This is a genomic window from Azoarcus indigens (assembly GCF_004361735.1).
Taxonomy (GTDB): Bacteria; Pseudomonadota; Gammaproteobacteria; order Burkholderiales; family Rhodocyclaceae; genus Azoarcus; species Azoarcus indigens.
The window spans coordinates 1-46,850 of sequence record NZ_SNVV01000032.1; the positions used below are offsets into that span (position 1 = coordinate 1).

Here is a 46,850-nt window from a genome sequence, read left to right on the forward strand (position 1 = left end):
CCGCGGCCCCCACCCCGATCACCGCGGAGAGTTGATTAACCCAGGGGGTCAATTCCAGATGTCGTCAGGGGGTTAAATCCTCGTGTCGCTTGACAGCCTGCGCCAGAATGTGCCTGAACTTATCGGCAAGCCCCCGAGCTACGATTATTGCCTGCGCTACATCTATGAAAGTACTTGGGAAGGCTCGGGTATCCCCTTGACCGAGATCCTGGCCTCCAAAGAAAATTTCGAACCAGGACAAAAGGTCCGTATCAACGCACCGGCTTTACCCCTACCCTTCCGGGCGGACTTCACCGGCACTGGCGTACGTGATGCAAAGGCCGCCTCTTCCGGCATTGCGCCCGTCTATTCACCAGCCGACCCGATCGACGCCGCGATTGCCATCACCAATGGCGGCATCGAGACGGCTGGGCAACGTCTGGTCACCCTGCCCGAAAGTGAAGGCCGCTTCTCTGGTGCCTACTACAACAATCCCGCTCGGGCGATGTCGCTGGCGCCGAAGCTGGAGGCACATTTAACTGGTCTGAACGACCCCACGCGCAACCCCTATACCGCCCCCACCAACAGCGCCTGGGCTGCAGACTGGCATCGCATCAGCTCAGTACTCCACAAGGGTGGGCGCAACTTCCTCGTAACCTATCAAGAAACGCCTAACCAAGCTCGTCAGCGCCTCATGGCGGCCAAGCCCGGGGAACTGAAGCCTATCTCCTTTCACTCCGCCATTCCGGCCAGCGCCATACACAGCCGTAGAGCGCTGGCCTACGACCTGGCCATCGGGCAGGCATGCAGCATCGATGATGAGACCTTCTATGCCTATCTGTGCCGCGTCGCCGATTGGCGTTTGGATTGGGAGACCACTAAGGACGAAGACTGGAGTGGTTCTCAAACCACTCCGACCGATGTCCCGGACGATGCCGTACTGGAACGCTATCAAGCTGAGTCGGCTGAAAACCGGAAGTTGATCGATGCCACCAGCCTCTATCGCAGCAACACCGTGCCCCCTGCCAGCCAGCCCACCCAGGGCGGGGGCTTCCTGCCCCGGATGACCCTAGAGGCCGACTATCCCAGCCTGGTCGTCTGGCAGACCCTGGACGACCGAGAAAACGGCCGACCGCCCCAGGCCGGCCCGCGGAGGCGCAAGTGAAGCGGCTCTCTTGCCTTATCGCGGTGCTCCTGTGCGGGCCGGCAACGGCCACCGCCCAAGCCCCTGCACCCCTATCCTCGACACCGCTGGCGGCAGTGGCATGCTCTTTGCCCTCAGCCCCCTCCCAAGGAGCCACCATGACGCAGCCCCCACCTTCCTCCCCACGCCTGCAAACCCTGGACATCGTCGGGCTCGGGCTGAGTCTGGATGTTTACCGGCAAGGGCAGGCCTGGGCACGGTTGCGCAAACAGGACACCGATCAACCCGATGCTTTGCGGCTAGGCACCGCTCTCCCCCTGGACCCGCGTGATTACCCCACCGATGGGACGCGGATGGACATGGCCTGGCGACAGCGAAAATTTAATGCTCTAGAGTTGGCCCTGCAGGGCTTTCCAGAGCGCTGGCCCCTGCCGACCGTAACCGTGGTCCGGGATTACGACCCGCGGATGGACCGTCCCCGGGTGCCACCGGAGGATATGGAAAAGTCCTTGGTCAAGATGGTCAGTCGAGGTCTCGGAGAAGCGGGCTTGCACTGGCATCGAATTCGCCAACTGGAACACGGCGTCATCTGCAAGACCGACCCGGAGGCACTGGTAGAAACCCTCTTCCAGTTGTTCGAGCAGCATCCGGATCTACCCGCCTTGATGGTCTACGCTCTCGACAGTTTCAATATGCGTGCAGCGCTGTCCAGCAAAAATGTCAGCCTCGACTCCATCAGCCCCCCTGGAGCACGTCTGCCCGATACGCCTACCGACGCAGTCGTGGCCCTTGTCGTGGCCCGCCCCGAGCGTCTGTCCTGGCTGCGTGAATTCGCCCGCTACACAAAAGCCGAGCCAGGCTCCATCGACCCCGCCTTCAAAGGCTGGGCACGTACTCCACCCCGCCGCTTCCAGCCCACCCCTTTCTTCCCGGAACCCGTCACTCAGCGTGGCCTTGCCCAATGGGACAGGCTCAAGGTGCTCGCCCGGCTGCACCGGCCCGTGACTGTATCGCTTGCGCAGGGCAAGGCAGCACTGAAGGGCAGCACCCGCGACAAAGCGCTTGCCATGGGCTGGGACCAGGCAGCAGCTGGGCTGCCTTCTGCGCCAGCGCGGGTATTTTTCGACACCGGCAGACTCTCCGGCGGCACAGCCCAGCTGGCCCCTGCCCTACATCTCGCGCAACAGCCCATCGACATCCTTGATGCCCAGCAAAGCTACGACCTCAGCCTGCGAGTCGGCGATATCGGCGCGGCCTCTCCCTTCGTCGGCATCGCCTTGGCCACCATGGCCAGTTACCTGAACGCGGACAGCAGCCTGGTGGTGCCGCTACGCCAGGCCAACAACGCAAGCTTCATCGGCGTTAGCTCACCAAACCCCGGCAAAACACCAGCCGATGACCCCTTTGGCGTTTCCCTGCGGCCACAACACTCCACGGTAAGCGATGAGCCTTCGCCGGAACTCCAATCCCGACTGGCGAGATTGGAAAAGGAGTACCAGACTCTGGGCAAGCCCGATTCACCGTTTCATCGTGCCCCAGACCTCATCGCCGCGGAACGGCACATCCTGGATAGCTTCATTTCCAGTGCGCCAGGCATCGCCTCGGATGAAGATAATTTCAAGTAAGTGAGACGCCCGCCACGGAAGCAGGGCGCTTAGCCGGCAGCGGCGAGCCTGCACCGCGTGCGGGCCTCTGGCTGCAGGCAGGCCACCCGGAAATCCGCTGCCGGATGGTGGAAGGGCAGCCTTTGCCTGCATTGGATGGGCAAACCATCACCTGGACGTGGTCCGAACAGCCTCCGCCAGGCATGCGGGCCGTCACCGGACAGCCCTGCCCCTATCCAGGCCTCTGGCACTGCGAGGACACCCCGGCAGGCCCTCACACTTTCCAGCACGGCATGCCTCTGCCGCCCGTGCAGGGACGAGAGGTCACCTGGTTCCTGGTGAAAGCGCCGTGATGTTCCCCCCAGGGGGCTCACGGAGATGGAAACACCCATGCGCATCAAGCGTTCTGACGCTCCTGAAGCAATACCTTGCAGCCTGCGGACTGACCCTCCAGTTGTGGAAGACCCTCCCGCCCGCCGCCAGCTACCGGGCGGGAGCGGCCTCGGCTTGCTGCGGGCTTGCGTGCCGCTTGGGGTTGGGAAAAAAGCAGGCTCAGCGGATCAGCCCGGGAGTGGCGTGTGGGAGGAAGGCATTCCGCCAGCGAGGCCAGCGGCCTGGAGCAGCGGGGCACGGTTTCAGGCCGCTGGCTGCGCCCTTGCCTGACCTGGCTTCAGCCGCCTGCCGCCGGCAGCGCCTCCACGCTGACCCAGTAGCGGCTGCGGTAGCGCAGCGCCACCGGCAGGCTGTCCGCCAGGGTGGCGAGGGCGCGGTCGGTATCGGTGGTCTGGAACACGCCGGAGACGCGCAGGCCGGCGACTTCCGGGTCGCAGCGCAGGAGGCCGGGGCGGAAGCGGGCGAGTTCGGCGATGAAGTCGCCCAACGGCTGGCCGTCGGCGACCAGGTGGCCGCGCACCCAGGCGTCGGCGCCGGCGGGGGCGGGCGTGGGCGGGGAGACGGCGCTGGCGCTGAAGCGGGCCTGCTGGCCGGCTTCCAGCCGCAGCGGCGTGCCACCGTCGGCGGGCTGTATCTCAACCGCATGCTCCAGCACGGTGACGCGGCTGTGGCCGGCGCCGTCGTGGCGCACGCTGAAGCGGGTGCCGAGCGCGCGGATGCGGCCTTCGGCGGTGTGGACGAAGAAGGGGCGCGGCGGCCGGGCGCTGTCCGGCGCGGTCTGCACCAGCAGTTCGCCGGCATGCAGCACGATCCGCCGCTGGGCGGCATCGAACAGCACGTCGGCCGCGCTGGCGCTGGAGAGGAAGAGCTGACCGCCGTCGGCGAGCGGGATGCTGCGGGTTTCGCCGGTGGCGGTGCGGTAGTCGGCGCTCAGCTCGCCGCCCCAGCGGCGCCAGGCCAGCGCGCCGCTGGCGGGCAGGGTGAGGGCGAGCACGAGGCTCTTGACGAGGGCGCGGCGGCTGCGCTGCCGTGGGCGGCCCAGCGTGGCGTGGCCCAACTCCGCCGGCAGGCTGCCGAAGCGCTGCGCCAGGGATTCCGCCGCCTGCCAGGCGCGCTCATGGCGCGGGTCCTGCTCGCGCCAGCGCTGCAGGGCGCGGCGGCCGGCGTCGTCCAGCTCGCCGGCGTGCAGCTTCACCAGCCAGTGCGCGGCCTGGTTCACCACGCCGGTGTCGGCCGGGCTCAGAGCAGCGCGGCCAGGCATTGGGCGAATCCGGCATGCATGTGGCGCTTCACCGTGCGCAGGGACAGGCTGAGCTGCTCGCCGATGGCGGCGTAGGTCAGGCCGTCGAGCTGGGACAGCAGGAAGACGCGGCGGGTGGTCTCCGGCAGGGCATCCAGCAGGCCGTCGATGTGCAGCAGGGTTTCGAAGATGGCCAGCCGTTCCTCCGGCGAGGGTGCCAGCGGCTCCGGCATGGCGGCCAGCGCGTCCAGGTAGGCCTGTTCCAGCTCGCGGCGGCGGAAGTGGTCCACCATCAGGCCGTGGGCCACGGTGCGCAGGTAGGCGCGCGGGGTGCGGAAGGCTTCCTGGCGGCGGGCGGTGATTAGGCGCAGGAAGGTGTCCTGGGCGAGGTCGGCGGCCTGGTGGGAGCAGCCGAGCTTGCGGCGCAGCCAGCTTTGCAGCCAGCCGTGGTGATCACGGTAGAGGGTGCCGATGGCGTCGGCGGATGCGGCGGAGCTCACGGTAGGCGTTCCTGTGACTGCCAGGGCTGGCTGACCGCGGGGCGGTGTGGCTGGCCGCTAATTGTTAAGAACAATTCTCATTTTCTATCCTGAAATGCGGTGCGTCAATGCGGGGCATGCGGCAGCCCGCGGGCCGCCGCATGCCGGGAAGGGCATCAGAAGGTGTAGCGCGCGGTGAGGCGGACGCGGCGCGGGTCGCCGAAGATGTCGTAAGGGTAGTACGCGCCCACGGCGATGCTGCGGTAGTACTTGCGGTCGAACAGGTTGTCCACATTGAGTTGGAGGTCGAGCTGGCGGCTGGCCTGGTAGCCGGCGATGAGGCCGACGACGGCATAGGCCTTCTGCTCGGAATGCCAGCCGCTGCTGTCGGAGCGGATGCGGCTTTGCTGGTGCAGGTTGCCGCCCACACGCCAGCGCTGCAGTTCGCCCGGCAGGCGGTACAGCGTGGTGAGCTTGAACTGCTGCACCGGTACCTGGGTGTTGAAGGTCCGGCCCTCGTTGCTGGCGTCGGCGTCGCGCAGGTAGCGGGCGCGGGCGTAGCTGTAGCCGGCGCCGATCTGCCAGTTGGGGGTGAGCGCGCCTTGCAGCTCCAGGTCCACGCCTTCGCTGCGCACCAGGCCGGAGGCTTCGGAGCAGGCGGTAGCGGGATAGCTGGGGCAGCTGCTCTGATCGTCCAGCACGCGGGCGCGATTGGTCTGGTTGATCTGGAAAAGGGCGGCGCTGGCGTTGAGCGCGCCGCCGAAGTATTCGCCCTTGATGCCCAGTTCGTAGTTCTCGCCGACGACGGGTTCCAGGACCTTGCCGTCGATGCCGCGCGCGCTTTGCGGCTTGAAGATGTCGGTGTAGCTGACATACACCGAGTGCTGCGCGTCGAGGTCGTAGATCAGGCCGGCGTACTGGGTGAGGTTGCGGGTGATGCGGTAGCCGTCGTCGCCGCGGCGGTTGTCGTAGTCATACCAGTCCTCGCGGGCGCCGACGATGAGCTTGAGCGGATCGGCCAGGCTGAAGCGGGCGCTGAGGTAGACGCTCTTCTGGGTGGTGATGTCGTGGGCGCCTTCGCCGCTGGCGTCATAGGCCGGCTTGGGGAAGCTGCGCGGGTTCCAGGTGTAGGGATCGACGGTGCCGGGCAGGTAAGCGCCGTAGTAGTCGTAGGTGTTGTAGTCCAGCCGGCGGCGGCTTAGGCCGGCGACCAGTTCGTGGCGGCGGCCGAGGAAGTGGAAGGGGCCGCTGGCGTAGAGGTCCAGCGCGCTCTCCTCCTGGTCCATCTTCTGCGCCCACAGGAAGCGCCTGCCGGCCCACACCGAGGTGGCCAGCACGTCGACCTTGGTGAGGGCGTAGCTCGCGCCCAGGCGCAGCACCCATTCATTGTCGAAGTGGTGTTCCAGCGTGGCGAAGGTGCCGTTGCTGCGCGATTTGTTGTATTCCCAGTCGGCGCCGATGAAGGTGGAGCGGGAGACGTCCAGGTGGCTGCCGTCGCTGTTGGCGGGCAGGCCGCCCCACATGAAGTTGGAGTAGTCGTACTGGCTGAAGGCGCCCAGCGTCAGCGTGGTGGCGGCGCCGAGGTCGGCCTCGGCCACCGCGTAGAAGTTGTCGTGGTTTTCCTGCTGGGCGTCGCGGAAGCTGCGGGCGTCCTGCTTGCTGGCGACGAAGCGGCCGCGCAGGGTGCCGCTTTCGTTCAGCGCGCCGCCGACATCGGCGCTGACGCCGTATTCGTCCCAGCTGCCGACGGTGGCGGACACCGAGGCCTGGAAGTCGCGGGTGGGGCGCTTGCGCACCAGGTTGAGCGCGGCGGAGGGGTTGCCGGCGCCCTGCGCCAGGCCGGCGGCGCCGCGCACCACTTCCACCCGGTCGTACATGGAGAGGTTGGCCTGGGCGCTGGGGATGTAGCCCATCACCGCGCTGGGGAAGCCGTCGTGCATCACCGTATCCACCTCGAAGCCGCGGGCGTTGTAGCTGGGGCGGGCGACGCCGCCGGCATTGCTGAGGAAGAGGCCGGGCGTGGCCTGCACCGCGTCGTTGATGCTGGTCATCGCCTGGTCGTCCATGCGCTGGCGGGTGATGACGGTGACCGACTGCGGCGTTTCCCGCAGCGATAGCGGCAGCTTGGTGGCGGTGCGCATGCTGGCGGTGGTGTAGGACTCGCTGTGCTCGGTGGTGCCGTCCGCTTCCGCCTGCGAGGTGACGGTGACCGGCGCCAGCACGCGGGTTTCGCCGCTGGCCGGGGCGGCGCGCAGCAGGTAGGCGCCGCTGTTGCCCGGCACCGCCTCCAGGCCGGTGCCGGCGAGCAGGCGGGCAAGGCCCTCGGCCACGCTGTAGCTGCCTTCCAGCCCGTTGCTGCGGCGGTCGGCTATCAGCGCCGGCGGCATGGCGATGCTGATGCCGGCGCTGCCGGCGAAGCTGGCCAGCGCCTCGTCCACCGGGCCGGCGGCGATGCGGTAGTGGCGCTTGGTGTCCTGGGCCCGGGTGACGTCGATGGACGCGGGCGTGTTCTGGGCGAGCGCCGGGCCGGCGGCCAGGCTCAGGCCGACGAGGGCGAGGCGGAGCTGGCGGGCGAGGCGGGTGGGGCGCAGGCGCAGGGAGGCGGGAAGGCGGGTGCCGGCGGGGCGGGACGACATCGTGGTTTTCCTTCGCATGTAAGGGGTGTGTGAGGAGGTGTCATCGCCTTCACACGCGAAAGCGGAAAAAGGGACAGGGCCGGCGAAAAAACTTTCTGCGGCACGGGCTGTGGCGGGCTGCGCGGTGCCTCTGGCGCAGATCGCCGGGGGCGGGGAGATGGATGGGGAGGGTTCAGGCGGGAGCGGGGAGCGCGGCCCGCACGCAGCGCATGGCGAGGCTGGCGCCCTTATGCCGGCTCGACCGTCACCCAGTAGCGGCTGCGGTAGCGCAGCGTTACCGGCAGGCTCTCGGGCAGGCTGGCCAGCACCTGTTCGATGTCGCCCAGCTGGAAGGCGCCGGAGAGCATCAGCCCGGCCACCGCCGGGTCGCAACGCAGCACGCCGGGGCGGTAGCGGTCCAGTTCGGCGAGGAAGTCGGCCAGCCGCATGTTGCGCACGAAGAGGATGCCGCGCGACCAGTCGTCCGCATGGGCGTCGGCTGCTTCGGTACTGCCGGCGAGGTAGCGGTCGAAGCGGGCCTGCTGGCCGGCCTGCAGCACCAGCGTTTGTTCCGGCGCGCCGGCCGGACGGATTTCCACCGCGCCCTGCAGCACCGCCACCTGGCTGTCTTCCGCCTGGCGGCGGACGAGGAAGCGGGTGCCCAGCGCTCGCGCCGAGCCATCGACGGTGGTGACGAAGAAGGGGCGATGGGTGTTGCCGTCCGGCGCGGTCTCCACCAGCAGCTCGCCGGCATGCAGGCGGATCAGGCGGTGCTGGCCGTCGTACTCCACATCCAGCGCGGTGGCGGTGTTCAGGTGCAGGCGGGTGCCGTCGGCCAGCGTCAGCCGGCGCTGTTCGCCGGTGGCGGTGCGGTGCTCGGCCAGCCATTCCCGCGCCGGCGCGCTGCGCCAGGCCAGCCAGCCGGCGGGGGCGGCGGTGAGCAGCAGCACCAGCGCCTTCACCGCGGCGCGGCGGGCGCTGCGGCGGTCGCGGTTGAGGCTGGGCAGCGCCAGTTCCGGCGGCAGGCTGGCGAAGTGGCGGCCGATTTGCTGGGCGCGCTGCCAGGCCAGTTCATGGCGGGGATCGCTCTCCCGCCAGGTCTGGCAGGCGCGCTGTTCGGCTTCGGAAGCTTCGCCGGAGCCGAGCAGGAAGAACCACTCGGCCGCGGCCAGCGCGGTCTGTTCGTCCAGCAGCGGGGCGGCGGTGCTCATAGCCCGTCCGCCAGCAGGATGCAGCGCGCCATGGCCTGCACCATGTAGCGCTTCACCGTGCGTTCGCAGATGGCGAGGCGGCGGGCGATCTCGGCGTAGCCCAGGCCTTCCAGCTGGGCCATCAGGAAGGCGGCGCGCACCTTGGCGTCCAGCCCGTCCAGCACCGCATCCAGCTGCTGCAGGGTTTCGAGGAGGATGGCCTGGCGCTCGGCCGAGGGCGCCTGCGCTTCCGGCAGCAGCGCCAGCGCTTCCAGGTAGGCGGTCTCCAGCGCGCGGCGGCGGTGCAGGTTCACCATCAGGCGCCTGGCGATCACGGTGAGGTAGGCGCGCGGTTCGCGCAGCTGCCAGCCGCCCTGCCGTTCGGCCAGATGTTCCGGCGCGCACAGCAGGCGGATGAAAGTGTCCTGCGCCAGGTCGGCGGCATCCCCTGGATTGCCCAGCGTGCGCTGCAGCCAGCCACGCAGCCAGCCGTGGTGGTGGAGGTAGAGCTGGGCGAGCGGGTCGGAGGCGGCGGCGTTCACGGACAATCCTGGCGTTTGTGGCGCTGGCTGGCTCCGGAACGGGCTGGCTGGCTACGGGAAGGATGGGTGGTTCTTAGTGAGATTGGTTCTCATTATTGTAATTCCGGCGACTAGCGTCAATCTTGCGCAGGCGGGAACCCTCGGGATGGAGCGCGCCCTTGAGGCTGGCACGCCGCAGAAGGAGGAAACGAGGATCGTCGCCGGGGCGTCGCGGGCCCCGGCTGTGCGGCCCGGCGGGGACGCCGCCCCTTGGGGGCCGCGTCAGGTTCAGAGGTCCAGTAGTCCTTGTCGAAGAGGTTGTCGATGTTCGCCCTGAGGATCAGCGTCTGCCCGCGGACGGTGGTCTTGTAGCGCGCGCCCATGCCGTACAGCGTGTAGGCCGGAATCGTCCGGCTGTTGTCGTTGGCGATGTACTGGCGGCCGGTGGGGTTGGCACGGCCGGTCAGGGTGAGCTTGGCCACGAAGGGCAGGTCCCATTCGAAGCCCTGCACTGCGCTCAGCCGCGGGACGCCGGCGGCGGTCTTGCCGTCGTACTGGCCGTTCTGGGTCTTCAACATCTCGCTGTCGATGTAGGTGAGGCCGCCCGGCAGGCGCAGTTCGGGCTGGGCTTTGCCGAACAGGCTCAGTTCGAGCCCGCGATTACGCTGGCGGCCATCCATGCTGTAGTAGTTGGAGGCGTCGGTGAGGCCACTCGGGTGCTCGATCTCGAAGATCCCGGTGGTCAGCTCGAAACGGCCGAAGTCCAGCTTGGCGCCGAGTTCGACCTGTTTGGTTTTCGACGGCGCAAACACTTCTCCCGCATTGGCCGCGCTGCCGGGTGCGGTGGGGCCGGCCTCGAGCGATTCGATGTAGTTGCCATAGAGCGACAGCGTGGCGATGGCCAGCGACTGGTTGGTCGATTCGGCCGTCTTGGGCGGGTTTTTCGCGATGGGAACGTAGCTCGGGCGGGCGGTGCGCACCGGGGCGTACAGATTGGAGGTGACGGAATAGCCGGCAATGTTGGCGTTGAGCCGGCCGCTCTCGGTGGAACTCGTCGTCGCCTCGACGACCCTGTGCCCTGGTTGGGGTTCATCAGCCGGGTGGAGGCGTTGTTGACGACGACGTCGGCCACGGTGCGGGCCTGCTGGTTCTCGATCAGTTCGGCGGTGTAGCTGGTCATCGCGAACGGAGTGTCGAAGACATCCTGGTTGGCCAGCATGCCCACCCGGCCGCCGCGGGCGATCTGGCCGCCGGCTTCGACCTCGACCGCACCTTCGAACACGGTGATCCGGCTGCTGTCTTCCCCGCTGCCGCGGCGCACCGAGAAGCGGGTGCCGAGGGTGCGGGCGAAGCCGTCGGCGGTGGCGACGATCAGCGGGCGCGCTTGCGGATCCGGCGCGCTCGTGGCGAGGATCTCGCCGGTGAGCAGGCGGATCAGGCGCATTTGCGCGTCGAAGCGTACGACTACCTCGGTCGCGGTGTTGAGTAGCAGGCGGCTGCCATCGGCCAGCGTCAGCGGGCGCTGCTCGCCGGTGGCGCTCTGCCAGCGATTGCCATCCACTGAAACCTGCCGCCAGGCCAGCCAGCCGGCCGGCAGCGCAGGTATCCAGGCCAGCCGCAGCAGTTGCCGGCGGCGGGGGCTGGGTGTTCGAGGGCGCTGCGGGCGGGCCCGGCCAGCAGGTGCCGCAGTTCGCCCAGCAGGGCTTCGGCGCGCTGCCAGGCCAGGCCGTGGGCGGGGCTGCGGGCGCGCCAGGCTTCCGCCGCCTGCCACTCCGCCGGGCCGGCGGTGCCGGCGTGCAGGTGCGTCAACCAGTCGGCCGCCTCCTTGAGGATGGCCGGGTCTATGGTGGCGGAGCGCTTGCGGAACATCATTCCACGCTCAGGCAGGCGAGGAAGGCCTTGCTCATGTGGCGTTTGACGGTGGGCAGCGACACGCCGAGCCCGGTGGCGATGCCGGCGTAGGTGAGGCCGTCCCGCTGGAAGCGCAGGAAGATGCGCCGGGTGAGCGCCGGCAAGCCGTGAAGACAGCGGTCGATGCGCAGCAGGGTGTCGACGATCAGCAACCGGCTTTCCGGCGAGGGGTATTCCGGCTCCGGCAGCAGGGCGAGGGCGTCGAGGTAGGCACGCTCCAGTTCCTGCCGGCGCCAGTGGTCAGCCATCAGGTTGCGGGCAATGCGCGTCAGGTAGGCGCGGGGCTCCTGGAAGGCGGGCATGTCCTCGCGGCTGAGCAGGCGCAGGAAGGTGCCGTGCGCCACGTCGGCGGCGTAGTGGGTGCGGCCCAGCTTGCGGCGCAGCCAGGCGTGCAGCCAGCGGTGGTGATCGGCGTAGAGCTCGGCGACGGGATGGGCTGGAGGGGCGGACACGGGGGGGCTCGGTAAGGTTGAACCCTTGGCTGGCTATCCCGCTGTGCTGGCTTGATATCGAGAATAGTTCTTTTCTGTGATGCAGGCCGTGTCGTCAATTGCGGGAGGGGCGGGTCTGGCTGCTCTTCCCCGCAATCACGCGGCCCATACCTTGCTGGCCGCGGAAATGAAAAGGTCCGGCGGGCTGCGCCGGACCTTCCTGTGTGCCGGGGAGCCGGCGGTTTCAGCGCGACGGCTTCTGCAGCCAGCCGGCCACCCCCAGCGCCAGCCAGCCGAGGATGAGGCAGCTGCCGCCCACCGGCACCACGTACACCAGCGGGCCGCTGTCGATGCCGGTAGCCAGGCGCAGGTAGATGCCGCCGGAGAAGCCGGCGATGCCGGCGACGAAGAGGGCGCCGGCGAGGTGCAGCAGGGCGTTGCCGCCCTGCCGCGCCCACAGCGCGACGCCCAGCAGCGCCAGGGTGTGCAGCATGTGGTGCAGGGTGGCGGCGCGGGCGCGTTCCAGGGCGACGGCGAGCTGGTCGGCGGGAACGAGGTGGGGCAGGCCGTGGGAACTCCAGGCGGCGACGGCGACGCCGATGGCGCCGAGCAGGCCGGCGAGCAGGGACCAGTAGCGGAACATGGTTGAAGGCGCGCGGAAGGAGAAGGCGCGAGTCTGCCATGAAGCGGCGGCCGGGCGCTGCCGCGCTGGCCGCCGGGGCGGCGTGCCGGAAGGGGTGGGGCTCAGGCCGGCATCAGAAGAAGCTGTACCGTGCCGTCAGCATGAAGCTGCGCGGGTCGCCGTAGGTGTCGGTGGAACCCCAGCGGGTGTCGTAGCCCACTGCCTTGTAGTACTTGCGGTCGAACAGGTTGTTCACGTTGAGCTGCAGGTCCAGCTGTTTGTCCACCCGGTAGCCCACCACCAGGTCGGCCAGCGTGTAGCCCTTCTGCTCGACGCGGAAGGCGGTGCCGTCGGGCAGGGTGCCGTCGTTGTAGATGCGGCTCTGCCGGTACAGGCTGCCGCCCACGCGCCAGGCCTGCAGCGCGCCGCCGAGGCGGTAGAGGGTGGAGAGCTTGAACACGCTGTGGGGGCTGTCGGTGGTGAAGTTCTTGCCCTCGTTGCTCTCGTCGGCGTCGCGCACGTATTTGGCGCTGACGTAGGTGTAGCCGGCGGCGATCTGCCAGTTGGGCGAGAGGGCGCCCTGGAGCTCCAGTTCCACGCCCTTGCTGCGTACCAGGCCGGCGGCTTCGTAGCAGGAGGTGCCGGGGTAGGTGGGGCAGGGGCCCTGGTCGGTGAGCAGCTTGGCGCGGTTGGTTTGCTCGATCTGGAACACCGCGGCGCTGGCATTGAGGCTGCCGCCGAAATACTCGCCCTTGATGCCCAGTTCGTAGTTCTCGCCCTGGATGGGTTCGAGGATCTTGCCGTCTATGTCCTTGTTGGTTTGCGGCTGGAAGATGTCGGTGTAGCTGGCGTACAGCGAGTGCTGGTGGTCGAGGTCGTAGACGATGCCGCCGTAGCGGGTGAGGTTGCGGGTGACGCTGTAATCGCCGCTGCCGTTGCGATTGTCGTAGTCGTACCAGTCCAGCCGGGCGCCGAGGATGAGTTTGAGCGGGTCGGCGAGGTTGAGCCGGGTGGTGAGGTAGAGGCCGTCCTGGGTGGTGACGTTGCGCGAGGTGGTGGTGGGCACGAAGTCGGGTTCGGCGACGCTGCCGTTGTCCCAGTTCCACAGGTCGATGCCGGCGCTGATGATGCCGCCGCCGCTGTAGTTCTGGGTGCGCATGTCCACCTGCCGGCGGCTGGTGCCGAAGGCGAGCTCGTGCTCGCGGCCGAAGAGCTGGAAGGGGCCGCTGGCGAATGCGTCGTAGGTGGCCTGGTCCTCGTCGTAGTCGCCGCGCCAGGCGCTGTGGCCGAGCACGTCGGTGGCGGCATTGCGGTAGATGTAGGTGCCGAGGAAGACCGCGTCCTGCCACGACTGGCTGGCCGCCAGGCGCAGCGTCCAGCCATTGTCCAGGCGATGCACCAGGTCGCCGAACAGGGTGCTCAGGTACTGGTTCTTGCGCTCCCAGTCGTTGCTCGGGTTGGTCGAGCGCGGCAGGTTCATGTGGCGGCCGTCGGCCGTCAGCGGCAGGCCGCCCCAGAAGTGGTTGGTGTAGTCGTCCTGGTAGGAGGCGCCGAGGGTGAGGGTGGTGCGTTCACCGAGGTCGGCCTCCAGCACGCCGTAGAACAGGCCGTGGCGGTACTTCTCGTCGTCGCGGAAGGTGCTCGCCTCCTGGAAGCTGCCGACCACCCGGCCGCGCAGGGTGCCGGCGGCGTTGAGCGGGCCGGAGGCGTCCACCTCGCCCTGGTAGTTGTCCCAGCTGCCGGCGCGGGCGGTGAAGCTGAGGCGGGTGTCGGCGGTGGGGCGCTTGCGCACCACGTTGACCGCCGCCGAGGGGTTGCCGCTGCCGGTGATCAGGCCGGTGGCGCCACGCACCACCTCCACCCGGTCGTACATCGCCATGTTGGGCACGGTGCCCACCACCCAGCCCTGGTAGCGCGAGGGCAGGCCGTCGTACATCACGTTGTCGATGTCGAAGCCGCGTGCGCTGAAGGAGGTGCGCCCCGGGCCGTCGGCGTTGCTGACGTTGAGGCCGGGGGTGTTGCGCAGCACGTCGCTGAGGGTGAGCGCGGCGGCGTCGTCCATGCGCTGGCGGGTGACCACGGTGACCGATTGCGGCGTCTCGCGCATGGAGAGCGCCAGCTTGGTGGCGGTGGCCATCTGCGGCGTGGTGTAGGAGGCGCTGTCCTCGGTGACCGCCGGGTTGGTGGCGGTAGCGGCCACGGTGACCGTCGCCAGCGTGGTTTCGCCGGCGGCGCGCGGCGGCAGCTTGCGCAGGGTGTATTCGTTGCCGCCGCGGCGGATGGCCTCCAGCCCGGTGCCCGCGAGGGCGGAGGCGAGCGCGGCATCCACGGTATGGATGCCCTGCACGCCCGGGCTGTGCAGGTTGGCGGTAAGGCCGGCATCCACCGACAGCTGGATGCCGGCCTGGGCGGCCAGGCTCACCAGCGCACCGGCCAGCGGCCCGGCGGGCACGGCATAGCTGCGGCTGGTTTCGACGGCGGCGGATTGCGCCAGGCTGCCGCCGGCGCCGATCAGCAGCGGCAGGCCGAGCAGGGCAGCGCAGACGGCGCGGGCGATGAGCCTGGGCTTCAAGGTGGAGACGCGGTGGTGTCTGGGCGCGGACGGGGCGGTCGCAGCGTGCATGGCGGGCCTTCGGGTCGGTCGATTGGTTGAGGAGGTGGGCGGATGAAGCCGCTTTCATCCGGTAAGCCAATCGAGACCAGGGAAAAGGGAACCTGCGGGGTGGAAAAATCTGGTGGAGGCTGCGGCTTGCTGGCGCTGATCCAGTTCGACAATGGCGGTGGACCGGGCGGCTCCGTCCCGCCCGCCCCGCGGTTTTTCAGCTCGGCACCACCCTGACCCACCACGACAGCGGCGCCTGGATGCGTACCGGCAGCGTGGCGGCCAGGGCGGCGAGGGTGCGGTCGGTGTCGGCGACTTCATAGACGCCCACCAGCCGCAGGTCGGCCACCTCCGGCGCGCAGTCCAGGTAGCCGCGGCGGTAGTTGGCGAGTTCGGCGATGAAGTCGCCCAGCCGCATGTTCTCCGCCAGCAGCAGGCCGTTGGACCAGGCCTGGCGGGCGGTGCTGGCCGGCGTCGCCGGGCCGCTGCCGGCAGCGTGGAGCGTGCGCTGCTCGCCGCTCTGCAGCACGGTGGCGGGGCCGCCGCCGGCGGGGGACATTTCCACCGCGCCCTGGAATACCGAGACCTGCGCAGCCTCGCCCACCATGCGCACGCTGAAGCGGGTGCCCAGCGCACGCAGGCGGCCGGCGGCGGTATCCACGACGAAGGGGCGGTCCACCCGGTCCGGCGGCGTCTTCGCGGTCTGCACCAGGATCTCGCCGCGATGCAGGCGCAGCGCCCGCAGCGTGGGCGTGTAGCGCACGTCCAGCGCGCTGGCGGTGTTGAGCCACACCTGGCCGCCGTCGGCCAGCTCGATCTGGCGGACCTCGCCGGTGGCGGTGCGGTAGTCGGCGTTCCACTCCTGCCACGGCGCGCTGCGGCTGGCGCTCCAGCCGGCGATGCCGGCGCCGCACAGCAAGCCCAGCATCTTCAGGGCGCTGCGGCGGCGCGCCTGGCGTTCGGCGGCGCGGTCCAGCGTGCGGCGGGCGGCCGGCTTGTCGCGGATGGGCAGGCGTTCGAAGGCGCCGCTGATGGCTTCCACCCGCGCCCAGGCGGCCTGGTGGCGGCTGTCGGCATCGCGCCAGTGCTGCCAGTCGCGCCAGTCGGCGTCGGCGACGCCGGGCGAGCGCAGTACCGCGAACCATTCGGCGGCCTGCTGCAGCACCTGCAGCTCGATCTGTTTGTCCGCGCCGCTGGCGGGAGGGCGGGCGGTGGCGCTCATGGCCGGGCGATCTCCGCCTGCAGGCAGTGCAGCATGGCCTGCGCCATGTACTTCTTCACCATGCGTTCGGAGACTTCCAGCTGCGCGGCGATCTCGCGGTAGCCGAGGCCGTCCAGCTGGGCGAGCAGGAAGGCGCGGCGGGCCTTGGGGTTGAGGCGGTGGAGCAGGGCATCCAGTTCGCACAGGGCTTCCAGCAGCAGCGCGCGTTCCTCCTCGGAGGGCGCCAGCGCTTCCGGCTGCAGGGCCAGGGTTTCCAGGTAGGCGCGCTCCACTTCCTGGCGCCGCCAGTGGTTGACGACCAGGCCGTTGGCGATGGTGACCAGGTAGGCGCGCGGCTCGCGCAAGGTCGGCCGTTCCAGCCGGGTGAGCACCTTGAGGAAGGTGTCGTGGGCGAAGTCCGCCGCCTGGTGCTTGCAACCCAGCTTGCGCCGCAGCCAGCCTTGCAGCCAGCCGTGGTGCTCACGGTAGAGATCGGCGACGGCGTTGGCGGGCTGGTCCACGAGCGGCTCCGGGCAGAAGGGAAGCGGGCGACTCTGGCTGGGCCGGAGGGGTGGGCTGGCTGAGTCAAATAGGAATTGTTCTTATTTTCACGGCAGGGGTTTTTCCCGTCAATGGGTAGCTTGGGGGGAAGGCCTGCTTGCAGCAGGCCGGGGGCCGGCGCAGTGTATGCGTCCCACCGGGATACCCCGGTTGTCAGCAGGGAGGCCGCGATGAAATCCACCACCTTTCCGCCGCTCCATGTGGAGCCCTCGCTACGTAGCGCCATGGAAGGCGTGCTGGAGGAAGGAGAGAGCCTCTCCAACTTCGCCGGCAAGGCCTTGCGGGCACAGGTGGAGTTGCGCCGGCGCCTTGCCTTCCCGGTGAGCGCGATGCCGGCCGCGGAACGGGATGCGGTGGTGGCGCTGCGGGAGCCGGCGCAGTCTTGAGCCGCGCCGGCCGCGGTGGAACTCGGAGGGTGTAGCCCGGCCCCGGACTGCCGTTGCGCGGGGCGCCTCAGTCGCCGCTGCAGACGGCGGTGTGCAGCGCGCCCGGGTACTTCTTTTTGCCGAACAGCTTGAGCATGTTCTCCGGCATCACCGTGAGGAATACGCTCGCTGGATGTCGTATCCCGCGGCGCTGGTATTCAGCCGGCCGTGGCGGGCGGCCCGCGCTGGTCTGGCGCGGGCCGCAGTCCGGAGGAATGGCCGCTCAGTGCTGGTAGCGCAGCGTCAGCATGGCGTTGAAGGGAGTGCCGTACCAGTTGCCGTCGGAGACAGTGCCGATGCGTTCGTAATACACCCGGTCGAACAGGTTGTTGAGGTTCAGCGCCAGCGTCCACTTCGGGTCCAGGCGGTACTGGACCATGGCGTTCACCACCGCGTAGCCGCCCTGCTTGAAATCGTAGGGCTGGGTGTTGCCGTTGAGGGTGATGGTGTCGCTGACCGAGGTGTCGCTCTGGATGTGGGCGCTGCCGCCCACCTTCCAGCGCCACAGCTCGCCCGGCAGGGTGTAGGCGGTGGACAGCTTCAGCAGGTGGCGAGGGGTGATGCTGCTGTAGTTGGTGCTGGCTTTCTCGTCGCGCGAGATGTTGTAGGTGTAGCCCACCGCAGCCTGCCAGCCGGGCATCAGTTCGCCGCCGATCTCCACGTCCACGCCGCGGCTGGTGACCTTGCCTTGCGGCAGGTAGCAGCAGTTGCCGGCCCAGGCGTCGTAGTTGGAGGGGTAGCGGCTGTCCTGCAGGGCGGTGCCGCTGCGTTCGACCTTGAACACGCTGAAGGTCGCGTTGAGGCGGCCGCCGTAGAGTTCGCCCTTGACCCCGGCTTCGTAGCTCTTGCCTTCGATCGGGTCCAGTGAGCGGCTGCCGGGCGGAGGGCCGTAGAGCATCAGCGATTGCGGCTTGTAGATGCTGGCGTAGCTCAGGTAGGCGGACCAGTTGTCGGTGAAGTCGTAGATCACGCCACCGTAAGGGGTGATCTTGGTCTTCAGGCTGAAGGGCAGGTCGGAGCTGACGACCCACGGCGCCGCCGCATTGGCCTTGGAGGAGATGCGCTGGTCGAACTCGTAGCGGCTGGCGCGGGCGCCGGCGATCAGGTGCAGGCGGTCGGTGGGATGCAGGCGCAGCACCGCGTAGCCGCCTACCTGCTCCTGGCCCCAGGGGCCAAAGCGGGTGTGGCTGCGCTGGGAGACGTCGCGGTCTGGATTCCATTCGCCGCCGCCGTCCAGCACCTCCGCCGGATCGCTCCAGTGGCCCGGGAAGGTGGCGGACACCCAGCGGCTCTTCACCCGTTGCCAGTCGGCCCCGACCAGCAGTTCGTGGCTGCGGCCGAAGAGGTCGAAGCTGCCGCTGAGGTTGATGTCGGCCAGGTCCTGGCGGTTCTCGTATTCGTAGTGGCCGCCGGCCCAGACGCCCTGGTGGGTGACGGGATCCACCGGGCCGCCGACGAAGGCGGTGTCGGCTTCGGTCTCGGTTTCGCTGTGGGTAAGGTTGAACTTGAGCGCCCAGCCGCTGGAGAAGGTGTGGGCGAGCTGGGCGAAGAGCTCGGTTTCATCGCTGTCCTTGTAGGCCCAGGACTGGGTCAGGCTGTCGCTGCGCTTGTAGCGGGGCGAGCTGCCGTCGGCGTACAGCGGCAGGCCGGAACCGCCGCCGGTTTCGTTGCGGCGCGTGTAGCTGCCGCCCAGGGTGAGCAGGGTGCGTTCGCCGAGGTCGGCCTCGAGAACGCCGTAGAGGGCGGGCTTCTCGGTGTTGCGGTGGTCGAGGTGGTCGTCGCGGTTCTCGTACAGCACCACCGCGCGGCCGCGGAGGCTTGCGGCCTCGTTGAGCGGGCCGCTGAGGTCGGCCATGGCGCGGTAGTTGTCCCAGCTGCCGGCGGAGAGTTCGACGATGGCCTGGCGCTCGGCCAGCGGTTTCTTGCGCGCCAGGTTGATGATGCCGCCGGGGTCGCCCATGCCGCCGAGCAGGCCGGAGGCGCCGCGCATGACTTCCACCCGGTCGTAGAAGGCCATGTCCTGCAGTGGGCCGTAGGTGTAGGCGCCCAGCGCCAGCGGCGCGCCACCGTCCACCTGCATGGAGGTGATCTGGAAGCCGCGGGAATAGAAGTTGTAGGTGTTGTCGTTCACGCGGTTGGCGGTGATGCCGGGCATCAGCTTGAGCGCATCGTTGATGTCCACCAGCTTCTGGTCGTTGATCTGCTCGCGGGTGATGACGGAGACCGATTGCGGAATCTCGCGGAAAGCCATGTCTGTCTTGGACGCGATGCTGGTGACGCGGCTGGTGTAGGAGCCGCTGTCCTCGGTGGTGCCGTCGCCGGCACGGCGGGCTTTCACCCGTACTTCGGCCAGCGTGGTCGCCGGCCTGGCCGCGTTCGCTGCAGCTGGCGCACGGCGCAGGCTGTAGCCGCCGGCTTGGGCGACCGCTTCCAGGCCGGTGCCGGCGAGCAGCGTGGCGAGGCCGTCGGCGACGGTGTAGCCGCCCTGCAGGCCGGGGCTGGAGAGGCCGGCAACCAGCGCAGCGTCATAGGAGAGGTTGATGCCGGCGCTGCGGGCGTAGCGGTCCAGCGCGGCAGCCAGCGGGCCGGCGGCGATGGCGAAGTCCAGCGTGCGGGCGCTGCGTACTTCGACACCTTGCGCCAGGGTGGCGGCCGGCAGGGCGCCCAGGCCCAGGCACAGGGTGGCGCCGGCCAGGGCGCTGGCGAGTGCGCTGCGGCGGGGGAGTTTGCCGCAGTGGCGGGAAGGGCCAGGGCGGCTGGCCGGGCGGGAGATGTGCATGGCGTCCTCGAATCTGGGTCAGGAATGAGGCTCGCGGAGAGCCTTCTCCGGTCAAGCCGGACGAGATGCGGAATCCCCTCATCAGGGCGGCAACTTTTTTGTCGCGGGTGAGGCGGTGGATAGGCGGGCGAGTGCTGGAGGCGGTGCTGGCAGTGGCTTTGGCTGCTGCTGCCGGCCGCCTGCGCCGGCCCGCGGGGCGGGCGCCGTTCAGGGCTGGCCGAGCGGCTCCACCCGGACCCAGAAGCGGCTGCGGTACTTGAGCTGCAGCGGCTGGGTGCGGGTGAGGAAGGCGAGGGTGGCGTCGGTGTCGTTCAGCTGGTAGATGCCGGACAGGCGCAGGTCGGCGACCCGCGGATCGCAGACCAGGAAGCCGGGGCGGTAGCGGCCCAGTTCGGCGAGCAGGTCGGCCAGGCGGATGTCGTGGCCGGCGATCACGCCGTCGGCCCAGGCGCCGGCCTCCATGCCATTCGCCACTGCCGGCAGGCTGGCGCCACGCAGGAACCAGCGGCTCTCGCCCGGCCGCAGCAGCGCGGCGGACGCCGCTTCCGGCTGTACCGATACCGCGCCTTCCTGCACGCTGACCCATCCACGCTCCGCCTCCAGGCGGACGACGAAGCGGGTGCCCAGCGCTTCCAGCGTGCCGTGAGGCGTGCGCACCAGGAAGGGCCGCTTGGCGCCGCGGGGGGTCAGCGCTTGAGTGTCCGCGCCGGTGGCGATACGGATTTCGCCGCGATGCAACTGGATCAGGCGGCTGTCGTCGGTCAGCGCGGTGCTCACCGCGGTGTCGGTGTTGAGGTCCAGCACCGTGCCGTCGGCCAGTTCCAGCCGGCGGCGCTCGCCGAGGCCGGTGCTGGCGTCGGCCACCAGCCGCTGCCAGGGCGTGTGCTGGCGCACCATCCAGGCGGTGAACAGGCCGGCGCCGCCGAGGGAGAGCAGCTTCAGCGAGCTGCGCCGGTGGCTGCGCGTGCGGCTGTCGGCGGCGTTCAGGGTGTCCAGCGCGAGCTGCTGCGGCAGGCCGCTGAAATCCTTGCGCAGGCTGCGCAGCCGTTGCCATGCCAGCGCATGGCGCTGGTCGGCGGCCAGCCAGTGTTCCAGCCCGGCCTGCTGCGCCGGCGTCGGCGTGCCGTAGTCCAGCTTCACCGCCCAGGCGATGGCGGCGTCCACCACCTCGTCCGGCAGCGCTTCGGCGGTGGTGGCCTCCGCCCTTCCGGCCTTGGGCGGATTCACGCCGGGAAATGCAGCGCGTAGCAGTGGCGCAGCGCCTGGGCGACGTAGCGCTCGGCGGTGGCGAGGGAAACGCCCAGGCGCTCGGCGATGCGCGGGCAACTCAGGCCTTCCAGCTGCGCCCACAGGAAAGCTTGCCGCACCGCCGGCTTGAGGCCGTCCAGCATGCGGTCTATGGCGTGCAGGGTTTCCAGCAGGATGGCGCGTTCTTCCAGCGAAGGCAGTTGCGGCTCCGGCAGCGTGGCCAGGGTGTCCAGCCAGGCCTGCTCCAGCTCGCGCCGCCGCCAGTGGTCGATCAGCAGGCCGCGGGCGATGGTGCCGAGGTAGGCGCGCGGCTGTTCCAGCGCGTTCGCCGGCCGCCGTGCCAGTACCCGCAGGAAGGTGTCGTGGGCAAGGTCGGCGGCCTTGTCGGAGCAACCCAGCTTGCGCCTCAGCCAGCCATGCAGCCAGCCGTGATGGCTGCGGTAGAGCTCGGCGACCGGGTCGGGCTGGACGGTAAGGCTCAAGATTTGCTCCGGGGACAGGCTTGAAGGCCGGGCGGCGGAGGGCGCGGCCAACGAGAATATATTGCGAATCGTTCTCATTATTTTATGTGGCGGCGGGGGCGTCAAGGCGCGGCGCGCGCCCGTCACCGCCTCGGGGCGGGACGCGGCCGGCGCCGATTGACGGCGGCACCGGTTGTTTGTTCTGCTAAGCCATCTGCTCGGCGAGGACCTGTCATGAAGCGGCTGACTCAACAGACCCTGGGTGAAGAAGAGGAACTGTCGCGCGAGGAGTGGGCGGAGCGCTACCGCCGGGTGCGCGCGGCCAGCGGGGTGATCTGCGCGCCGCTGGCGGCGGAGGATTACGTGATCCAGGCGGCGGTGGAGGCCAGCCCGGCGAAGTGGCACCTGGCCCACGTCAGCTGGTTCTTCGAGACCTTCATCCTGTGCGAGTACATGCCGGGCTACGCGGTCTTCAACCCGGCCTTCCGCAGCCTGTTCAATTCCTACTACGAGCAGGTGGGCGAGCCTTTCTCCCGCGGTGCCCGCGGCACCCTGTCGCGGCCCACGGTGGAGGAGGTGTACCGCTACCGCGGCCATGTGGATGAATACCTGCTGGCACTGCTGGAGGAGCGCGCCGAGCTGCCGTGGCCGGAGATCCTGCAGCGGCTGGAAATCGGCCTCAACCACGAGCAGCAGCACCAGGAACTGCTGCTCACCGACATCAAGCGCAACTTCTACGCCAACCCGCTGCGGCCGGTGTACCGGGACGATCTGCCGCTGCCGCCGGTGCGCCGCCGGCCGGCCACCCAGTGGCAGGAGTTCGAGGGCGGCGTACGGCGCATCGGCCATGTCGGCGAGGGCTTCGCCTACGACAACGAGAGTCCGCGCCACAACGTCTACCTGCAGCCCTTCCGCCTTGCCTCGCGGCCGGTGACCAATGGTGAATTCCTCGCCTTCATCGAGTCCGGCGGCTACCGCAATCCGGCGCTGTGGCTGTCCGATGGCTGGGCCCACCTCCAGCGCGAGGGCTGGAACGCGCCGCTGTACTGGGAGCGGCAGGACGGCGAGTGGTGGCTCTTCACGCTGGGCGGCATGGCGCCGCTGAATCCGGACGAGCCGGTGTGCCATGTAAGCCACTACGAGGCCGCCGCCTACGCCGCCTGGGCCGGCTGCCGGCTGCCGACCGAGGCGGAATGGGAGGTGGCGGCGGAGGACTGCACCCAGGAGGGCAACCTGCGCGAGACCGGCTACCTGCAGCCCATCGTCGCGCCGGCCGGCGAAGGCCTGCTGCAGCTCTACGGCGACGTCTGGGAGCACACCGGCTCCGCCTACCTGCCTTACCCCGGCTACCGCGCCGCCGAGGGCGCGCTGGGCGAGTACAACGGCAAGTTCATGTGCAACCAGATGGTGCTGCGCGGCGGCTCCTGCGTGACACCGGCGGACCACATCCGCCCCAGCTACCGCAACTTCTTCTACCCGCAGGATCGCTGGCAGTTCCAGGGCTTCCGGCTGGCGGACGATCTCTGAGCGGCCAGCCGCCGCGTGACCTGCCGCGGTGAAAGCCGCATGCTTGCGCCCAGTGCCCCGCCCAGGAGTCCGACCATGCTGTTCCGCCCCCGTCCGTCCCATCTGGTGAGCCTCGCCCTGCAGGGCGGCGGCGCGCACGGCGCCTTCACCTGGGGCGTGCTGGACGCGCTGCTGGAAGACGGCCGGCTGCAGTTCGACGGCATCAGCGGCACCAGCGCCGGCGCCATGAACGCGGTGGTGATGGCCCACGGCCTGCTGCAGGGCGGGCGCGACGGCGCGCGCGAGGCGCTGGCGCGCTTCTGGCGGGCGGTGGGTAGCGCCACCTCCTTCCGCATGCCGGTGGAACTGCCCTTCGAACTCCCTTTCGAGTCCCTCCCCACGCCGCCGGAAAACTCCGCCCTGGGCATGCGCATGATGCTGCAGTGGGCGCGCCACTTCTCGCCGGCGCAGATGAACCCCTTCGACGTCGACCCGCTGCGCGACATCGTCGCCGGGCAGGTGGATTTCGAGCGCCTGCGCGCCGCCAGCCCGGTGAAGCTCTTCATCGCCGCCACCCACGCCAACACCGGCAAGCTGCGGCTGTTCCAGGCGCCGGAGCTGAGCGTGCATGCGCTGCTCGCCTCCGCCTGCCTGCCGATGCTGCACAAGGCGGTGGAGATTGACGGCGAGCCCTACTGGGACGGCGCCTATTCCGCCAATCCGGCGGTGTTCCCGCTGTTCTACGACTGCGAGGCGCGCGACATCCTGCTGGTGCTGTTGAGCCCGCTGGTGCATGGCGAAACGCCGCGCAGTGCCGAGGAAATCCGCGCCCGCTCGCTGGACCTCGCCTTCAATTCCACCTTCCTGCGCGAGATGCGCATGTTCGCCCATGCCACCGAATTCGTCGGCCGCTCGCTGCTGCCCACCGGCCGCTTCGAGCGCCGGCTGCAGCAGACGCGCTTTCACCTCGTCGAAGCGGAGGAATTGCTCAGCAGCCTGAGCGCCGAAAGCCGCCTCACCGCCAAGCTCTCCTTCCTCGAAATGCTGCGCGACCAGGGGCGGGAGCGGGCCAAGGCCTGGCTGGCGGCGCACTTCTCGCTGATCGGCAGGCGCTCCTCGGTGGATCTGGCGCGGATGTTCTACTGAGCTACTGGATGCTGGCGCCTTCGCCCAGCAGCGCCTCGAAGGCCAGCGCCGCGGTGCTCACCGGCCGCTGCGGCAGGCGCAGGCGATAGAGCTGCCGGCGGATGGGCGCCCGCTGCGCGGCCCCGTTCTCCAGCGCCAGCCGCCGCACCCGACCCAGCGCCAGCTGGTCCCGCGCGCAGATGCGCGGCACCAGGCCGACGCCGGCGCCGGCTGCCACCGCCTGCACCACCGCCTCGTTGCTGCCCACCTCCAGCAGCGCCGGCGAATCCAGGCCGATCTCCGCCAGCAGGCGCTCGGTGGCCGCCCGGCTGCCGGAGCCCGGCTCGCGCACGATCCAGCGCCTGGCGGCCAGCGGCGGCGCGGCCTCGCCCGGCGCCTCGCGCGGGCCGACCACGATCATCTCCTCCTGCCGCCACGGCCGGCATTCCACCGGCGCCTCGCCCGGCTCGCCCTCCACCAGCGCCACGTCCACCGCGCAGTCCAGCAGCAGTTCCACCACCTGCTGCGTATTGGCGGCGCGCACCTGCAGCGATACCCCGGGGTGGCGATCGCCGAAGGCGACCAGGTAGGGTGGCAGCCAGTAGCTGGCGATGGTGGTGCTGGCGCCTATCACCAGCCGGCCGCGCGCCAGCCCGGCATAGGCGCGCACCGCCTCGTCCGCCTCCCGCTCCAGCGCGAAGATGCTGCGGCCATAGCCGTACAGCGCCTGGCCGGCCTCGCTGGGGCGGAAGCCGCGGCCCTGGCGGTCCAGCAGCACGTTGTCGAGCTGGGATTCCAACTCCCGCACCGCCTTGGAGGCCGCCGGCTGGCTGATGCCCAAGGCCTCCGCCGCCCGCGAAAAACTGCCGGCCTCGACCACCGCGACGTAGATGCGCAACAGGTGCAGATTCATTCATAACCTCAGGTAATGAAGCTGTAACTTCCATGAACTGTACGAATGATAGGGCGCGCTCTAAGCTTTTTCTCAATTTCGTATATCGATAGAAGAAATGGAGATAAGCGCGCCAGGGCCGGGTGTCGGTCTGCGATTCGGCCTCGCCGGCTGCCTGCTGATCACGCTGGCGGCCGCCGCCCTGGCGGCGGTGCCGGCCTTCGCCCGCCATGGCCTGGGCTGGCTGCCGCTGGCGGTGGCCTTGGGCATGGTCGCCGGCAACCTGTGGCCGCGGCTGCCCGCCGGCGGCGCCGCCGGCATCGCACTGGCGCGCGGCCCGCTGATGCGCGCCGGCATTGCCCTCTACGGCCTGCGCATCGGCGCGGACGATCTGGCGCTGGTGGGCTGGAGCGGGGTGGCGATGGCGGCGCTGATGGTGGCTTCCACGCTGGGGCTGGCCCAGGTGCTGGGCCGCCGCCTCGGCCTGGACCGGGACAGCGCGCTGCTGGTCGGCTGCGGCAGTGCCATCTGCGGCGCCGCGGCGGTGGCCGCGGCCGATGGCGTGCTCGGCGCCCGGGCGCGGGCGGTGTCGGCGGCGGTGGCGGCGGTGGTGGTGTTCGGCACGCTGGGCATGTACCTGCTGCCGCTGCTGCATCCGCTGCTGGCCGGCCTGCTCGGCCTGGGCGATGCCGCCTTCGGCCTGTGGCTGGGGCTGACTGTGCATGAACTGGGCCATGTGGTGGCCGCCGCCGCGGCGGTCGGGCCGGGCGCCGAGGCCAGTGCGCTGATCGAGAAGATGATGCGGGTGATGCTGCTAGCGCCGGCCATGGTGTGGCTGGCGCTGCGCTGCGGCCGGCCGCAGGCGGAGCAGGCCACGGCTGCGGCGAAGGCCGCGCGCCGGCCGGGGTTGCCGCTGTTCCTGTGGGCCTTCATCGCCGCCATCGTGCTGGCGGTGAGCGGCGCACTGCCGCAGGCGGTGATGAACTGGGGCGGTGTGCTCGCCCAGCTGCTGCTGGCGGTGGGGCTGGCTGGCCTGGGTGCGGCGACGCGGCTGGCCGACATCCGCCAGGCCGGCGGCCGGGTATGGCTGCTGGCGGCGCTGCTGTGGGCGTGGTTGCTGGCGGCGGGGCTGTTCATGGTGGTGATCGCCGGGTGGCTGGCATGAGCGCGGACGCTTTCAAGGGATGGGAATCGGGCCGGGACGGACTGGCTGAAGCCGGCCTTGCCCTGGCATTCCAGCGGGGCGCCGAGGTGTGCGGGCTACGGGCTTTTTTCCTCGCTCCAGCCTGTTATAACAGGTTAGGATGTCTATGGCCTCAGCCGCTGTTCGGCGCTGGCCGTCCGGCATGTCGCCGCCCTTCTTCCCCGTTCGACCAGGAGCCCCGCTTGGAGCAGATCAGCACCGTTTTTGCCGCACACGACGCCGCCACCTGGGCGCTGGTCGCCTTCGCCATCGCCGCCGGCGGCGCGCTGCGCGGGCTCACCGGTTTCGGTTCGGCGCTGCTGATGGCGCCGCTGCTGTCCCTGGTGCTGCCGGCGCGGGAAACGCTGTGCCTGGTCACCCTGCTGAACGCGCTGCCCATGGGCCGCGCCGCCACCGCCGCCGCCAGCCGGCTGGTAGACCGGGAGGTGATGCTGCCAATGACGCTGGCCGCCTTCGCCGGCGTGCCCTGCGGCATCGCGCTGGTGCATGTGCTGCCGGCGCGGCTCTTCGGCATGGTGATAGGCGGCGCGGTGATGCTCAGCGCCTGCGCGCTGATGGCTGGCCGCAGCCTGCCCGGCGGGCGTTCGCGGCCGCTGTCGCTGGGCGTGGGGGCGCTGAGCGGCGTGCTCACAGGGCTGGGCGGCGTCGGCGGGCCGCCGGCCATTCTTTATCTGCTGGGCGTGGAGGCGGACAACCACCGCGCCCGCGCCAACTTCATCGTCTTTTTCGCCTGGCTGTATCCGGTGGCGCTGGCGGCCATCCTGGCGCTGGGCATGCTGAGCTGGGCGGAGGCGCTGGCCTGGCTGGCGCTGGCGCCGCTGTTCCTGCTCGGCGGCGTGGCCGGCGGGCGTCTGTACGCGCTGATCGGCCGCGTCCACTTCCGTCCTTTCGTGCTGGCGCTGCTGCTGCTGGCCGGGGCGGTGGCGGCCTGGCCTAAGGCGGCGGAGGCCGCACCGAAGTGGGCGGGTTACGCACTCCTGCAGTGCGGGATTTCATGCGTAGCATTGCATGAAATTTCATGAAAAATCCTTTTAATTCAATGTAATCATGCCGTTGAAGAGAGGTATTGCAATGCGATGGAATTGGCACCGTGTTTGCTTAACAGAACTCGTCATAACAAGTTGTGCCAGGCGCGAGGTTTTCCATGTCCAGCCGTAAGCAGATCGCAGTGGTTTCCAAGACTTCGGGCGACGCGATAGACGCGGTTTCGCCGGTGCCGCTGCACACCCAGATACGCGAGGTGCTGCGCCGCCGCATCCTGGATGGCAGCTATGCGCCGCACTCGCAGATGCCCTCCGAGAGCCAGATGATGGAAGCCTTCGGCGTCAGCCGCATCACCATCCGCCAGGCGCTGGGCGACCTGCAGAAGGAGGGGCTGATCTTCAAGGTGATGGGCAAGGGCAGCTTCGTCGCCAAGCCCAAGGCCTTCCAGAGCCTGTCGCGGCTGCAGGGCTTCGGCGAGGCGATGGCGCCCTCCGGCTACGAAACCTATTCGATGCTGCTGTCCGCCCGCCAGGTGGAGGCCAGCCAGGTGGTGGCGGCGCGCTTCGGTATCCGGCCGGGCGACGCGGTGTTCGAGATCCAGCGCCTGCGCTACCTCAACCGCGAGCCCATCTCGGTGGACGTCAGCTACTTTCCGCCCGCCATCGGCGAACGGCTGGTGCAGGAAGACCTCGCCACCCGCGACATCTTCGTCATCCTCGAGAACGACTTCGGCCACGACCTCACCCATGCCGACCTGCAGATCGAGGCCATTTCCGCCGACGAATCGCTGGCGCGCCACCTCGGCACCGACGAGGGCGCGCCGCTGCTGCGCATGGAGCGCATGACTTACGCCGGCGAGCAGCCGCTGGACTTCGAGTTCCTTTACTACCGAGGCGACGCCTTCCAGTACCGCCTGCGCATAGAGCGCAGCTGAGTACCGGCAGGACCTTGCCCGGGCGCACTGCCCCAACCCCAGGAGAGACCATGAAGCGCATAGACCTGCAGTACGACCTCGTCGTCATCGGCGGGGGTACCGGCGGACCGATGGCCGCGGTGAAAGCGAAGGAAAGGAATCCTCAACTCAAGGTGCTGCTGGTCGACAAGGCCAACGTGAAGCGCAGCGGTGCCATCTCGATGGGCATGGACGGCCTCAACAACGCCGTCATCCCCGGCCATGCCACGCCGGAGCAGTACGTGAAGGAGATCACCGTCGCCAACGACGGCATCGTCGACCAGGAGGCGGTGATGGCCTACGCCGCCGGCAGCTTCGACATGATCCAGGAGCTGGACCGCTGGGGCGTCAAGTTCGAGAAGGACGAAACCGGCGACTACGCGGTGCGCAAGGTGCACCATCTCGGCAGCTACGTGCTGCCGATGCCCGAAGGCCACCACATGAAGAAGATCCTCTACCGCCAGCTGAAGCGCGGCCGGGTGGAGGTGACCAACCGGGTGGTGGTCACCCGCGTGCTCACCGGCGCCGACGGCGCGGTGAACGCGGTGCTGGGCTTCGACTGCCGCACCGCGGACTTCTACGTCATCCGCTGCAAGGCGGCGGTCATCAGCACCGGCGCTGCCGGCCGCATCGGCCTGCCGGCCTCCGGCTACCTGATGGGCACCTACGAGAACCCGACCAACTGCGGCGACGGCCACGCCATGGCCTATCACGCCGGCGCCGACCTGGCCAACCTCGAGTGCTTCCAGATCAACCCGCTGATCAAGGACTACAACGGCCCGGCCTGTGCCTACGTCACCGGCCCCTTCGGCGGCTTCACCGCCAACTCCAAGGGCGAGCGCTTCATCGAGTGCGACTACTGGAGCGGCCAGATGATGCTGGAATTCCACCGCGAGCTGCAGAGCGGCAACGGCCCGGTGTTCCTCAAGCTGGACCACCTGGCGGAGGAAACCATAGGCGAGATCGAGCACATCCTGCACACCAACGAGCGCCCCAGCCGAGGCCGCTTCCACGAGAAGCGCGGCAACGACTACCGCAGCGAGATGGTGGAGATGCACATCTCCGAGATCGGCTTCTGCAGCGGCCACAGCGCCTCCGGCATCCACATCAACGCCCGCGGCGAAACTTCGGTGAAGGGCCTCTACGCCGCTGGCGACTGCGCCAGCGTGCCGCACAACTACATGCTGGGCGCCTTCGTCTATGGCCGCCTGTGCGGCGAGAACGCCGCCGAGTACTGCGACGGCCGCAACCCGCTGGCGGTGGACGAGGACGCGGTGGAAGCCGAGCGCGCCCGCATCGCCGCGCCGCTGGGCCGGGGCGACGGCCTCACCCCCTTCCAGATCGAGTACAAGACGCGCCGGCTGGTGAACGACTACCTGCAGCCGCCCAAGATCACCCGCAAGTACGAGATCGCCCTGCGCCGCTTCGACGAGATCCGCGAGGACGCGCTGCAGATGACCGCCGCCAACCCGCACGAGCTGATGCGGGCGATAGAAGCCCACTCCATCCTCGACTGCGCCGAGATGGCCGCCCGCGCCTCGCTGTTCCGCACCGAGAGCCGCTGGGGCCTGTACCACCACTACGTCGACTTCCCCGAGCGCAATGATGCCGACTGGTTCTGCCACTCGCTGCTGAGTAAGGGCGCCGACGGCGCCATGAGCCTGCGCAAGAAGGCGGTGGAGCCCTACATCGTCGCCATCGACGAACAGGAGCGCACCGCCTACCAGCGCCTGCGCGTCGCCCCCAGCGCCGCTGCCGCCTGAGCCCAGGCACCCCCGAACCCGACGCGAGAGGAAACGACCATGACCATCGCCATCACCCCCACCCAGGCCCCCGTCGCCGTCGACGAGGACAAGTGCATCGCCGAGAAGGGCTGTACCGTCTGCGTGGATGTCTGCCCGCTGGACGTGCTCGCCATTGACCTGGTGAAGAAAAAAGCCTTCATGCAGTTCGACGAGTGCTGGTACTGCCTGCCCTGCGAAACCGACTGCCCCACCGGCGCGGTGCAGGTCAGCATCCCCTACCTGCTGCGCTGAGGAGGGCCGCCATGCAGATGCTCTCCCTTGCCGAACGCCTGGAAAGCGCCGACGCCGAAGTGCGCCGCCTGGCCGTCATCGATCTGCCCTACGGCGACGAGGACGACATCGTGCCGCTGCTGCTGCCGCGCCTGCTCGACAGCGACGCCGCGGTACGGACCGAAGCGGTGCGCGCCCTCGAAGGCTACGAGGACACCCCGGTGGTGGCCGCGCTGGCCACCATGCTGCTGGACGGCGACGCCGGCGTGCGCGAAGCCGCCGGCCAGGTGCTGGCCGAACTCAAGCAGCCCGCCTCCGCCGCGCCGCTGCTGCCGCTGCTGGAAGGGCAGGCCGCCGAAGTGCGCATGCTGGCCTTCCGCGCGGTGCGTGCGCTGCGGGTGGAGGCCGCCTTCGCCCCCGCCATGGCGGCGCTGCGCGACGCCGACCCCGGCGTGCGCCGCGAGGCCGTCGGCGTGCTCGGCTACCTGAAGAAAACCGAGGCCATCGGCGAGCTGGCCGAAGTCGCCGCCCACGACCCGGACGCCGAAGTGCGCCGCATCGCCATCGGCGCGCTGGGCTACGCCAGCGGTGTCAGCGTGCTGCCGGCCCTCACCCGCGCGCTGGGCGATACCGCCTGGATGGTGCGCGAGGAAGCGGCGCAGACGGTGGGCAAGCTGCGCCTGGGCCCGGCCATTCCCGACCTGGTGAAGGCCATGGCCGACGACTACTGGCAGGTGCGGGTGAAGGCGGCGCGCAGCCTCGGCCTGCTCAAGGCCGCCGCCGGCCTGCCGGCACTGGTGGAGGCGCTGTCCCACCCGATGGGCAACCTGCGCAAGGAAGCCGCCATCGCCCTCGGCGAGGTTGGCGACGCCCGCGCCATCCCGGCGCTGGAAAAGGCCCTGCAGGACCCCGACCCGGACGTGCGCAAGCTCGCCCGCCTCGCCCTCACCGCCATCGGCCTCGCCCAGGCCTGAAGGAGCCCGCCATGACCTACGTCGTCACCGAAGCCTGCGTGCGCTGCAAATACACCGACTGCGTCGCCGTCTGCCCGGTGGAGTGCTTCCACGAGGGGCCCAACTTCCTCGTCATCAACCCGGAAGGCTGCATCGACTGCGGCGTCTGCGTGCCGGAATGCCCGGTGGGCGCCATCTACGCCGAAGACGAGCTGCCCGCCGGGCAGGAAGCCTTCATCGCCCTCAACGCCGAGCTGGCCGCGGTCTGGCCGCCCATCGCCGAGGCCCGCGAACCGCTGGCGGACGCCGAGCGGTGGGCGGAGGTGGCGGACAAGCGCGCCTTCCTCGACACCGCCGGCGCCGCACCTCCGGCCTGAGACCCTTCAGAACCCGCCCTTCAACCCGCCGGCCCCCCGCCGGACCAGCCGCCCCGGAGGAACATCCGCCACATCCGCTGCGCCCCGCGAAAGCGGGAAAACAGAGAGAGATACGCAGGAACTCGAACGCACCGCCAACCCCACTGGAAGGACGCCCCAATGAACGCACGTTCCAGAAGCACGCATCGAGATCGGCATCACAACAATCACAACATTGCCCGCCACACCCTGGCCACGCTGGCGCTCGCCGCCTGCTGTGCGCTACCGCTGGGCGCCGCCGCCGAAGTCGTCACCGTCGGCATCGGCACCCAGAACACCACCACCAACACGGTGACCGGCGGCATCGTCATCAAGGAACTGGGCCTGCTCGAAAAGAACTTGCCGAAGACCGGCAAGTACAAGGACATCACCTTCAAGGTCGAGTGGCAGAACTTCACCTCCGGCCCGCCGGTCACCAACGGCATGGTCGCCAACACCCTGCAGATCGGCATGATGGGCGACTACCCGCTGCTGGTGAACGGCGCCACTTTCCAGGCCATGCCGGAAACCAAGAGCCGGCTCATCGCGCTGATCGCCTACAACGCTGAGGGCGCCGGCAACGGCCTGGTGGTGCACAAGGATTCGCCCTACTACGAGCTGGCCGACCTCAAGGGCAAGAAGGTCTCCGTGCCCTTCGGTTCCGCCGCCCACGGCATGCTGCTGAAGGCGATGGAAGACCGCGGCTGGAAGAGCGATTACTTCGAGCTCTCCAGCCAGAGCCCGGAGGTGGGCACCTCCAGCCTGCAGGAGATGCGCATAGACGGCCATGCCGACTTCGTGCCCTTCGCCGAGCTGCTGCCCTACCGCGGCTTCGCCCGCAAGATCTTCGACGGCGTCGAAACCAAGGTGCCCACCTTCCACGGCGTGGTGGTGCGGGAAGACTTCGCCAAGAAGTACCCGGAGTTCGTCGTCGCCTACCTGAAGGCGCTGATGGAGGCCAATGACTGGGTGCGCAAGAACCCGGTGGAAGCGGCGGCCAAGATCGAGCAATGGACCCGCGTCGAGAAGGAAGTGGCCTACATGTTCCTCGGCCCCAGCGGTGTTCATACGCTGGACCCGACGATCAAGCCCAAGTGGATAGAGACGGTGAAATACGACCACGGCGTGCTGCAGCGCATGGGCCGGGTGAAGGACTTCGACGCCGACGCCTGGGCGGACGAGAGCTACATCCGCACTGCCTACAAGGAGCTGGGGCTGGACTACGACAAGCAGAAGGCCAGCCTCGCCAACTACGAGATCAGCGGCACCGACCCGCTGTGCGGCGGCGCCATCACCAACCCGCGCGAGGCCGGCGAGGTGTGGCTGGACGGCGGCGGCATCACCGCCTACAAGTCCGCCGCCTGCACCCTGGCGGCGGCCGGCAAGGCGGTGGCCGAGGGCAAGAAGATAGGCGTGGCCTTCGTCTTCGACCACAGCAGCAAGATCAAGCTGTTCGCCGACAAGGCCTACTACGCGCTGGGCGGCAAGAGCGGCAAGGAGATCGTGCCCTTCCTGCTGAAGAAGGATGCCGAGGCCTATGTCGCGGCCAACGGCGGCAAGGTCGGCGGCTACGGCGATGCCGTGGCGCTGGCGGGGAGGTGAGCATGGCGGGCGCGATTTCCCTGCGGGTATTGCGCGGCGAGGGCCGCGCGGCCGAGTCCCTGGCCGAGGACAGACGCGATGGCGAGGCGGCGCTGGCTGCAGTCGCCTCGCCGCTGCCGGCGGCGGTCGCGCCGGCCGCCGGGCCGGCGGGCCACGGATCGGCCACTGCCGCCCAGGCGCAGCCGGCAGACGCGGCGGTGGCTTCCACGGCGGCCTTCGCCGCGGCGGGCACCGCCGCTGCCGAGCTGCTCTCCACCACGCTGCAGGCGGCGCCGGCACGGGCCGCCGGTGGCCACGCGGCCGCCGCCGTGCCGCCCGCCCCGGGCCGGCTGGCGGGCGCGCTGCGCCGCCAGCTGCCCGGCCTGCTGCTGGGCCTGGTCTCCATCGGCCTGCTGATCGGCTTCTGGTACCTCGCCACCGCCTATCGCTGGAATTTCTACATCCGCTTCACCAACGTGCCGACGCCGGGCGAGGTCTTCTCCGGGCTGCTGGCGCTGGCGGGCGACGGCAAGTTCCTCACCAACATCGGCATCAGCCTGCAGCGCATCCTGCTCGGCTTCGCCTTCGCCACCGTGCTGGGCGTGGTCTTCGGCCTGCTGTGCGGGCGCTACCTGATGCTGCGCCGGCTGCTGTTCCCGGCGCTGGAGGTGCTGCGGCCGATACCCGCCATCGCCTGGGTGCCCATCTCCATCATGCTGTGGCCCAGCACCGAGTCCAGCATCGTCTTCATCACCTTCCTCGGCGCCTTCTTCCCCATCCTGCTCAACACCCTGCACGGCGTCGCCGCGGTGGATGCGGTGCTGCTGCGGGCGGCGCGCTGCCTGGGCGCCGGCGAGGCCTCGCTGCTCGCCCGGGTGATCCTGCCGGCGGCGCTGCCGCACATCTTCACCGGGCTGGCGGTGGGCATGGGCGTGGCCTGGGTGTCGCTGATCGCGGCGGAGATGATCTCCGGCCAGTTCGGCGTCGGCTACTTCACCTGGGAGGCCTATTCGCTGATCGAGTATCCGCACATCGTCATCGGCATGCTGGTGATCGGCGTGCTCGGCCTCGCCTGCAGCGGTGCCATCCGCCTGCTGTCGCGCATCGCCATGCCCTGGCAGAGCCTGGGCGGCAAGGAGGGCGCGCCATGAGCACGCTGGCAGCCAGCCTTCCCCCCGGCGTGGCGGATACCGCGCCCGGCCGCGGCCATATCGAGATCGACGACGTCACCGTGCGCTTCACTCAGAACGGCGCCGCGCTGGACGCGGTGCGCGGCATTTCCATCGACGTGAAGCCGGGCGAGTTCGTGTCGGTGGTCGGCCCCTCCGGCTGCGGCAAATCCACCCTGCTCAACATCGTCGCCGGCTTCCTCAAGCCCAGCGCCGGCCGCGCCACGGTGGACGGCGCGCCGATACGCGGCCCCGGCGCCGACCGCGGCGTGGTGTTCCAGCAGTACTCGCTGTTCCCCTGGCTGAAGGTGCGGGAGAACGTGGAGTTCGGCCTGCGCATGCAGGGCATGGCGCCGGCCGCGCGCTGCGCCCGGGCGCGCACCCTGCTCGGCCTCGCCGGCCTGCTCGCCTTCGAGAACCACTACCCGGAGCAGCTCTCCGGCGGCATGAAGCAGCGGGTGGGCATCGTGCGCGCGCTCGCCACCGGCCCGCAGGTGCTGCTGATGGACGAACCCTTCGGCGCGCTGGACGCGCAGACGCGGGTGGTGATGCAGGAAATCCTCACCAATATGTGGCAGCAGCTGAAGCTGTCGGTGCTGTTCATTACCCACGACATCGAGGAGTCCATCTTCCTGTCCGACAAGGTCTATGTGATGACCGCCCGCCCCGGCCGGGTGAAGGCGGAGATCCCGATCCCGCTGCCGCGTCCGCGCACGGCGGAGATGAGCAACTCGCCGGAGTTCATCGCCATCCTGCAGCGGCTGCGCGCCTTGATCCGCGAGGAAAGCCTGGCGGCCATGGGCGGCGAACTGCGCGACGGCGGCCTGGGCGGCGACTGGCACCTGGGCAAGGGTGGCGTGGGAGAGGCTTTATGAGCGCTGTGCCCACATTTGCGCTGGCTGCCTCAGCCGACCCGCGCGCGGCGCTGCCCCGGGCCGTCACCGACCGGCGTCTGTCCGGCGAACTGGTGATCGAGTGGGAAGACGGCGCGCGCAGCCTGCTGCCCCACGGTCTGCTGCGCCAGCATTGCCGCTGCGCGGCCTGCGAGCAGGCGCGCCGCAGCGGCCTGCCGCCGCCTGCGCCGGCTGCGTTGAGCGAGATCCGGGCGCTGGCGATACAGGGGCTGAACCTGGTCTTCGCCGATGGGCACGAGCGGGGGATCTACCCCTGGGCTTATCTGCGAGCGCTGGGGGATGAGATGGCGGCCGGCGCTGGCGCGGGAGGCTAGCCGGGCCTTGCCGTTCAGCCCAGGCTCAGCCCCAGCGCGCGGCCGAGTGCGCTGATGCCCGCATACAGCCCGAGCAAGGCCAGCAAACCGAACACCATGCTCATCACCCGTTGCTCCGGTGGCGTGCGCCAGCGCTGGCCCGTCTCTTCCGCTTCCCGCCGCCAGGCGCGGCTGCGGCGCAGGTGGCGCAGCAGGCTGAGCAGCATGTAGGCGGCGAAGCCGAAGCCCAGGGCGGCCATGGTGAGGGTGAAGTCAGGCATGGTCGGGGGGATTGTGCGGGCCTTAGCCGGGGAGGCTGTCCAGCCAGCGGGTCAGCGCCTGCAGCAGGGCGGCGGGCTGTTCCAGCGGGATCATGTGGCCGCTGTCGGCGATGACCTCCAGCCGGGCGCCGGGAATGGCCGCCTGCAGTTCGCGGGCTTCGTCCAGGCTGCGCAGGCGGTCCTGGTCGGCGGCGACCACCAGCGTGGGGCAGCGGAAGGCGGCCAGGGCGGGCAGATCGCTGTCGCGCACCAGGTGGGACTGGCGGAAGAAGACTTCGCCGCCGAGGCGCGCGCCCATCTGGCGGATGGCGTCTATCAGCCCGGCGTCGTTCTCCCGCGCCACATGCACCGAGGCGCGGATGGAGGAGGGGCTGAGGCCGCGGAACACGCCGGCCTGGGCCGTCTTCACCGCCGCCGTCTTGCGCTGGGCCTGCAGCGGCGAGTCCGCGCGGCCGGAGGTGGCGATCAGCACCAGCGCGGCGATGCGCTCCGGGGCCTGGCGCACGATCTCGCGCGCCACGTAGCCGCCCATGGAGAAGCCGACCAGCACGCAGCGCTCCGGCAGGCTGGCGATGACGTGCCGGGCCATGGCGGCGATGCTGTCGCCCTCGCGCAGGCTGCCGTGAATGACTGGCGCGCGGGCGGCGAGCGCCGGCTCGATCTCGCGCCACAGGGTTTCGTCGGCCATGAAGCCGGGCAGCAGCACGAAGGGGGCTTGCGCGGCGGGGAGCGGGGTTGAGCTCATGTCGGAGGCTTTGCTGTTTGTTCTGGTTCAGGGGCCAGGGCTGGCGATGCCGGTGTCCGGCTGGCCGGCTCTCCCGGGCTGCTCGATGAAGCCCGGCCCGGCAGCGTCGAGACTATCCCTTTGCCCGCGGGCTGGCGACCGCGCTTTCCGGCTCAGGCTGATCTGCGTTTGCCAAGGCAGCGCCGCTGTCCGGTTGGTGTTCCGGAAGCGTAAGCGGCAAGGTGCGCACGGCTTCGTCGCCGATGGCAGTGCCAGCCCGCCGATTCAACCGTAACGCCGCGCCGCTTCCACCGCCAGGCCGGCGCCTATGCTGCCGTAGAGGTCGCCTTCCACGCTGCGTGCCTGCGGCAGTTCGGCGGCGATGCGGGCGCGCAGCTGGGCGACGCCGCTGGCGCCGCCGGTGAAGTAGAGGGTGTCCACCCGGTCGCGGGCGACGCCGGCCTGGGCCAGTAGGCCGGCCACCGTTTCGGCCACCCGGTCCACCAGCGAGGTGGTGGCGGCGGTGAAGGCGGCGCTGTCGATGGCGTGGGTGAAGCCGGCCTGCAGGCGGCCCAGCTCCAGCGTGGCGCTGGGCGCGGCGGAGAGGTCGATCTTGGCCTGTTCCACCTGCAGCGCCAGCCAGTGGCCTTCGCGGTTGTTGATCAAGCGGGAGAGGCGGTCCAGCTCTTCGCGCGCCTCGGCATCGCGGTAGATGTTCTGCAGGTCTGCCCAGGTCTGGCGGGTGTAGGCGCTGTTGATGGTGTGCCAGGTGGCGAGCTGGAAGTAGATGCTGGAGGGGATGGCGGCGCCGTTCTTCATGCGGCCGCGGTAGCCCAGCAGCGGCATCACGCAGTCCAGGCTGAGGGCGCGGTCGAAGTCGGTGCCGCCGATGTGCACGCCGGCGTTGCCCAGCAGGTCGTCGCCGCGGTCGGCGCGGCGGGCGCGCTCCGGCGATAGGCGCACCAGCGAGAAGTCGGCGGTGCCGCCGCCGATGTCGGCGATCAGCACCAACTCTTCGCGCGTCAGCGAGGCTTCGTAGTGCAGCGCAGCGCCTATGGGCTCGAACTGGAAGCTGACTTCGCGGAAGCCGACGCGGCGGGCGATGTCTTCCAACGTGTCCTGCGCCTTGCGGTCGGCGGCGGCGTCCTCGTCCACGAAGTGCACCGGGCGGCCGAACACCGCCTGGTCGAAGCCGCGGCCGGCGGCGGTTTCAGCGCGGCGCTTGAGTTCGCCGATGAAGCTGGCGAGCAGTTCGCGGAAGGAGAGGGCGCGGCCCAGCACCTCGGTGTGGCCGTCGATGAGACTGCTGCCGAGCAGGCTCTTCAGTGCCCGCATCAGCCGGCCTTCGTAGCCTTCCAGGTACTCGGCCAGGGCGTCGCGGCCGTAGTGGGTGCTGTCCTCGTCGGCGTTGAAGAACACCGCCGAGGGCAGGGTGGGCTTGCCGTCTTCCAGCGGCAGCAGCGTGGGCAGGCCGGGGCGTAGCCAGCCGGCGGTGGAATTGGAGGTGCCGAAGTCGATGCCGCAGGCGCGGGCGGGTGCGGAAGTCATGCGAAGGCCCGGGGCGTAAAGGGCAGGGATGCTACCGCCGCCTCCGGCCGCCCGCCAGCCCCGGCACCCCTCGGATATACGCGGCGGCTGCCCTTTTCGGGCGCTGGCGGCCGGGGCGGAGGCCGCCTGACGGGCAAGGGGGAGGGCGGCGTTCCGGGAAGTGGGCAAGCCTGCAGCTCACGCCGGCGGGGGCGCCGGGGCCCGGCTTGTTACATCTTTCCTCTGTATTAGGTCTTATATATGTCAAGCGAGTTGTATGGATTGCAACACAGCACCGGGAAGCCAGCAGACAGGCGGATTGGTGCACCGCAAATAAGGTTGTTTGGTGGCATTTCTGATAATTCCAAGACAATATTGGTCTGACCAATAAAAAGAAAATTTAGCACCTATCTGCCTGCACCAATTGACGTTTCCATGAAAACCCCGTTTTAATCCGCACCGTTTGGTTATACCGATTCGGTAAGTGGTAATACCAATCAAACAATAAATCAGGTGGACGACGTCCACACCCGGCGGCGTACCCGCCGAGGATGAACGGGAGTGAGAAAACAATGCAGGCCTGGGAACAACTATATGACCCGGCTGGCAACCTCTGGTTGTCCAGCCTGATCGCGCTGCTGCCGATCGCCTTCTTCTTCGTCGCCCTCGCGGTGCTGCGGATGAAGGGCTGGATGGCCGGCACCATCACCGTGATCATCGCGCTGCTGGTGGCGCTGTTCTTCTACCGGATGCCGCTGGAGCGGGCGCTGGCTTCCGGTGTGTACGGCTTCTTCTACGGGCTGTGGCCGATCGCCTGGATCATCATCGGCGCGGTCTTCCTCTACAAGGTGTCGGTGAAGACCGGCCAGTTCGACATCATCCGCGCCTCCATCCTGTCGGTGACCGAAGACCAGCGCCTGCAGATGCTGATGGTGGGCTTCTCCTTCGGTGCCTTCCTGGAAGGCGCGGCGGGCTTCGGCGCGCCGGTGGCCATCACCGCCGCGCTGCTGGTCGGTCTGGGCTTCAAGCCGCTGTACGCCGCCGGCCTGTGCCTGATCGTGAATACCGCGCCGGTGGCCTTCGGCGCCATGGGCATCCCCATCATCGTCGCCGGCCAGGTGACCGGGCTGGATGCCTTCCATATCGGCCAGATGGCGGGCCGCCAGCTGCCCTTCCTGACCATCATCGTGCTGTTCTGGATCATGGCCATCATGGATGGCTGGCGCGGCGTGAAGGAAACCTGGCCGGCGGTGATCGTGGCCGGCGGCTCCTTCGCCATCGTCCAGTACCTCACCTCCAACTTCATCGGCCCCGAACTGCCGGACATCACCTCCTCGCTGGCCTCGCTGGTGTGCCTGACGCTGTTCCTGAAGCGCTGGCAGCCGAAGCGCATCTTCCGTTTCGAGGATGCCGACGCCCACCTGGATGCCAAGGTGCAGCAGGAAGCCCACAGCCATTACAGCGCCGGCCGGATCATCAAGGCCTGGTCGCCCTTCCTGATCCTGACCGCCATGGTCACCATCTGGAGCGTGAAGCCGTTCAAGGCCCTGTTCGCCAAGGGCGGCGTGCTGGAGAGCTGGATCATCAAGTTCCCGGTGCCCTCGCTGGACGCGCTGGTGCAGAAGATGCCGCCCATCGTCGCCAAGCCGACGCTGTACGAGGCGGTGTACAAGTTCGACTGGTTCTCCGCCACCGGCACCGCCATCCTGTTCGCCGCGCTGATCTCCATCGTGCTGCTGCGCATGCGTCCGGCGGAAGCGGTGAAGACCTTCGGCGAAACGGTGTACGGGCTGCGCATGCCCATCTACTCCATCGGCATGGTGCTGGCCTTCGCCTTCATCGCCAACTACTCCGGCCTCTCCGCCACGCTGGCGCTGGCGCTGGCACACACCGGACACGCCTTCACCTTCTTCTCGCCCTTCCTCGGCTGGCTGGGCGTGTTCCTGACCGGTTCGGATACCTCGGCCAACGCCCTGTTCGCTGCGCTGCAGGCCAACACCGCACACCAGATCGGCGTTTCCGACATCCTGCTGGTGGCGGCCAACACCACCGGCGGCGTCACCGGCAAGATGATCTCGCCGCAGTCCATTGCCATCGCTTGCGCGGCGGTCGGCCTGGCCGGGAAGGAGTCGGACCTGTTCCGCTTCACCGTGCGCCACAGCCTGGTGTTCTGCACCCTGGTGGGCATCATCACCACGCTGCAGGCCTACGTCTTCCCCTGGATGATTCCCTGAGGCCATGGGCCAGCGTTGCGCTTCCATGCTGTTTCGGGCACGAGGAGCAGCCGCTCGCGCGGCGGCTGCCGGAAAATAGCGGGATGAAAACGACCCGCACTTCCGAACGTCTGTCCGACCGGGTTGCCGCAGAACTGCGGCAACTCATCTCCCAGCGTGGCCTACAGGCCGGCGACCGCCTGCCCGCCGAGCGTGCGCTGGCGTTGGAGCTGGGCGTCTCGCGCACCGCGCTGCGCGAGGCCATCGCCCAGCTGAGCGCGCAGGGCCTGCTCGCCGCCCGGGTGGGCGGCGGCACCTTCGTGCAGGAGGCGCGCACGCCCACCCAGCGGGTGGTCGGGCCGCTGGAGCCCTTCCTGCCGCTGTTCCAAGGCGATCCGGAGTACCGCTTCGACGTGCTGGAAACGCGCTACGCGCTGGAAGGCGCCACCGCCTGGCACGCCGCCCTGCGCGCCACCGACGAGGACCGCGCGCGCATCCGCGAGGCCTTCGACACCATGATGGCCGCCCACGGCAAGAACGACCCGGCCGGCGAGGCGGTGGCCGACGCCGCCTTTCACCTCTCCATCGCCGAGGCCTCGCACAACCTGGTGCTGCTGCAGGTGATGCGCGGCCTGTTCGACCTGCTGCAGACCAACATCTCCCAGAGCCGGGAGAAGCTCTACGTGTCGCCGCGCACCTTCAACCCGCTGTCCGCGCAGCACCGGGAAATGATGGACGCCATCCTGGCCGGCGACCCGGAACGCGCCAGCGCCGCGGCGCACGCCCACCTTGTTTTCGTGCACGACTCCCTGCGCACACTGGACGAGGACGAAGCCCGCCGGGCCCGTGCCTCCCGCCTTCCACCTGCCGAACGCGAGCGAACATGATCATTTCCGCTTCCACCGACTACCGCGCCGCCGCCGAAAGCCGGCTGCCGCCCTTCCTGTTCCACTACATCGATGGCGGCGCCTACGCCGAGCACACGCTGCGGCGCAACGTCTCCGACCTGGCGGACATCGCCCTGCGCCAGCGCATCCTGCGCAACATGTCCGAGCTCAGCCTGGAAACCGAGCTGTTCGGCGAGAAGCTGGCGATGCCGGTGGCGCTGGCACCGGTCGGCCTCACCGGCATGTACGCCCGCCGTGGCGAAGTGCAGGCGGCGCGGGCGGCGGCGAAGAAGGGCGTGCCCTTCACCCTGTCCACCGTGTCGGTCTGCCCCATCGAGGAAGTGGTGCCGGCCATCGACCGGCCGATGTGGTTCCAGCTCTACGTGCTGAAGGACCGCGGCTTCATGAAGAACGCCCTGGAGCGGGCCAAGGCCGCCGGCGTCACCACCCTGGTGTTCACGGTGGACATGCCCACCCCCGGCGCCCGCTACCGCGATGCCCACTCCGGCATGAGCGGCCCCAACGCGCCCCTGCGCCGCATGCTGCAGGCGGTGACCCACCCCGCCTGGGCCTGGGACGTCGGCCTGCTGGGCAAGCCGCACGACCTCGGCAACATCTCCGCCTACCGCGGCCACCCCACCGGCCTGGCCGACTACATCGGCTGGCTGGCGGCCAACTTCGATCCCTCCATCTCGTGGAAGGACCTGGAGTGGATACGCGAATTCTGGGAAGGGCCGATGGTGATCAAGGGCATCCTCGACCCGGAAGATGCCCGCGACGCGGTGCGTTTCGGTGCCGACGGCATCGTCGTCTCCAACCACGGCGGCCGCCAGCTCGACGGCGTGCTCTCCAGCGCCCGCGCGATGCCGGCCATCGCCGACGCGGTGAAGGGCGAGCTCAAGATCCTCGCCGACTCCGGCATCCGCAACGGCCTGGACGTGGTGCGCATGATCGCCCTCGGCGCCGACGCGGTGATGCTGGGCCGCGCCTTCGTCTACGCCCTGGCCGCCGCTGGCGAGGCCGGCGTGGAGAACCTGCTGACCCTGTTCGAGAAGGAAATGAAGGTGGCGATGACGCTGACCGGCGCCAAGACGATTGCCGAGATCACGCGGGAGTCGCTGGCCGGGGTGACGCGGGAGTCGGCTGTCTCGGTCTGAGGTGGTTTGCATCGGTGGCGGGGCTGACAGGCCGCGCCAGGTCAGCGGGCCGCAGATGCTGCGGCCCGCTGCGTTTCCGGCGGCGCAGATGAAGCTCTCGTGCCGCAAGCCCCTGCTTTTCTCCCTCTTCCCTCGTGGGGGAAGGCCGGGGAGAGGGGGCGACCCGCCAGGGGCGGCACCGCCAGTCCCCCTAGATTTCCCCCAGACGCCGCTCGGCGCCCCGGCCTAGCGACCTCCATGCCGCAGGGCGCTCCGGCGGGCGAGGCCGCGCTTCGCTTTTTCCGCCTCTGCCCGCGAGGGGGAGCAAGCCGGCGCCTGCTCCGCCCAGCGCTTCAAACGCTCACCGCCTTAGGCTCGTCCGCCCCAGCCTTCCCCCTTTCCCGCCCTTCCTCGTTCGCTACCAGGAAATGGTCGATGAACACCCTCAGCCGCGGCGGCATCTGGGTGCTGCGGGGAAAGTAGAGATAGGCGCGGCTCAGCGAGGGCGCGTAGCTCTCCAGCACCGTCACCAGCCGGCCGCTGCGGATGTCCTCGGCGGCCATCGATTCGATCACCTGCGCCAGCACCAGCCCGCGCCGCGCCAGGTCCAGCTCCGCGTCCAGGTCGTTCACCACGAAGCGGCCGTTCACCTCCAGTTCCACCGGCCGGCCCTCGCGCTGGTAGAACCAGCGCGCCACCCGGCCGCTGGTGATGTAGCGGAAGCGGCTGCAGTCGTGGGCGGCGAGGTCTTCCAGCGTCTGCGGCGGCGGGCGGCGGGCAAAGTAGGCGGGCGCGGCCACGGTCGCCAGCCGCTCCGGCGTGCTGATGGGCACCGCCACCATGTCCGCCTCGATGTTGCCGCCCAGGCGCACGCCGGCGTCGAAGCCCTCGGCGACGATGTCGGTGAGGCCGTCGTCCAGCGCGAACTCCAGGCCCACTGCCGGATAGCGCTCGGCGAAGCTGGCGACGTGTGGCGCGAACAGCCGGACATAGGCCAGCCGCGACAGGGTGATGCGCACCGTGCCGCTGGGCTGGTCGCGCACCTCGTCCAGGGTTTCTATCGCCCCGCCCAGTTCGGCCAGGCCGCGGCGCACGCCGTCCAGCACCCGCGCGCCCTCCTCGGTGAGGCCGACGCGGCGGGTGGTGCGCGCCAGCAGCCGCACGCCCAGGCGCTGCTCCAGCGTGCGCATGGACTGGGACAGCGCGGAGGCCGAGAGGCCCATCTCCGCCGCCGCGCGGCTGAAGCTGGCGTGACGGGCGACGCACTCGAAGGCGGCGAGGGCGGGCAGCAGGGCGGGCTCGATTCTTAAGGCTGGCTTCATGGCTCTTCCATCATTGGCACGTCGATCTTAAAAGACAAAGCGTCTAGGCTGCAGCACGGCATGCAAGAACAAGACGGCGCCCGTTTGCCGCGGGCGCCCCATTCGCCCCATTCGCCCCATTCGCCGCGTTCGCTTTTCCCCCTCTGCCCCCTTCCCAAGGAGACGCCCGATGACCCGTTTCACGCTCAACGGCAAGCAGGTCAGCTCCGAGCTGCCGGACGATACGCCCCTGCTGTGGGCCCTGCGCGACGACCTCAAGCTCACCGGCACCAAGTTCGGCTGCGGCATGGGCCTGTGCGGCGCCTGTACGGTGCATATGAACGGCGCGCCCATCCGTTCCTGCTCCACCCCGCTGTCGGCCGCCGCCGGCGCCCGCATCACCACCATCGAGGGCGTGGGCACGGAACGCGCCGGCAAGGCGGTGCAGGCGGCCTGGCAGAAGCTGGACGTGGTGCAGTGCGGCTACTGCCAGTCCGGCCAGATCATGTCCGCCACCGCGCTGCTGGCCAGCAACCCCAAGCCCTCCGATGCCGACATCGACGCCGCCATGAGCGGCAACATCTGTCGATGCGCGACCTACGTGCGCATCCGCGCCGCCATCCACGAAGCCGCCAAGGCCCTGGCGTAAGGAGCGCACCATCATGAATTCCCGCATCCATAACGTTTCCCGCCGCGACTTCCTCAAGAGCGGCGCCGGCCTCACGCTGGCGCTGGTGCTGCCGGCGGCGCAGGCCGCGCAGCCCGGCGTGGCCGGCCCCGGCATCGCCGGCAGCGGCCCGCAGGCAGCCGGCGGCTTCTCGCCCAACGCCTTCGTCCGCATCGGCGGCGACGGCACCGTCACCGTGCTCTCCAAGCACCTGGAAATGGGGCAGGGCACCTACACCGGCCTCGCCACCCTGGTCGCCGAAGAGCTCGACGCCGACTGGAAGAAGGTGGTGGTCGAAGGCGCGCCGGCGGACGCCGGCCGCTACAACAACCTGTTCTGGGGCCCGGCGCAGGGCACCGGCGGCAGCACCGCCATCGCCAACTCCTTCGAGCAGCTGCGCCAGGCCGGCGCCGCTGCCCGCGCCATGCTGGTGCAGGCCGCCGCCGAGCGCTGGAAGGTGCCGGCGGCCGAGATCCAGGTGGCCAACGGCGTCGTCAGCCACCCCGGGAGCGGGCGCAAGGCCGGCTTCGGCGAACTGGCGGAGGCCGCCGGCCGGCTGCCGGTGCCGGAAAAGGTCGCGCTGAAGGACCCCAAGGACTTCAAGCTCATCGGCCGCAGCGCGCCGCGCAAGGACAGCGTGGCCAAGACCACCGGCCAGGCGCAATTCACCCAGGACGTGATGCTGCCCGGCATGCTGGTGGCGGTGGTGGCCCATCCGCCGCGCTTTGGCAGCACGGTGCGCAGCGTGGATGACAAGGCGGCGCGCGCCGTACCCGGCGTGGCGGACGTGGTGCGCATTCCCAGCGGCGTCGCGGTGCTGGCCGACAGCTACTGGACGGCCAAGAAGGGGCGCGATGCGCTGCAGGTGGAGTGGGACGACTCCCAGGCCTGGCGCGGCAGCAGCGAGCAGCTCTTTGCCGACTACCGCAGGCTCGCCACCACCCCCGGCGCGGTCGCCCGCCGCGATGGCGATGCCCCCGGCGAACTCGGCAAGGCCGCCAAGGTGCTGGAGGCGGAGTACGACTTCCCCTACCTCGCCCATGCCGCCATGGAGCCGCTCAACTGCGTGATGCGGCTCAGCGCCGAGGGCTGCGAGGTGTGGAACGGCGAGCAGTTCCAGACCGTGGACCAGGCCAACCTCGCCCAGCTGTTCGGCCTCAAGCCGGAGCAGGTCACGCTGCACATGCTGTATGCCGGCGGCAGCTTCGGGCGGCGCGCCAACCCGCTGTCCGACTACCTGCTGGAGACCGCCCACATCGTCAAGGCCATCGACGGCCGCGCGCCGGTGAAGCTGGTGTGGTCGCGGGAAGACGACATGCGCGGCGGCTTCTACCGCCCGCTCTACCTGCATCGCCTGCGCGCCGCGCTGGACGGCCAGGGCAAGCCGCTGGCCTGGGAGCAGCGCATCGTCGGCCAGTCCATCATCAAGGGCTCGCCCTTCGAGCCGATGATGATCAAGGACGGCGTGGACGCCACCTCGGTGGAGGGCGCCGCCAACCTGCCCTACGCCATTCCCAACCTGCTGGTGGACCTGCACACCCCCGGCGCCGAGCTGAAGGTGCCGGTGCAGTGGTGGCGCTCGGTCGGCTCCACCCACACCGGCTTCGCCACCGAAGTCTTCATGGACGAGCTGGCGGTGGCGGCCAAGGCCGACCCGGTGGCCTACCGCATGGACCTGCTCGCCGCCCACCCGCGCCACGTCGGCGTGCTCAAGCTGGCGGCGGACAAGGCCGGCTGGGCCAAGCCGCTGCCGGCGGCCAAGGACGGCAAGCGCGGTCGCGGCGTGGCGGTGCATGAATCCTTCAACAGCTACGTCGCCCAGGTGGTGGAGGTGACGGTGGCGGCCGACGGCAGCTTCAAGGTGGATCGGGTGGTGTGCGCGGTCGACTGCGGCATCGCGGTGAATCCGGACGTGATCCGCGCGCAGATGGAAGGTTGCATCGGCTTCGGCCTGGCCGCCGCCCTCACCGGCGCCATCACGCTGAAGGATGGCCAGGTGCAGCAATCCAACTTCCACGACTACCCGGTGCTGCGCATCAACGAGATGCCCAAGGTGGAGGTGCACATCCTGCCCTCGGCGGAGAAGCCCACCGGCGTCGGCGAGCCGGGCGTGCCGCCGCTGGCGCCGGCGCTGGTGAATGCGCTGTATGCGGCGACCGGCAAGCGCATCCGGGCCCTGCCCATCGGGGAGCAGTTGAAGGCTTGAGGAGGAAGGGGCGGGGAGAGTGGGGCGTGCGTCGCGCCACGCGGCGGTTGCCTGCCATCGCAGTGCGTCCCGAAGGCGCGCGCCTCTGCCCTCTCCCCTCGTGGGAGAGGGGAGAGGGGGCGCCCCGCAGGGGCGGCAGTGTCAGTCCCAGCGCCGCTCCCCCCTCTCCCCCAACCCCCGCACCGCGCCCCAGCGCTGTGGATGCCACAGGGCGCTCCGGCGGGCGAAGCTGGGCTTCGCTTTTCCCGCCTGTGCCCCTCATCCCCACCAACGCATCACCGCCATCCCCAGGGAATGCTTCCTGCTAGCGTCCCAAGCAATCGACCGGACCCGACTCCGAGTCCGCCGGCAACAACCGATCCGGCCGCCGCCCCATGAAAGAGGCGACAGGCCGGACAGAAGTACCCCACGGAGAAAACACGACATGGATAGCCTGGACCTGGAAGTGCTGCAGCGCGCCCGGCGCTGGCTGAGCGAAGGCCGGCGGGTGCTGCTGGCCACGGTGGTGCGCACCTGGGG

41 protein-coding genes and 1 pseudogene are annotated in these 46,850 nt (G+C 69.5%); 21 read left to right on the plus strand and 21 right to left on the minus strand.

What is annotated here, in order from left to right; genetic code table 11:
* The first annotated feature begins 82 nt into the window (after positions 1-82).
* Together C7389_RS22785 and C7389_RS22790 are read left to right on the plus strand one after the other, a co-directional pair.
* A complete protein-coding gene (locus C7389_RS22785; protein WP_162851813.1) occupies positions 83-1,144 on the plus strand; it encodes an effector protein Tle3 domain-containing protein in 1,062 nt (353 codons plus the stop codon).
* 137 nt (positions 1,145-1,281) lie between these two features.
* Complete coding sequence (locus C7389_RS22790; RefSeq protein WP_133594970.1) at positions 1,282-2,748, plus strand: type VI lipase adapter Tla3 domain-containing protein; 1,467 nt, start codon at positions 1,282-1,284, stop codon at positions 2,746-2,748.
* Between the two features lie 649 nt (positions 2,749-3,397).
* On the opposite strand, the gene C7389_RS22800 is transcribed toward C7389_RS22790, so the two are convergent.
* The 13 genes and pseudogenes from C7389_RS22800 to C7389_RS22860 form a co-directional block, all read right to left on the minus strand.
* Positions 3,398-4,381: a FecR domain-containing protein gene (locus tag C7389_RS22800; protein WP_133594971.1), complete on the minus strand. Its 984-nt coding sequence runs from the start codon at positions 4,379-4,381 to the stop codon at positions 3,398-3,400.
* Positions 4,360-4,860, minus strand: coding sequence for a sigma-70 family RNA polymerase sigma factor (locus C7389_RS22805; RefSeq protein ID WP_133594972.1), 501 nt, complete (start codon positions 4,858-4,860; stop codon positions 4,360-4,362). The genes C7389_RS22800 and C7389_RS22805 overlap by 22 nt, the downstream gene beginning before the upstream one ends.
* A 155-nt stretch (positions 4,861-5,015) precedes the next feature.
* Entirely contained in the window at positions 5,016-7,475 is a 2,460-nt protein-coding gene (locus C7389_RS22810) for a TonB-dependent siderophore receptor (protein WP_133594973.1), read from the minus strand.
* A 227-nt stretch (positions 7,476-7,702) separates the two neighbouring features.
* Positions 7,703-8,665 carry a FecR domain-containing protein gene (locus C7389_RS22815; RefSeq protein WP_133594974.1) on the minus strand — a complete coding sequence of 321 codons (963 nt, stop codon included), beginning with the start codon at positions 8,663-8,665 and terminating at the stop codon, positions 7,703-7,705.
* Positions 8,662-9,186 (minus strand): sigma-70 family RNA polymerase sigma factor, encoded by a 525-nt coding sequence (locus C7389_RS22820; protein WP_281275409.1) that lies wholly within the window; start codon positions 9,184-9,186, stop codon positions 8,662-8,664. Before C7389_RS22820 ends, C7389_RS22815 begins: the two co-directional genes overlap by 4 nt.
* Positions 9,187-9,302: 116 nt before the next feature.
* Positions 9,303-10,145 (minus strand): TonB-dependent receptor domain-containing protein, encoded by an 843-nt coding sequence (locus tag C7389_RS22825; RefSeq protein ID WP_162851814.1) that lies wholly within the window; start codon positions 10,143-10,145, stop codon positions 9,303-9,305.
* Between the two features lie 341 nt (positions 10,146-10,486).
* Positions 10,487-10,726, minus strand: a pseudogene (locus C7389_RS25910) (FecR domain-containing protein); the annotation flags it as partial.
* A complete protein-coding gene (locus C7389_RS22835) occupies positions 10,678-11,037 on the minus strand; it encodes a FecR/PupR family sigma factor regulator (protein ID WP_133594977.1) in 360 nt (119 codons plus the stop codon). The pseudogene C7389_RS25910 and the gene C7389_RS22835, both read right to left, overlap by 49 nt.
* Positions 11,034-11,528: a sigma-70 family RNA polymerase sigma factor gene (locus C7389_RS22840; RefSeq protein WP_133594978.1), complete on the minus strand. Its 495-nt coding sequence runs from the start codon at positions 11,526-11,528 to the stop codon at positions 11,034-11,036. Before C7389_RS22840 ends, C7389_RS22835 begins: the two co-directional genes overlap by 4 nt.
* Before the next feature lie 223 nt (positions 11,529-11,751).
* Positions 11,752-12,150, minus strand: a complete 399-nt coding sequence (locus C7389_RS22845) for a DUF423 domain-containing protein (protein ID WP_133594979.1) — start codon at positions 12,148-12,150, stop codon at positions 11,752-11,754.
* Between the two features lie 112 nt (positions 12,151-12,262).
* Positions 12,263-14,752 carry a TonB-dependent siderophore receptor gene (locus tag C7389_RS22850; RefSeq protein ID WP_133594980.1) on the minus strand — a complete coding sequence of 830 codons (2,490 nt, stop codon included), beginning with the start codon at positions 14,750-14,752 and terminating at the stop codon, positions 12,263-12,265.
* A 196-nt stretch (positions 14,753-14,948) separates the two neighbouring features.
* Positions 14,949-15,953, minus strand: a complete 1,005-nt coding sequence (locus C7389_RS22855) for a FecR domain-containing protein (protein ID WP_133594981.1) — start codon at positions 15,951-15,953, stop codon at positions 14,949-14,951.
* Positions 15,950-16,453, minus strand: coding sequence for a sigma-70 family RNA polymerase sigma factor (locus tag C7389_RS22860; RefSeq protein ID WP_133594982.1), 504 nt, complete (start codon positions 16,451-16,453; stop codon positions 15,950-15,952). The genes C7389_RS22855 and C7389_RS22860 overlap by 4 nt, the downstream gene beginning before the upstream one ends.
* Positions 16,454-16,663: 210 nt before the next feature.
* Between C7389_RS22860 and C7389_RS22865 the strand changes: the two genes are divergently transcribed.
* Positions 16,664-16,879 carry a YlcI/YnfO family protein gene (locus tag C7389_RS22865; RefSeq protein WP_133594983.1) on the plus strand — a complete coding sequence of 72 codons (216 nt, stop codon included), beginning with the start codon at positions 16,664-16,666 and terminating at the stop codon, positions 16,877-16,879.
* A 262-nt stretch (positions 16,880-17,141) separates the two neighbouring features.
* On the opposite strand, the gene C7389_RS22870 is transcribed toward C7389_RS22865, so the two are convergent.
* The 3 genes from C7389_RS22870 to C7389_RS22880 all read right to left on the minus strand — a co-directional run bounded on the left by C7389_RS22870 (position 17,142) and on the right by C7389_RS22880 (position 21,427).
* On the minus strand, positions 17,142-19,697 hold the full coding sequence (locus C7389_RS22870) for a TonB-dependent siderophore receptor (protein ID WP_133594984.1): 2,556 nt from the start codon (positions 19,695-19,697) through the stop codon (positions 17,142-17,144).
* Between the two features lie 207 nt (positions 19,698-19,904).
* On the minus strand, positions 19,905-20,924 hold the full coding sequence (locus C7389_RS22875) for a FecR domain-containing protein (protein ID WP_246034941.1): 1,020 nt from the start codon (positions 20,922-20,924) through the stop codon (positions 19,905-19,907).
* On the minus strand, positions 20,921-21,427 hold the full coding sequence (locus C7389_RS22880; protein ID WP_246034942.1) for a sigma-70 family RNA polymerase sigma factor: 507 nt from the start codon (positions 21,425-21,427) through the stop codon (positions 20,921-20,923). The genes C7389_RS22875 and C7389_RS22880 overlap by 4 nt, the downstream gene beginning before the upstream one ends.
* Before the next feature lie 213 nt (positions 21,428-21,640).
* On the opposite strand from C7389_RS22880, the gene egtB reads away from it, so the two are divergent.
* Positions 21,641-22,933 (plus strand): ergothioneine biosynthesis protein EgtB, encoded by a 1,293-nt coding sequence (gene egtB / locus C7389_RS22885; RefSeq protein ID WP_133594986.1) that lies wholly within the window; start codon positions 21,641-21,643, stop codon positions 22,931-22,933.
* A gap of 75 nt (positions 22,934-23,008) precedes the next feature.
* Positions 23,009-24,058 (plus strand): patatin-like phospholipase family protein, encoded by a 1,050-nt coding sequence (locus C7389_RS22890; protein ID WP_133594987.1) that lies wholly within the window; start codon positions 23,009-23,011, stop codon positions 24,056-24,058.
* 1 nt (position 24,059) lies between these two features.
* Here C7389_RS22890 and C7389_RS22895 read toward each other — a convergent pair whose 3' ends face one another.
* The gene (locus C7389_RS22895; RefSeq protein ID WP_133594988.1) at positions 24,060-24,950 is read right to left on the minus strand and encodes a LysR substrate-binding domain-containing protein; all 891 of its coding nucleotides are present in this window, start codon (positions 24,948-24,950) and stop codon (positions 24,060-24,062) included.
* A gap of 97 nt (positions 24,951-25,047) precedes the next feature.
* Between C7389_RS22895 and C7389_RS22900 the strand changes: the two genes are divergently transcribed.
* The 11 genes from C7389_RS22900 to C7389_RS22950 all read left to right on the plus strand — a co-directional run bounded on the left by C7389_RS22900 (position 25,048) and on the right by C7389_RS22950 (position 35,410).
* Complete coding sequence (locus tag C7389_RS22900) at positions 25,048-26,094, plus strand: putative sulfate exporter family transporter (protein ID WP_133594989.1); 1,047 nt, start codon at positions 25,048-25,050, stop codon at positions 26,092-26,094.
* Positions 26,095-26,315: 221 nt separating this feature from the next.
* Positions 26,316-27,155, plus strand: coding sequence for a sulfite exporter TauE/SafE family protein (locus tag C7389_RS22905; RefSeq protein WP_162851815.1), 840 nt, complete (start codon positions 26,316-26,318; stop codon positions 27,153-27,155).
* Positions 27,156-27,277: 122 nt separating this feature from the next.
* Entirely contained in the window at positions 27,278-28,051 is a 774-nt protein-coding gene (locus C7389_RS22910) for a GntR family transcriptional regulator (RefSeq protein ID WP_133594991.1), read from the plus strand.
* 50 nt (positions 28,052-28,101) lie between these two features.
* Positions 28,102-29,832, plus strand: coding sequence for a fumarate reductase/succinate dehydrogenase flavoprotein subunit (locus tag C7389_RS22915; protein WP_133594992.1), 1,731 nt, complete (start codon positions 28,102-28,104; stop codon positions 29,830-29,832).
* A gap of 39 nt (positions 29,833-29,871) precedes the next feature.
* A complete protein-coding gene (locus C7389_RS22920; RefSeq protein ID WP_133594993.1) occupies positions 29,872-30,105 on the plus strand; it encodes a 4Fe-4S dicluster domain-containing protein in 234 nt (77 codons plus the stop codon).
* Positions 30,106-30,116: 11 nt separating this feature from the next.
* A complete protein-coding gene (locus C7389_RS22925; protein WP_211168474.1) occupies positions 30,117-31,058 on the plus strand; it encodes a HEAT repeat domain-containing protein in 942 nt (313 codons plus the stop codon).
* An 11-nt stretch (positions 31,059-31,069) separates the two neighbouring features.
* Complete coding sequence (gene fdxA, locus C7389_RS22930) at positions 31,070-31,414, plus strand: ferredoxin FdxA (protein ID WP_133594994.1); 345 nt, start codon at positions 31,070-31,072, stop codon at positions 31,412-31,414.
* A gap of 159 nt (positions 31,415-31,573) precedes the next feature.
* Positions 31,574-33,034 (plus strand): ABC transporter substrate-binding protein, encoded by a 1,461-nt coding sequence (locus C7389_RS22935; RefSeq protein WP_133594995.1) that lies wholly within the window; start codon positions 31,574-31,576, stop codon positions 33,032-33,034.
* Between the two features lie 2 nt (positions 33,035-33,036).
* Positions 33,037-34,164, plus strand: a complete 1,128-nt coding sequence (locus C7389_RS22940) for an ABC transporter permease (protein WP_133594996.1) — start codon at positions 33,037-33,039, stop codon at positions 34,162-34,164.
* Complete coding sequence (locus C7389_RS22945; RefSeq protein WP_133594997.1) at positions 34,161-35,057, plus strand: ABC transporter ATP-binding protein; 897 nt, start codon at positions 34,161-34,163, stop codon at positions 35,055-35,057. Before C7389_RS22940 ends, C7389_RS22945 begins: the two co-directional genes overlap by 4 nt.
* Entirely contained in the window at positions 35,054-35,410 is a 357-nt protein-coding gene (locus tag C7389_RS22950; protein WP_133594998.1) for a DUF971 domain-containing protein, read from the plus strand. Before C7389_RS22945 ends, C7389_RS22950 begins: the two co-directional genes overlap by 4 nt.
* Positions 35,411-35,424: 14 nt before the next feature.
* Here the strand turns inward: C7389_RS22950 and C7389_RS22955 are convergent, their stop codons facing one another.
* The 3 genes from C7389_RS22955 to C7389_RS22965 form a co-directional block, all read right to left on the minus strand.
* Entirely contained in the window at positions 35,425-35,670 is a 246-nt protein-coding gene (locus tag C7389_RS22955) for a hypothetical protein (RefSeq protein WP_133594999.1), read from the minus strand.
* Positions 35,671-35,692: 22 nt separating this feature from the next.
* Positions 35,693-36,415 carry an alpha/beta fold hydrolase gene (locus tag C7389_RS22960; RefSeq protein ID WP_133595000.1) on the minus strand — a complete coding sequence of 241 codons (723 nt, stop codon included), beginning with the start codon at positions 36,413-36,415 and terminating at the stop codon, positions 35,693-35,695.
* Positions 36,416-36,679: 264 nt separating this feature from the next.
* Entirely contained in the window at positions 36,680-37,942 is a 1,263-nt protein-coding gene (locus C7389_RS22965; RefSeq protein ID WP_133595001.1) for an Hsp70 family protein, read from the minus strand.
* Positions 37,943-38,493: 551 nt separating this feature from the next.
* Here C7389_RS22965 and lldP point away from each other — a divergent pair.
* From lldP to lldD, 3 genes are all read left to right on the plus strand, one after another.
* Complete coding sequence (gene lldP, locus C7389_RS22970) at positions 38,494-40,155, plus strand: L-lactate permease (protein WP_133595002.1); 1,662 nt, start codon at positions 38,494-38,496, stop codon at positions 40,153-40,155.
* Between the two features lie 83 nt (positions 40,156-40,238).
* Complete coding sequence (gene lldR / locus C7389_RS22975; protein ID WP_133595003.1) at positions 40,239-41,021, plus strand: transcriptional regulator LldR; 783 nt, start codon at positions 40,239-40,241, stop codon at positions 41,019-41,021.
* Positions 41,018-42,178 carry an FMN-dependent L-lactate dehydrogenase LldD gene (lldD, locus tag C7389_RS22980; RefSeq protein WP_133595004.1) on the plus strand — a complete coding sequence of 387 codons (1,161 nt, stop codon included), beginning with the start codon at positions 41,018-41,020 and terminating at the stop codon, positions 42,176-42,178. Before lldR ends, lldD begins: the two co-directional genes overlap by 4 nt.
* Positions 42,179-42,510: 332 nt before the next feature.
* Here lldD and C7389_RS22985 read toward each other — a convergent pair whose 3' ends face one another.
* Entirely contained in the window at positions 42,511-43,479 is a 969-nt protein-coding gene (locus C7389_RS22985) for a LysR family transcriptional regulator (protein WP_133595005.1), read from the minus strand.
* A 169-nt stretch (positions 43,480-43,648) separates the two neighbouring features.
* Between C7389_RS22985 and C7389_RS22990 the strand changes: the two genes are divergently transcribed.
* Positions 43,649-44,107, plus strand: coding sequence for a (2Fe-2S)-binding protein (locus C7389_RS22990; RefSeq protein WP_133595006.1), 459 nt, complete (start codon positions 43,649-43,651; stop codon positions 44,105-44,107).
* 13 nt (positions 44,108-44,120) lie between these two features.
* Entirely contained in the window at positions 44,121-46,331 is a 2,211-nt protein-coding gene (locus C7389_RS22995; RefSeq protein ID WP_133595007.1) for a xanthine dehydrogenase family protein molybdopterin-binding subunit, read from the plus strand.
* Positions 46,332-46,850: the final 519 nt, after the last annotated feature.

Bases quoted from the DNA above. Each gene is read 5' to 3' on its own strand.
- C7389_RS22790 (WP_133594970.1), top strand. From the start codon at position 1,282: ATGACGCAGCCCCCACCTTCCTCCCCACGCCTGCAAACCCTGGACATC.
- C7389_RS22800 (WP_133594971.1), bottom strand. From the start codon at position 4,381: ATGCCTGGCCGCGCTGCTCTGAGCCCGGCCGACACCGGCGTGGTGAAC.
- C7389_RS22810 (WP_133594973.1), bottom strand. From the start codon at position 7,475: ATGTCGTCCCGCCCCGCCGGCACCCGCCTTCCCGCCTCCCTGCGCCTG.
- C7389_RS22815 (WP_133594974.1), bottom strand. From the start codon at position 8,665: ATGAGCACCGCCGCCCCGCTGCTGGACGAACAGACCGCGCTGGCCGCG.
- C7389_RS22835 (WP_133594977.1), bottom strand. From the start codon at position 11,037: ATGATGTTCCGCAAGCGCTCCGCCACCATAGACCCGGCCATCCTCAAG.
- C7389_RS22845 (WP_133594979.1), bottom strand. From the start codon at position 12,150: ATGTTCCGCTACTGGTCCCTGCTCGCCGGCCTGCTCGGCGCCATCGGC.
- C7389_RS22850 (WP_133594980.1), bottom strand. From the start codon at position 14,752: ATGCACGCTGCGACCGCCCCGTCCGCGCCCAGACACCACCGCGTCTCC.
- C7389_RS22855 (WP_133594981.1), bottom strand. From the start codon at position 15,953: ATGAGCGCCACCGCCCGCCCTCCCGCCAGCGGCGCGGACAAACAGATC.
- C7389_RS22865 (WP_133594983.1), top strand. From the start codon at position 16,664: ATGAAATCCACCACCTTTCCGCCGCTCCATGTGGAGCCCTCGCTACGT.
- C7389_RS22870 (WP_133594984.1), bottom strand. From the start codon at position 19,697: ATGCACATCTCCCGCCCGGCCAGCCGCCCTGGCCCTTCCCGCCACTGC.
- egtB (WP_133594986.1), top strand. From the start codon at position 21,641: ATGAAGCGGCTGACTCAACAGACCCTGGGTGAAGAAGAGGAACTGTCG.
- C7389_RS22890 (WP_133594987.1), top strand. From the start codon at position 23,009: ATGCTGTTCCGCCCCCGTCCGTCCCATCTGGTGAGCCTCGCCCTGCAG.
- C7389_RS22895 (WP_133594988.1), bottom strand. From the start codon at position 24,950: ATGAATCTGCACCTGTTGCGCATCTACGTCGCGGTGGTCGAGGCCGGC.
- C7389_RS22900 (WP_133594989.1), top strand. From the start codon at position 25,048: ATGGAGATAAGCGCGCCAGGGCCGGGTGTCGGTCTGCGATTCGGCCTC.
- C7389_RS22910 (WP_133594991.1), top strand. From the start codon at position 27,278: ATGTCCAGCCGTAAGCAGATCGCAGTGGTTTCCAAGACTTCGGGCGAC.
- C7389_RS22915 (WP_133594992.1), top strand. From the start codon at position 28,102: ATGAAGCGCATAGACCTGCAGTACGACCTCGTCGTCATCGGCGGGGGT.
- C7389_RS22920 (WP_133594993.1), top strand. From the start codon at position 29,872: ATGACCATCGCCATCACCCCCACCCAGGCCCCCGTCGCCGTCGACGAG.
- C7389_RS22925 (WP_211168474.1), top strand. From the start codon at position 30,117: ATGCAGATGCTCTCCCTTGCCGAACGCCTGGAAAGCGCCGACGCCGAA.
- fdxA (WP_133594994.1), top strand. From the start codon at position 31,070: ATGACCTACGTCGTCACCGAAGCCTGCGTGCGCTGCAAATACACCGAC.
- C7389_RS22935 (WP_133594995.1), top strand. From the start codon at position 31,574: ATGAACGCACGTTCCAGAAGCACGCATCGAGATCGGCATCACAACAAT.
- C7389_RS22940 (WP_133594996.1), top strand. From the start codon at position 33,037: ATGGCGGGCGCGATTTCCCTGCGGGTATTGCGCGGCGAGGGCCGCGCG.
- C7389_RS22945 (WP_133594997.1), top strand. From the start codon at position 34,161: ATGAGCACGCTGGCAGCCAGCCTTCCCCCCGGCGTGGCGGATACCGCG.
- C7389_RS22950 (WP_133594998.1), top strand. From the start codon at position 35,054: ATGAGCGCTGTGCCCACATTTGCGCTGGCTGCCTCAGCCGACCCGCGC.
- C7389_RS22955 (WP_133594999.1), bottom strand. From the start codon at position 35,670: ATGCCTGACTTCACCCTCACCATGGCCGCCCTGGGCTTCGGCTTCGCC.
- C7389_RS22960 (WP_133595000.1), bottom strand. From the start codon at position 36,415: ATGAGCTCAACCCCGCTCCCCGCCGCGCAAGCCCCCTTCGTGCTGCTG.
- C7389_RS22965 (WP_133595001.1), bottom strand. From the start codon at position 37,942: ATGACTTCCGCACCCGCCCGCGCCTGCGGCATCGACTTCGGCACCTCC.
- lldP (WP_133595002.1), top strand. From the start codon at position 38,494: ATGCAGGCCTGGGAACAACTATATGACCCGGCTGGCAACCTCTGGTTG.
- lldR (WP_133595003.1), top strand. From the start codon at position 40,239: ATGAAAACGACCCGCACTTCCGAACGTCTGTCCGACCGGGTTGCCGCA.
- lldD (WP_133595004.1), top strand. From the start codon at position 41,018: ATGATCATTTCCGCTTCCACCGACTACCGCGCCGCCGCCGAAAGCCGG.
- C7389_RS22985 (WP_133595005.1), bottom strand. From the start codon at position 43,479: ATGAAGCCAGCCTTAAGAATCGAGCCCGCCCTGCTGCCCGCCCTCGCC.
- C7389_RS22990 (WP_133595006.1), top strand. From the start codon at position 43,649: ATGACCCGTTTCACGCTCAACGGCAAGCAGGTCAGCTCCGAGCTGCCG.
- C7389_RS22995 (WP_133595007.1), top strand. From the start codon at position 44,121: ATGAATTCCCGCATCCATAACGTTTCCCGCCGCGACTTCCTCAAGAGC.